The organism is Pseudomonas sp. C 49-2 (genome assembly GCF_003970195.1).
Lineage (GTDB): Bacteria > Pseudomonadota > Gammaproteobacteria > Pseudomonadales > Pseudomonadaceae > Aquipseudomonas > Aquipseudomonas canadensis.
Genome location: NZ_RXYG01000014.1, coordinates 1 through 55,874, shown reverse-complemented (window position 1 = coordinate 55,874; position 55,874 = coordinate 1). Strand labels below are relative to the sequence as shown.

The window sequence follows — 55,874 nt, the reverse complement described above, 5'->3', positions numbered from 1 at the left end:
CGAACTGGCGGAAAAAAACGCTGCGTTGTCGCTGCCCTTTCGCATCGTCAGGGCAATGAATCCCTCTTGCGCCAGTTCGTATTCCCGGCGATCGGAAACCAAGACTTCAGTCGGAATCTTGGTTTCGATTTCACCCATGCTATGGAAGTGATGCAACGGCAAGTCTTCCACCGCACCACCGCTTTGCGGGCCGATGATGTTCGGGCACCAGCGAAACCGCGCGAAACTATCGGTCAGGCGTGTGGCAAAAGCGTAGGCCGTATTGCCCCACAGGTAGTGTTCGTGGCTGTTGACCACGTTTTCCTGGTAGGAAAAGGTCTTGACCGGGCATTCAAGGGGATCGTAGGGCGTACGAAGCAGGAAACGCGGCACGGTCAAGCCGATATAGCGTGAATCTTCGCTTTGGCGAAAACTTTGCCATTTGGCGAATTGAGGGCCTTCGAAATGGTCCTTCAGGTCTTTGAGATCCGGCAGACCGGTGAAACTTTCCAACCCGAAGAACGCAGGGCCGGCAGCGGCGATAAAAGGCGCATGGGCCATGCAGGCCACACTGGAAGCGTACTGCATCAACTTCACGTCCGGGGCGCTGGGAGACAGAAAGTAATTGGCGATAATTGCGCCCACCGGCTGACCACCAAACTGACCGTATTCCGCACTGTAGATATGTTTGTACAGACCGGACTGGATCACTTCAGGTGAGTCCTCGAAATCTTCCAGCAGATCTTGCCGAGAGACGTTCAGCAGTTCGATCTTGATGTTCTCGCGGAAGTTGGTGCGATCAACCAACAACTGCAGGCCTTTCCAGGAAGCTTCCAAGGCCTGGAAATCCGGGTGGTGCAGGATCTCATCCATCTGAAGACTAAGCTTCGTGTCGATCTCGGCAATCATCCGGTCGACCAGCCGTTTCTTGACGGGCTCGCCTCGGTTCTGCGGTTTGATCAGCTCTTCGATGAACGCCGAAACACCACGCTTGGCAATACCATAAGCCTCGTCGTCCGCACTCAGCAGAGTCTGGGCAACGATGTTATCGAGAATGCTGTATTGATCAGCGGTTTGTGCAGGCAGTGAGTGCTGTTGTGTCGTCATGAGCTCAGTGTCCTTTTACTGAAAAATGTCAGGCGTCAGGTGTATCCAGTCCCAGCTCAGCCAATACCCGAGCACGGGAATCGTCATCGGCAAGGGCCTGTTCTATAGCTTTGCGAAAGCTCGGCGTGTTGCCCAATGGTCCTTTGAGCGCCATGAGCGCCTCGCGCAACGCCATCAGCTTTTGCAGTTCGGGAACCTGCTCTACCAGGTTCGCCGGATTGAAATCCTTCATGGAATTAATGCGTACCTGAATGGCCAATTCCTCAACACCTGCATCCTCCTGCAGACGATTAGGCACGCTCAGCGTCAGGCTCAACGCCTGTTTGGCCAACACGTCATCCAGGGTGTTCTTGTCGATCGCAATAGGCTTTCGATCTTCGAGCTTGCGCACATCTTCACGCTGGGTGAAATCGCCCAGCACCAACAGTTTCAACGGCAGTTCGACTTCTTCCTGCGCACCGCCCAAGGCGGGCTTGAAAGTGATGTTGATACGTTCCTTGGGGGCGACCGAACCTTCTTTGGCCATGGTGTTTCTCCTTACTCAGTGGCTCGAAAGCCTATTCAAGTACCGCTTCCAGATCGAAGAGGCACAGCCTGCGGTGGGTGTCTTCCTTGCGCTCGAGCACGGCGTGGTTTTGTGGCAACAGGTCACAGCAGCGATACAGAAGCTGGGTTACCTGAAGGGCCAGTTCCGGCTCCCAACGTTCAAGACCTGTGTGTTGCAGTTCGTGGTCCAGATGTTCGAGCTGGATCTTCGCCAGTTCGTGCTTGCCGGCTTGTACACACAGCCTCGCCTGGGCAAGCCGCCAATGAAATCGCGCGCGCTCGCTGCGAGCGGCGTACATGCCTTTTTTGAGTTCATGGATTGCGGCTTTGAGCCCGTCCTTTCGCAACCGGGGTGCCACTGCCTGCAAGGCGATCTCCCAAGGCTCGGCTTCGGCATCAATCATCACTGCGGCTGGTTCGGGTATTTGCAGACGACGGCTGACCTGCAGCGTGATCCAGTCACGGCTGGCGGCATCGGCAAAAGGAACGCCGTCGTGAAAACAGAACGACGGCAGGTCCGGCAGACGTTGCAGCAGCAAGGCGAAGGTCACTTCCAACTCAGTCATGGCCTGTTCCGCCTGCAAGGCTTCCAGGCATTGCCAGAGCATATGCAGTCCGTCGAACCAGAACATCGCGCCGGCGAGACTGGTTTCGAGTTCCAGTATCAGGTCGGCGTAATGCCCCTGAGCAAAACGCTCCTGATAACGTTTGAGCTTGTCAGGCGCAGGCCCGCGCAAGGCGGTAATCCGTTCGCTGTCGGCATCCGGATACCCGCTCAGTACCAGCCAGTTCAACGTTCGGTTGAGGCGCAAGGCACGCAGATCGGTGGCGTTCTGGCGCAACCACCAGGCACACAAGGAACGGGCCTGCTCCTGCAGAGTGCGTAGCAACTTGTTGGCGTCTTTTTCGTTGTCCACGACCGCTTCAGGTTTGAGTAATTGGCTGGTCGCGTGCCTGACCTGCGCTATGACACCGCTCATCCCCGCCGCCGGAGCATGGTCCTGAACAGCCAGCTCCAGCCGCTGAGCCAATTGCCTGCGGATCGGCAGCAGCAAAGGCGCCTCGTCTCCCAAGTGCCTGGTCCATACCTCATCGAGGCAAACCAGTTGTTCAAGTACTGCACGAAACAAGGGCTGCTGGCTCTGCAGGGGCAGGCCTTGCGTAAACAGAGGCTCGAGACGCAGTACCAACCAAGCGAATGACGCACCGCGAGTACGCATTTTTTCGGGGTAGACCACCGACCAATGGTGCTCGCAGAGATAACGCAGCAATCCGAGCCCGGCTAGCAGGCCTGTATAGGACTCGCACTGGTGCAACGCCCAGGTCAGCCAGACGGCCGAGCGCAGATCCTTGGACTGATGTCGCAACATTAGCTCGCTGGTTTCCAGGACCTTGCGCCAATCGGGCTGGCTGCTGCCATGAATCGATTGCGCCTTTGCCAACTCGGATTCCAGGCATTCATATTCACTCGAAAAGCGCATATCGCTGCCCGCAAAACTCGATTGCGCACAGGGCGACCTTGCAACTTCAAGATAATGATCACACAGCGTGTCCGAATAAGACATTTCACACCAGGCGCAACTAACCAAGACAGGACCAGCCAACTAACCACGCGTAAAGTGCGCAGCAGAAAGCCATCTGAACCTTGCAGGAATCCCTGCAAAGCTCCAGAACCTTAGCTACGGCTAAAACATTCAGCAAGCGACGAAATAATAGTTAATCCTTTTCCTACAAACCCCTTAAATCAGCCACTGCGCAGCATTTTGCGCACTCATTCATGCCCGCTCGCTCGGATTGACGTTACACGCCAGCCATTCAAATAAAGTCTCGACTGAGCAACTAAGTGCGCAGTAATGCGCAAGAAAAACCAATTTAAACCAACCAAACACACCCTGACTGTTCAACAACCCTAACTTATATACAGCCTAACCCTAACAATCATTACCCCACACACTTTCAGGCACGCTTCTTGTAATAGGCAAAGTCCCAGCCGCTGCATTTATCGGTGGGACTACCCCTTCAATCAGACAAGGAAACCCGTCATGCCAACACCCGCGTATCTCTCCGTCACCGGCGTCAAACAAGGTTTGATCACGGCAGGCACGTTTACCCAGGACTCGGTAGGTAACATTTATCAGGAAGGCCATGAGGACCAGATCCTGGTCCAGGCCTTTTCTCATCAGGTGATCATTCCGCGCGACCCTCAATCCGGCCAACCAACGGGCCAGAGGGTGCATAAGCCCTTGATGATCAGCAAAGTCTTCGATAAGTCCTCACCATTGCTGTTCAGTGCGTTGACCAGCGGCGAAGAGGTCAAGTGCCGGCTGGAGTGGCTGCGCACCTCGTCGGCCGGCACACAGGAGCACTACTTCACGATTGAACTGGAGGGCGCCACCATCGTGGACATCCAATCACGCATGCCCAACTGCCAGGACCCGGACAACGCCCACTTCACCCATCTGGAGGATGTGTACTTCACCTACCGCAAGATCGTGTGGACCCACGAAGTGTCTGGCACTTCCGGGTCCGATGACTGGCGCAGCCCGGTTGCCGGTTAACCCGGATTAGCCCGGGAACGGTGCCAAGGAAGGCGCCGCTCCTGACGGTTGGCTAAACCATCGCCAAAGGGTGCTTGCGCTTGGGTGCGCCAAACACGCGATCAATCGCGTCGAGGTCGTGCTCATCCAGCACCAATTTGGCGGCGGCTGCGTTGAGTCGCACATGCTCCGGCGTGACGGCTTTGGGGATTGCGATCACGCCGTCATGGCGCAACACCCAGGCCAGGGCGACCTGCGCAGGTGTGACCTCATGGCGACGGGCGATCTGCTTGAGGGTCGGGCTGGACAACAGCTCACCGCCCTGGGCGATCGGGCAGTACGCCATCAAGGGCAAGTGGTGCTGTTGCCACCAGGGCAGCAGGTCGAATTCGATGCCGCGCTCATCGATGTTGTAGAGCACCTGATTGGTAGCGCAGGCCGGGGATGCAAGTTCCTGCAGGTCGGCCACATCGAAATTGGAGACGCCCCAGCGGCCGATTTTTCCGGCTTCGCGCAGGCGTTCAAACGCTTCGACAGTTTCCTCAAGGGGGTGCTGGCCACGCCAGTGCAACAGATAGAGGTCTATATAGTCCGTGCCCAGGCGCTGGAGGCTGGCTTCACAGGCGCGGGGCACGCCCTTGTGGCTGGCATTGTGCGGGTAGACCTTGCTCACCAGAAACACCTGGTCGCGCCTGCCTCGAATCGCTTCTCCAACGACGCTTTCAGCGCCGCCCTCGCCATACATTTCGGCGGTGTCAATCAAGGTCATACCCTCGTCAATACCCAATTGCAGCGCGGCGACTTCGGCGCGGTGCTGGTCGGGGTTTTCGCCCATGCGCCAGGTTCCCTGGCCGATAACAGGGACGGGAACGCCCGCCAGATCAATGGTACGCATGACAACCTCCTGATGAGTTCGCGGATTAACAGTCTGGCATTGACCGGACAAAAGGGTTCAATCGAAGTAAGGTTAGCCTCTGTCAAATCGCCAGGAAGAATCTGCAATGCTGTTTGTCGTCATGCTCGGGGGCAAACACCCACGGGCAAAGATTGAAGTTCACGATGTGGTGTTCGCTGTGGCGGACACGCTGGAAGCGGCCTACCCGCAACTACGCGCCGACTGGTTCGGCAGCCCCAAGGGCGTACATATCGATTCCTGGATGGCAGTAGAGGGCGTGGACGGTTGGAGAGTCGAACTCAGCCATCTGGCCCCGGCGGCTGGCGCGCCTCACCTCTACTTCATCAACCTTGGCGGTTACGAAGCCAACAGCTTTGGTGAAGCCCATCACTACCTGCTGGTGGTAGCCCGTAGCAAACAGGAGGCCATGAGCAAAGGCAAACAACACACGCGGCGCCAATGGTCCCAAGCCCACACCGATGGAGTGCTGGACATCGACGACTGCCTGCCCATCGACCTGGTGGACGGTCGCTATATCCACTTGGTGCAGGGCACGCACCGGCCAATACTCCAGCAGAACGATTACATCGTCCTGAGCTGAACCCTACCCGAACGGGGTATGGCGCCCACCGGCCATCTGCCTGACAGTGCAATCAGTCCCTCAGCCTGATAACAAGCACAACTCAAGGTGGGCCCCCATGCGTAAAGCCTTTATCGCTCTGTTCAGCGCCGTACTGCTTGCCACCTCCACCTTGACTCAGGCCGCCGACGACCCAGGCAATACCTTGCGCATCTACAACTGGGCAGACTACATCGGTGATACCACCCTGGCCGATTTCGAGAAAGCCACGGGTATCAAGGTGATCTACGACACTTACGATTCCTACGAAACCGTGCAGGGCAAGCTGCTTTCCGGGCATTCCGGATATGACCTGGCCCTCCTCAACGCCTCCCTGGTGCCGCTGCTGATCAAGGGCGGAGTCTTCCAGCCACTGGACAAGTCCCAGTTACCCGACTGGAAGAACCTTGACCCTTTGGTGCTGAAAAGCCTGCAAGCCCACGACCCTGGCGTCACCTATTCCGCGCCCTACACCTGGGGCAGCAATGGTGTGACCTACAACGTCGACATGATCAGGGCGCGTATGCCGAACGCCCCGCTCGGCTCCCTGGCGATGATCTTCGATCCCAAAATCGTGTCGAAATTTGCCGACTGCGGCATCACCTTCATGGACTCCCCCACCGACATGATTCCCCTGGCCCTGACCTACCTTGGTCTGGACCCCAACAGCGTCGCGCCAAAAGACTTGAAGGCTGCTCAGGACGTGCTGATGGCCGTACGGCCGTACATTCGCAAATTCGACTCCAGCGGTTTCATCAATGGCCTGGCCAATGGTGACCTGTGCCTGGCAACCACGTGGTCAGGCGACTACGCCACCTCCCAGGCACGGGCGACGGAAGCCGGCGCCACTATCAAGCTGGACTACTTTATTCCCAAAGAAGGCTCGCTGATCTGGTTCGACAACTTCTACATTCCCATCGACGCCCCCCATGTCGCCAATGCCCATAAGTTCATCGAATTTCTCCTGCAACCCGGCACCATCGCCGGCGTCAGCAACACCATCCACTACGCCAACAGCAACCTGGCGTCCAAGCCGCTGGTCAACGCCGATATCCGCGACAACCCGGCTATCTACCCGGACCCGGAGACGATGCAACGCCTGTTCACCCAGCAAAGCCAGCCGCCGGCCGCCGTGCGCCTGATCACCCGTACGTGGAACGCCGTCAAGACCGGCAAATGACTCCCAGCCTTTGAAGGTAAACGCCATGACTCTGCCCAATCCTGAATTCTTCACCCAGTTCAACCACAAGCAACTGGACGCTGCCGACAAAGCCCACTACATGCACGGTTTTCATATGTTCGACGAACACCGTGAACAGGGCTCATTGAATATCGCCGCAGGAGATGGCGCTTATATCTATGACACCCACGGCAATCGCTACCTGGACGCGGTGGGCGGCATGTGGTGTACGAATATTGGCCTCGGCCGCGAGGAAATGGCCGACGCCATCGCCAACCAGGTGCGCCAACTGGCCTACTCCAACCCGTTTTGCGACATGGCCAACGTGACAGCCATCAAACTGTGCGCCAAGTTGGCAAACCTGGCCCCAGGCGATCTTAATCATGTGTTCCTGACGACTGGAGGGTCCACAGCGGTGGATACGGCGTATCGACTGGTGCAGTTCTACCAGAACAGCCGTGGCAAACCGGCCAAGAAACACATCGTCTCGCGCTTCAGTGCCTATCACGGCTCGACGTTCCTGACGATGTCCATCGGCAACAAGGCCGCGGACCGGGCGCCGGAATTCGATTTCATGAGCGACCTGTTTCACCACATCTCCTGCCCCAATTACTACCGGGCTCCGGAAGGGATGAGCGAAGCGGACTTTCTCGACTTCCTGGTGAATGAGTTCGAAGACAAGATCCTGACCCTCGGCCCGGACAACGTGGCCGCGTTCTTTGCCGAACCAATCATGGGCTCCGGTGGCGTGATCATTCCACCCGAGGGCTACCACCAGCGGATGTGGCAAATCTGCCAACGCTACGACCTGCTGTATGTCGCCGATGAAGTGGTCACCTCATTCGGACGCCTGGGCGCATTTTTTGCTTCCAAGGACGTCTTTGGCATGCAGCCGGACATCATCACTACCGCCAAGGGCCTGACTTCCGGCTATCTGCCGTTGGGCGCGTGCATTTTTTCGGAGCAGATCTGGCAGGTGATCGGCGAGCCGGGCAAGGGCCGCTGCTTCACCCATGGGTTCACTTACAGTGGCCATCCTGTCAGTTGCGTGGCAGCACTGAAGAACATCGAGATCATTGAGCGGGAGAACCTGCTGGCCCATGTCGAGGATGTGGGCACCTACCTGGAGCAGCGCCTGCAAACCCTGGCCGGACTGCCGCTGGTAGGCGATATTCGCTGTCAGCGCCTGATGGCCTGTATTGAGTTTGTCGCCGATAAACACACCAAGGCACTGTTGCCGGATGCGGTGAACATTGGCGAACGCATCCACCTACGGGCCCAGGCAAAAGGTTTGCTGGTACGCCCTATCGGGCATTTGAACGTGATGTCGCCGCCGCTGATCATCACCCACGCGCAAGTGGATGAGGTGGTCGAAACCCTGCGCCAGTGCATTCTCGACACTGCGACCGAACTTCGCCAGAGCGGCGACTACCAGGGACGATGAGCCGCAACGCCGAGCCTGTTTCGAGGTTTTGCTGGGACGCTGGCCGGCGGGTAGACTGGCCAGCATGAACGCACCGATCGATCAGCCCCCTGCCCTCGGCCCCCAGGCACTCGAAACCTGGCACGACGCCTTGGCCCAGGCGTTTATCCAGGTCGATGAAGCCCGATTCCTCGATTACCTCGCCGCCGCGCTGTGTGCCCTGTGCCCCATCGAATCGATGATGATCAGCCTGGAGGGCCAGGGCCAGGCGCCACGCCTGCTCTATCAGCAAGGCATCCCACGGGAGCATCAGGACGAAATCATCCATCGCTACTTTTCCCGTGGTTACCAGTTGGACCCCTTCTGTCTGGCAGTCGATAAAGGCTTGGCGGAAGGCTTCTACTCGTTGGCGCAAATCGCGCCGGATGACTTTTTCAACAGTGAGTACTACAAGACCTATTACCTGCGCAGCGGCGGTGCCCTGGAGAGTTACCACATCGTTGACCTGTGCCCACGCAGCAAGATTTCCCTGTGCATGTTCCAGGGAATCAGCGCCGGCCAATTCAGCGATGCGCAACTGGCCGTGCAGCGCTCAGCCCACCCGGTGATCCGCGCGCTGTTGCACCGGTTTGGCACGACGGGTGGGTTGGACAAGGTGGTGGGCGACCCAGCCTTCAGTCAAACCCGCGTACATCAACAGATTGAAGCAGCCTTCATGGGCTTTGGCAGTGGGCTGCTGACGGTGCGTGAGCGCGAAATTGCGCACTTGATCCTGCGCGGGCACTCGGTGAAGTCGGCAGCGCAAGTGCTGGGGATTTCGCCGGAGACGGTGCGCATGCATCGCAAGCATGTGTACACCAAGTTGGTCATCAACTCCCAGGCGGAGCTGTTTGCATTATTTATTGATTGGATGACGCGGCAGCAGTAGGGTTTACCAACTGCCGGACGCCCCACCGCCGCCACTGGAGCCACCACCCCCTGAGGAACTACTGCTGGAACTGGAGCTGCTGGAACTCGAACTCGATCCACCGCCCGAAGACCCCGACCCGCCGCTGGTCTTGCCAAAGATGAACAGCGCGGCAAACGAGGCAATCGGGAACGCGTACAGCCAGCCACTACGGCCGAGCTCCATCAGCACGCCCGCTGCCACATACACCCCCACCGCTGCCAGCAGCCGCGCAACAAAACCCACGCGGCTCTGCTTCCAGGCGTCCTTCATGATCACCAACAGCACCAGGTACAACCCCAGAACTACCAGCGCACCCAATGGAAATACCAGCCAGTGGATAAAGTTGACGTCGGCATATCGCTGATCAACCACCAGCAAGCCCAGGATGTAGACCAGCAGCCCTATCACGCCGTAAAACACCGAGCGCGCCATCCACAATGCGCCGAAGGTCGCGCCGCCGATCAGCATGATCAGGGGCATCACCAGCAGAAACATCGCCCAGTCGCGGCCCTCACCCACTATCACTAGCAGCAACGTGGCAACCACCGCGGCAATCAATGCGCGGCGCCACCGCAGTTTGCCAGCACTCATCAGCACGCCGCCAATGGCTCCTAGCACAAACGCCAGCGCGATTGCGATGAACTGCGGATTGACCCTTGTCCCTGTGGCTTTAGGCAAATCACCGCCATCCACCAGTACCACCAGGTCGTTGACGCCCTGGGAGACACCGCCGACGAAATCCCCCTGGCGAAAGGCCGGGGTGATGTGTTCTTCGATGATGCGGTGTGCGAGCAAATCTGTGACCGTGCCTTCCAGGCCATAGCCCACCTCGATACGCACCTTGCGGTCTTCTTTGGCGACCACCAGCAGGATGCCGTCATTGACATCCTTGCGTCCCAGCTTCCAGGCGCGGAACAGTTGGTTGGCGTAGTCCTCGATGCTCGCGCCGCCGGTGGTGGGCACCAGCAACACGGCCACTTGCGAGCCCTTACGTTGCTCAAGATCGGCGAGTTGGTTTTTCAGACGGGTGGTGGTGCTGGCATCCAGAGTGTTGGTGAGGTCGATCACCCGTTGGTCGAGGGCGACGCCAAGCGGCGAAGTGTCCGCCAGGGCGGTGCCCAGCTGGGCTAAAAACACCAGCGCCACCAGACTCAAGACGGACTGCCGCAGAATCGCCATCATGTTTTGTTACCTGAAGTTTCTTCCTGAAGGCGGCGACTTTACCTTATCTGCGCTATATCGCGTGACCCCGCACCGATGACTATCTAAACTCCCTTCAAACATAGCAAAACGCCACAATCGGGAAGCCCATGGATCTGCGCCAACGCAACAATATCAGTGTGATGGGCAACGGCAGCTCGACCCTGGTGTTTTCACACGGCTTCGGCTGCAACCAGGCCATGTGGAACTACCTGGCACCGCAGTTTTTCGAGCACTTCCGCGTGGTGATGTATGACTTGGTGGGCGCCGGCCTGTCGGACCTTAGTGCGTTCGACAAGGCCAAATACAGCACCTTGGACGGTTACGCGCGCGATTTGAACGAGATTATCGACGCGTTCACCGTGGGCCCGGTGATCCTCGTGAGCCATTCGGTGAGCGCCATGATCGGCACCCTCGCCGACCGCCATGCCCCCGGCCGAATCGCCGCCCACGTCATGATCGGCCCCTCGCCGCGCTATATCGACGCAGACGGTTACGTCGGCGGCTTCAAGTTGGCGGATATCCAGGACCTGCTCGACACCCTCGACAGCAACTACCTCGGTTGGTCCAGCGCCATGGCCCCGGTGATCATGGGCGCGCCGGGGCAACCGGCGTTGAGCGAGGAATTGACCGACAGTTTCTGCCGCACCGAACCTGAGATCGCCAAACAATTTGCAAGGGTGACGTTCATGTCGGACAACCGCCAGGACGTGATCGGCCTGGCCACTCCGGTACTGATCCTGCAATCGAGCGACGACCTGATCGCACCCGTGGCCGTGGGCGAATACCTGCAGAGCGTGTTGCCCAACAGTACCTATTGCCTGGTGGACAACGTCGGTCATTGCCCGCACATGAGCGCGCCGCAGGCCTGCGCAGCTGCTATGGAACGCTTCCTGGCGCCTTGGGCGGTCTCCCATGTCGGCTGAGTTGTTCGACAGCGCCGCCTGCGCCCTCGCCGTCACGGCGGAGGACGGCACGATCCTGCAAGCCAATTCGCGCTTCAGCGAGTGGCTGGGGTTCAGTACGACGGAGCTGTGTGGCAAGCGTTTCCAGGATTTGCTGACCATGGGCGGACGGATCTTCCACCAGACCCACCTGGCGCCGATGCTGCGCATGCGTGGCAGCGTCACCGAAGTCAAACTCGACATGCTGCACCGCGAAGGCCACAAGCTGACCGTCCTGCTCAACGGCATCAAACGCGAGCAGGACGACGGAACGCTGTACGACCTGGCGCTGTTCGGCACCACCGACCGCGACAAGTACGAGCGCGAGTTGCTCAATGCACGCAACTTCGCCGAAGCGCTGTTGCAGGAAAAGACCACCACCGAACTTGCGCTCAAACTGGCCCAGGCCGAATTGAGCGAGGCCTATGCCATTTCCCAGCGCCGAGCGCTGTTTGCCGAGCAGATGGTGGCGATTGTCAGCCATGACTTGAAGAACCCGCTTACGGCAATCCGCATGGCCTCGGATTTTCTCAACCGAGGCAAACGCACCGCCAAGGAGCACCAACTGCTGGGGCACATTGGCCAGTCGTCCGAGCGTGCCCAGCGCATGATCGCCGACCTGCTGGACTTCACCCAGGCGCGCGTCGGCCAGGGCATCACCATCAAGGCTGCGCCGTTGGACCTGCATGAGGTGATTCATCGCGCCGTGGATGAACTGCGCGTGGCGTTTCCCGCGGCAAACTTGGAGCATCTCGCCGAGGGCAGTGGCGAAGCTTGCCTGGACGCCGACCGCGTGCAGCAGATCATTGGCAACCTGGTGGCAAACAGCGTGGCATATGGGGACCTGCAACGGCCGATCACCGTCACGTCACGGTTGGGACAGGGTAGGTGCGAGGTTTCAGTACACAACCACGGCAAGGTCATCCCCGAAGCCTTGCTCACCGAGCTGTTCGAACCTATGACCCGTGGCACCGACCAAGGCAGTGACGTGCGCAGCGTAGGCCTCGGCCTGTATATCGTTCGCGAGTTGGCCAGAGTGCATGGCGGCGATGTGGCGGTGAGTTCCTGTGTCACGGGCGGCACCACGTTTACCGTCAACTTTCAGGCAACGTAGGCGCTGCCCCGTATCACCGGCTCAACGCTGCCCGTCAGCACTACGCCGCCCTCGCCTGCCCAATGCACGGTTACCGTGCCGCCGTCGCATTGCACTTCAACGGTATCGTCCAGCAGTCCGCGACGAATCCCATTGACCACCGCGCCACAGCAGCACGAACCGGAGCCCAACGGCACGCCGCCGCCGCGCTCCCAGATGCGCAGGCGGATATGGCCACGGTCGAGCACCTGCACAAAATGCACATTGGTCTTGGCCGGGAACAACGGGTGGATTTCCAGCGCCGGGCCCACGGCTGCCATATCGACAGCCGCGATGTCTTCCACGAAAAACGTGCAATGCGGGTTGCCCATGCTGCACGCCGCCGGGTTGCCGTCGATGGGCAGCGTGCGGGTATCCATGGCCTCGGCCAGCGGCACGGCCGACCAGTCCAGCGACGGCTCACCCATGTTCACCGACACTTGCCGCCCCGCTGCCCGCGTACACATCAGCAAGCCACGGTCGGTACGCAGCACCACAGAGTCCGTACCCGCCTCATGCATCAAGCGGTCCGCCACGCCACGGGTAGCACTGCCGCAAGTGGCCAGCGGCGTGCCGTTGGAGTTCCAGAACTTGATGCGTGCGGCGGCGTCGTCACAATCGAGTACCACGGCCAGTTGGTTGAAACCAATACCGGTGTGGCGGTTGCCGAGTTGGCGGGCGATTTTCGCGGTGATCGGATCGTCCAGGCCTCGGCGGTCGATGATGATGAAATCGTCGCCATGAGCGTGCATTTTTACAAACGGCAAGGGCATGGGCTGTCCTGTGGTCGACCTGCAGGGGAACTGAAGGATACCCTGAACCCACGCAACCTTATCGAGAGCATCGCATGTTAATTGTCTTCAACGGGCTGCCCGGTACCGGCAAAACCACCCTTGCCCAGGCACTGGCACGCCAGATCGGCGCGGTGTACCTGCGCATCGACGTGATTGAGCAGGCAATCCGTGATGCGGGTGTGTTGGCGGGCGACGTGGGCGCCAGCGGTTATGGGGTGGCGAATGCCTTGGCGCTGAGCAACCTGCGATTGGGGCAGACGGTGGTGGCTGACTGTGTGAACCCGGTCCAGGAAAGCCGGGAGGCGTGGAAGACCTCGGCGGCAACGGCGGGTGTGGCGTTGCTGGATGTTCGGGTGATCTGCTCTGACCGACAGGAGCATCAACGCCGGGTGGAAACCCGAACGGGAGATATTCCCGGCCTGGTTGCACCCACTTGGGAGTCGGTGCTGGCGCATGAGTACGAGGCTTGGGCTGAAGTGCCGCTCACGCTCGACACCGCGCTTATGACGCCGGATCAGGCTGTGACAATGGTGCTGGCAACCCTCAAAGCACAGTCCCCATCGCCTTCATCAACACCAGGTCCCGTCCATAGATATCAGGCGCATACACCAACCCCCCCTCGCGATTGACCTCCACTGTCCAATAACTCAACAGCACCGGCACCGGCGTGGCCAACCTGAATTCATGAGTCACGCCGGTAGCCAGCAATTCATCGGTGCGGGTGCGCTCGGCTGGGCTCACCAGCAAATCCCGCAGCAGTAATGGCTGCTCGACCCGCACACACCCCGAACTGAACGCCCGCGGCCCTTTGGTGAACAGCGGCTGGCTCGGCGTGTCATGCAGGTACACCGAATACGGGTTGGGAAAACGCATCACGATCTTGCCCAGCGGGTTGCGCGGGCCGGCTTCCTGGCGCAGCAGGATATTGCCGGGGCGAGCCCAGTCGATTTGCTCGGGCGCCAGCGGGTGTCCCTCGGCGTCAAGCACTTGCAGGTTTTGCTGGCGCAGGTATTCGGGGTTGAGGCGGATGGCCGGGAGTTTGTCCTCGCGCATGATGGTGGGCGGGATGGTCCAGGTGGGGTTGAGGGTCAAGCGGGTGATGCGCGACTTGAGCAACGGCGTCTGGCGTTCGGCACGGCCCACTTGCAAACGGGTTTGCCACACCGGAATCCCGCTCTGGTATACGCTCAGTTGCGCGGCGGCGACGTTGACCAGCACGCCTTCAGGCTCCAGGTCCTGGGCCAGCCAGCGGAAGCGTTCGAGGTTGATGCGCAGTTGTTCGCGCCGGACCAGCGGGCTGATGTTCAATTCGGCCACCGTGCCGGCGCCGATCACGCCGTCGGCCTGCAGCGAGTGGCTGAGCTGGAAGGCCTTGACCGCCTTGACCAGTTCATCGCGGTACTGCTTGCCGCTAGGTGCCTGGGTCAGGTAGCCACCACTGACCAGGCGTCGCGCCAGCTCCGGCACGCGTGGGTCTTCCATGCCGGGGCGCAACAGCGGACCACCGGCAACCGGGTCCCAATGCGGCAACGGTTGCAGACGCACGGTGGAATAGGCGTTGCGCAAGCTGCGATACAAATCGGCACTGGGCCGCGCCTGGTCGAATGCCTGGGCCATGTCTTGCAGGCCTGTGGCGGCAAACGCCAGCACTTCAACGTTAGGGTCGCGGGTGGGTGGCTGGGAATGCCACAGGGGTTCGAAGCGCGATTGTTGCAGGCGGCCGTAATGCAGGTCCTGCAAGGCTTGCAGATAATGCTGGCTGCTGGCGATATCGCTGCACAGCACGTTTGCCGTGGCATCCGGCGCAGGCAAGCTATAGTGGGTGGGGTCCAGGCCGTCATCGGCGAGCATCAGCAACTGAGATTGCAGGGCTTGTCGACGTTCATCGGCGGACCACAGCGGCACATTGCCTTGCTGCTGATAGAAGGCTTGCAGGCGCAGTTGGGCAGCGGCGTCGACCTGCGGCGCCAGGCCGGGGCAGACACTCGGCAGTTGCGCCAACGCCTGTTGCACGGGGGCCAGGTCCACTGGCGCCGGGGTGGTTACCGGCAACGGCTCGACCGACAGCGCGTCGGCTGTCGCGACCAATGGTGCAACGAGCAGGCAAATGCTCAAGTAACATGCGTGTTTTTTGAACAATTGACCAGGCTCCAATCCACACCGGGGGACACTTCGTAGATGCTGACTTTCATGCGCCGCCTCGGTTTGATGACCGTGGCGTTGGCTGCCTTGAGCAATTTTGCGCTCGCCGCCAACCAGACCTCTCCTAACTTGTATAGCAGCCTGGCGCGCTCGGCTCCAGAACTCAATCCCACCGTACTCAAAAGCGCCCTGAACGCGGTGCAGTGCGCAGTCAATAACGGCGAGGAACGTTCCGAGCGCCTAGCGGTTATTGACTACTCCCAGCCTTCGACCGCCCGTCGGCTGTGGATCTTCGATCTGCGCAAGAAAACCCTAGTGCTACGCGACCTGGTAGCCCATGGCGCCAAATCCGGGGAAAACTTCGCCACCCAATTCTCCAACCTCGAAGGCAGCCACCAGTCCAGCCTGGGACTGTTCCGCACCCAGGAGAGCTACCTGGGCACCCACGGCTATTCACTGCGCATGGACGGCCTGGAGCCGGGTTTCAATGACCAGGCCCGCGACCGCGCCATCGTCATCCATGCCGCCGACTACGTGAGCCCCTTGTGGAGCAAGCGCGAAGGCCGTATCGGCCGCAGCCAGGGTTGCCCGGCCGTGCGCCCGCAGGTGGCGCGCCAAGTGGTGGACAAGCTCAAGGATGGGCAGTTCATGTTTTCGTGGTACCCCGACCAGCGCTGGTTGAAGTCTTCGACCTACCTCAATTGCAAACCCCAACAGGTGGCGAGTAGTCGTACAATCCGTGGCGGATAGCCTGTCCCCATAGATAAAGAAGAGAACCACGCATGCTTCTACACCACTCCACCTGGATCGAGATCGGGCAGTTTCTGGAACGCAGCCGCACGGTGGTGATTCCCATCGGTTCCAACGAACAGCACGGACCCACCGGCCTGCTGGGCACCGACTGGATGTGCCCGGAAATCATCGCCCATGAGGCGCAGAAGAACGCCGACCTGCTGATCGGCCCCACCTTTAACATCGGCATGGCCCAGCATCACCTGGGTTTTCCCGGCACCATTTCCCTGCGCCCTTCCACCTTCATTGCCGCGATTGGCGACTGGGTGCGCTCGCTGGCCGGGCATGGTTTCGAGAAGATCCTGTTTCTGAACGGCCACGGCGGCAATATCGCCACGATTGAAGCGGCGTTTTCCGAGCTGTACGCCGAGGCCAGCTTCGCCCGTCGCCCGGCCGGCTTTGCGTTGAAGCTGGTGAACTGGTGGGACCTGGAAGGCGTGAATGACCTGGCGCAACGCCAATTCCCGGTGGGCCATGGCAGCCATGCCACGCCGTCGGAGATTGCGGTGACCCAATGGGCCTATCCGGACTCGATCAAGACGGCTGATTATTCACCGCAAATCGCCAATACCGGGCCGATCCGTGAAGCGCTGGACTTCCGCGCGCGCTTCCCTGATGGACGCATGGGCTCGGACCCCGCGCTGGCGACGGTAGAGAAAGGTGGGGAGTTGGTGGCGTTGGCGGCGCAGGGTTTAGTCAAGACGGTCAATGCCTTCAGCAACGAAGCCAAGCCCTAGGCCATACGCGAAATTATTGGCATTCCTTGGCAGCAAGCTCAAGCCGCGACGGCGTAATCGTCGACGCCAGCGGCTTGCGCTCATACAGGAACACCTTGCCGCCGTCCTGGGACTTGTAGGCCTCCAGCACATCATCGGCGGCAATCTTGCTGGTCAACACCACTTTGGCGTGGCGCGAGTTCTGCGTCACGGTGGAGGTGATCTTGTGTTTTTCCAGCTTGGGCAGCACGCACTGCACATAGGCTTCAGGCGTTTTGCTGGTCTGCAAGGTCAGGGTTGGAGCATTGGGGGCGGAAACACAACCGGCCAACATCAGAGAAGCAAAGGCCAAGGCCGGGGCGAAAAAAACGCGCATGAAAAATTCCTGATTATAAAAAATAAAGGTCCACATCAACCTGCACGAACCAACGCCTTGAGCGAGGCATCGAACTGCTTCAAGGCATCCAGTTGCACGTCCCGCTGCTGCTCGATCTGCGCAGCAATTTCCGGCGCCGCCTGGTCATGCACCCACACCGACGGCACCTGCTTGTGCACCGAGCCTTCGGCCTTGGCAATGTATTGCAGGTTCGCATCATAGAACCGCGCAATAAAACGCGCCTCGACCTGGTCGTTACGCTGGGTCAGCAGTTGGTTATGGGTATCGAGCATCACCACCACATCAGGGTGAGCCAGCACCAAGGCATCCAGGTTGTCGTAGACCGTCACCGACAAAAAGGTTCCCTGCAGCGAACTCATCAACCAATCGATGGCCAGTTCCGGGTCGGAGCTGTTGACGAACGCCTGGCGGATACGCCCGTCGAGGGCACCCTTGGCGCCATTCAAGGCCATGTCGTGGTAGCGTTCAAGGTAGCTGAGGTTGTCGCGGGTGCTGTCAGTCAGCAATACACCCACCGACTGCGCGTGCTGCAGGGAGTCTACGCTACCGTTGATAGGTAGCAAATGGCTCGTACGCAGATCATCGGCGATTGCCGCGTTGTTGATAGCAACCGTGCCGAGCATCAAAGCCATCAACGCCAGCTGAATAAACGTCCTCATCGCGCATTTCCTTGAACAGCGTCTCGATGGGGTGATTTTCCGCTTTTCCTGCAAAAACAGAACTTGCGATCCTTGATGGTGACTATTATCTGAACCGATAGTGCTGACATAAAACTTATAAGGACCACGCCATGAAGCCCCACCAGAAAACCTTCGACCGCATCCGCGAAGCCGTACTACCGGAGTTTCGCGAGCGGGTCGCCGATTACCTGGTCGACTATGAACACGTGCTGCAGGACGAGGCTGCCGACGCCGAGCAAATCAACGCCAGCGCCCAGCAACTGCGCGGTTACCTGCGGGGCTTGAACACCACGCGGGTATTGGGCATGGCGGACTGGGAAGACCTGGACCGCCGTGTGAAGGAGGATTGGTTACGCGTGGTGGAAGCCGAATAACTGGCGGGGCGTGTCGATCAGCAAGGCCTGTTCTACCGCTGCCGACCAGCCCAGGGCTTGGCGTTGCTCGATCACTGCGGCATAGCCGATGGCCGCTTCATGCTGGGTGTGTGGCCAGTCGCTGCCCCACACCAACCGATGCAGGCCGAAGCTCTGTTGCAGCAACGGCATCGCCTGGCGGGCAAACTCAAGGTTTTGTGCCGGGCTGCCAGCGAGGCGATAGATTCCCGAGACTTTCAGCCACAGATGGCCACCGAGCGCCAGCTCCAGCAACTCGGCAAAGCCACGCTGCTCGACGCCCAGTCCCGCGTCGGGTCGCCCGAAATGATCGATCACCAGTTTCACCCCGAACGGCAGCAGTTGCCCCACCAGGTACGGCAGGTCGTCCAGCTCGCGGTGCAATTCCACGTGCCAGTCCAGCTCGACGATATGCTCAAAGAACACTTTCCATCCCGGCTCATTGAAGTCCGGCAGTGCCCGGCCCACCAGGTTCAGCCGCACGCCTACGACACCTGAGTCGGCCATGGCGTACAGGGCGTCGCGCGCGATATCGCGTTCAACCACTACCACACCGCGCAACCGGTCGGGTGCCTGCTGCAAGGCGGCCAGCAGGTAGCGGTTGTCGGTACCCAGAAAGCTGGGCTGCACCAGCACGCCATGGCTCAGGCCGTTGGCGTGCAAGTGACCGAAGTAATCCGCCAACGTGGCGTCGTAGCCAGGGGTGTAGCGACGTTCGCCGGCCAAAGTCAGCGTGCGGCTGAACACATGGGCGTGGGCGTCGATGCCGGTGATGGAGCAGTTATCAAGCATGGGGTTCGTCTTTCAAGAGTAAAAAAGGATCAAGCCTGGGCGCGCTGGCCGGTTACCACGTTGTCAATGGGCGCAGCTTCCAGCACGCGACCACGGGTTTCCGGCAGGCACAGCGCGGCGATCACCGCGACGCCGTAGGCAATCCCGGCATCGATGCCGATGGCCGAGCCGAGGGACATGGAGTCGCTCATATGCCCCACCAGGAACGGAAACACCGCGGACAAGACGCGCCCGAAGTTGTAGCAAAAGCCCACGCCGGCACCGCGTACATCCGCCGGGTACAGCTCGTTGAACAACGCCCCAAGGCTGGCCGGAATGCCGGCCGCGAAAAAGCCCAGCGGGAAGCCGAGGAACAGCATCTGCGTGTTGGTCAACGGCAGGAACACATAGGCCTGCACGGTGATCACGCAGCACAGCGCGAACAGCACGATGTTCTTGCGCCGTCCGATGCGATCAATCAGCAAACCACTGGCGATGCAGCCGCACCAGAAGGCGAAGATGATCACCGCCAGGTAGCCGCCGGAGTTGAGTACCGACAGGTTGCGCTCGGTCTTGAGGAAGGTCGGCAGCCAGGTCATCACCGCGTGGTAACCGCCATGGGCGCCCAGGCCCAGCAGACCGCCGAACAACGTGACGCGAATCAGCTCAGGACGGAAGATGCCCGCCAGCGACTTGAAGAAACTCTGTGGAATCGCCTGTTCTTTTTGCAGGCGCTGGAAGCTGTCGGGCTCCTCGACATTGCGGCGCACCCAGATAATCAGGAACGACGGCAACAGACCCACCACAAACATCACACGCCAGGCCATGTCCTGCGGCACAAACGAATAGATCAGCGCAAACACCCCGACCGCTACACCCCAACCCACAGCCCAGGCGCTCTGCACGGTACCCATCACCTTGCCGCGGTACTTGGGATTGATGGTCTCGGCCATCAACACCGCGCCCGCTGCCCATTCACCGCCGATGCCGAAGCCTTGCAGCGCCTTGACGATCAGCAACTGGTGGAAGCCCGTGACAAACGCCGACAAGAAAGTGAAAAACGAGAACCACAGGATCATCCACTGCAAGGTGCGCACCCGGCCGTAGCGGTCAGACAAGGTGCCGCCGACCCAACCGCCGATGGCCGAAGTCACCAGCGTGACGCCGCTGATCAACCCCGCATCGCCTTTGCTCAAGGCGAACGCGGCGATGAGTGCCGGGATCGCCAGACCGAACATCTGTACTTCCAATGCGTCGAGGGACCATCCACCGAAGCAGGCCCAGAACGTTTTGCGCTCCCGGGGAGTGACTTGGCGATACCAACTGAACATGATTTTTATCCTTATAGGTCAAACGCGAGGCAGCCGGGCGCGAACCGTGCCGCAGCCGGGCCAGTGTTGGGCAAACAGTTAACGGTGCGGGTGTCGGGTCAGCGAATGTCCACGCGGTAGCGGAAGTGCTCGGCGTGCCCGCGGGAGCGTCGCCACTCCAGGGGCTGGCCGGCGTAATCACGAGCCAGGCGCTCGATCACCACCACCGGGCTGTTGACCGGCACCTGCAGCAATCGCGCGTACACCTCGTTGACCGATTCGGCGGTCAGGGTTTCCTCGGCCGAGGCCACCACTTGCCCGCAGACGTCTTCATACACCGGATAAAGCAACGGGCCTTGCTGGGACAGGTCGATATCCAGCAACGCCTGGAAGCGCGCGCGCGGTAGCCAGATCTCTTCGGCCAGCAGCGGCTGCACATCAAACAAACGGGTACGCAGGATGCGGATCACCTGGGCCTCGGGCGCCAGGCCCAACGCCTCACTGACAGCCGACGGCGCGGCCAGGGATTCAACCGTGAGGATGCGGCTTTCCGGCACCTGACGCTCGCCCGCAGGGCCTTGAAAACGGAAAAATCGAAACAGGGAGGACTGGAATTGCGGGCGACGCACAAAGGTGCCCCGCCCCTGCTGGCGCTCAAGAATACCTTCGTTCACCAACGCATCCACGGCCTTGCGCACGGTGCCGGTGGACAGCTCGTACTCGGCGGACAACACCGCTTCGGTGGGAATTGCTTCACCGGGGCGCCAGCGATTGTTGGCGATCTGCTCGACCAGGTGGTCGCGCAGGCGTTGGTATAGCGGCAGACGGGCATCGCTGGACAAGGTATTCATGGGGTCACATTCACTTTGTTATTTAGTCATATATATGAATATGGCGAGAGTATTTGTCCGCCGGGTGACGCCTGTCAAGCGCGCCACCGCAGATAGAGGATGAATGGTCGGCTACAGCGCCGGGCGTTGCTGCTGCACCCACGCCTGCACGGAGGGCCGCTGCCACTGGCGCTGCGCGTATTCCTTCAACTCGGCGGGCACGCTGTCGCCGTTGAGAATCAGGCGATTGAGCATCACCGCCAGGTCCACATCCGCAATCGACCACGCGCCGAACAGATACGCCCGGTTACCCGCCAACAGTGCCTGGGCCGCGCTGATCAATTTGCGCGCCGCCACTTCGGCCACGGGGGACAATGGCGGCATCTTCTGCCCGTAGAAGACCACCATCGTCGAACGCTCCTGGCGGATCGGCAACAAGTCACTGCGCAACCAGGCCTGCACCTGCCGCGCCCTCGCCCGCTGCTTGGGATCGGCCGGATAGACCGGCGTCTCGGGGTAAGTCTCTTCCAGGTACTCAGTAATTGCCGAAGACTCCGACAGCGCAAAGTCTCCTTCTACCAGCGTCGGCACGCGCTGGGTCAGGGACAGTTGGGCGAAGTCGGCGGTCTGGTTCTGCGCCGCATCCAAGTCCAGGGTCAAGGTGTCGAACGCCAGGCCTTTTTCCCGCAGGGTGACGAACACCGACATCGCGTAGGGGCTGGTATACAAATGATCAACATACAGGCGCAACGGACGCTGGCTCATAACGATTCTCCGTGAGTGGAACACCACGCTACGAGATGTGCGGCGAGAAAGACAATGCGCTGTTTTTATGGGGGCATTCCTACTCGGAATACTGGGCTAACCGGCAAAGCCACCCTTGTCTAAAAAGGCGCGCTCCTCCTCCGTGGTCTCTCGCGCCAACACGCCATTACGATGGGGAAAACGCCCAAACCGCTCGATGATGTCGGCGTGCTCCTTGGCCCAATGGTAAGTGTTGGCGTCCAGTTGCTGGTTCAGGACCAGTGAGCGCTGCTGATCCGCCGGGTCTTCGGAGTGTTCGAACGGCAGGTAACAGAACGCACGCAATGCCGGCTCAATCTGCTGATCCAATCCAGCATCGACCATGCGACTCGCATACAGGCGGGCCAATGGGTCGGTAGCGAACATATGGGCAGTGCCGCGAAAGGCGTTGCGCGGGTATTGGTCAAGCAGAATCAGCAGCGCCAAGGCACCTTGCGCCGAGTCCAGCCAGTGCTCCAGTTCGCGCCGGGCGGCTTGCAGGTGGGTGGTGTGGAAGGTGTCGCGGAAGGTCGCGTCGAAGACCTCGTCCTTGGCGAACCAGCGTTTGGGGCCGGCGTGTTTCCAGAAGTCGAGGACGGATTGTGGAGTCGTCATGATGAGGGGCCTGCACAAACGATTTCACTGACAGTATCAGAATCTTTAGTGACGAATCGCGGCAACGCGGTAATTAATGTTATAGGATAACACCCCATTTCTGCCCTGCCCTGTGACCCTCGCCCATGACCGATGCTGTTCCCCTGCGCCAACGCCTGCTGTCCATCGATGCCCTGCGCGGCCTGGTGATCCTGTTCATGCTGCTTGACCACGTGCGCGAAACCTTCCTGCTGCACCGTCAGGTCAGCGACCCGATGACCATCGACAGCACCGAGCCTGCGTTATTTGCCAGCCGCACCCTCGCCCATCTGTGCGCACCAGTGTTTGTGTTGCTCACGGGCTTGTCGGCCTGGCTGTACGGCCAGAAATACCAGGGCCGGCGCGATGTGTCGGCGTTCCTGTTCAAGCGTGGGCTGTTCCTGGTGGTACTGGAGTTCACCCTAGTCAACTTCGCCTGGACCTTCCAACTGCCGCCTAGCGTGATCTATATGCAAGTCATCTGGGCGATTGGCGTGAGCATGATCGCCCTTGCGGCGCTGGTGTGGTTGCCGCGGCCGCTGCTGATCGTGTTGGCGGTGGTGATCATCGCCGGGCACAACCTGCTGGATGGGCTGCACTTCGAGGCCGGTTCGGCACTGCATATTCCGTGGACAATCCTGCATGAGCGCAGTTGGATCGAAGTGGGCGAGTCGCTGCGCCTGCGCGTCACTTATCCGGTGCTACCGTGGATCGGTGTGATCGCCCTGGGCTACAGCCTCGGCCCGTGGTTTGCCAAAGACATGCAGCCGGCGCAGCGCCAGCGTTATTTGTTGCTGGGCGGTGCAAGTGCGTTGATAGGGTTCGTGGTAGTGCGAGCGGTCAATGCGTATGGCGAAAAACCATGGCAAGCCTATGACAACGGCGTGCAAACCCTGATGAGCTTTTTCAACATCACCAAGTACCCGCCTTCGTTGTTGTTTCTGGCACTGACGCTGGGGATTGGGCTACTGCTGTTACTAGCGTTCGAGAAGGCGGGAAGCAAGCGCTGGATCAGCATGCTCGCCACCTTCGGCGCAGCGCCGATGTTCTTCTATCTGCTGCACCTGTACGTGCTGAAAATCCTCTACGTCGCAAGTGTGGCACTGTTTGGCCTGAATCACGGCAACTACTTCGGCTTCGACGGTATGGGCGCCATTTGGCTGGTGGCATTGCTGCTGCCGTTGGCGCTGTACGCGCCGGTCCATTGGTTCGCCGGGCTCAAGGCCCGGCGCCGCGATCTGGCCTGGCTCAAGTACCTCTAGAAACCGGATGGCTTTTCTGTGGGAGCTGGCTTGCCTGCGATTGCATCACCTCGGTCTATGCATAATACCGAGGCGACAAGATCCATTCATGCTGCGACCAGATGCACATAAAACGCGTGAAACATGAAATACGCACACACCGCCAGCGCCAGGCCCATGCAACGGTTGAACACGGTAAACGCCGACGCCCCGTTGATCCGCCGTCCCAGCATTGCGCCAAGCAACGCATAGAGCCACGGCGCGCCAAACGCGCCAAAAGCCAGCAACGCCGACACCAGCGCAATCGACACCCCGGTGATATGCGCCGCCGGCAGCATGACGCTGGTGATCGGCAACACCGCCATGATGCCCTTGGGGTTGAGCAACTGGATCACCAGGCCGTTCCAGAACGTGAGGGTCTTGGCCGGTGCGGTAGAGACTTTTTCATCGACCACCGTGCGCGCGGTGAACACCTGATAAGCCAGGTACAAGGTGTAAACGCCGCCAATCAACGAGATATAGGGCAACGCCGCCTGGGAAATGATCGCCTCGCCGGTGTAGCCGAACAGCACGAACAACACCAGCATCGCGCAGCCCACGCCGATGAAGAACCCGGTGGACCGCCGGAACTGACCGGTGAGCCCGGCGTTGAGGCCCATGAAATTCACGGGGCCGGGGCTGTACATGACGCTGAAGGCGTAGAGGAAGATGTCCATGGAAGACCTGCAGTAGAGGGAGTGGGGCGAGTCTACTGAGGGGAGATGGGGGGATTCTTGTATGTTTGTGGTTGGGCTGGATGGGGATGCTGCGCATCCCAGCGGGAGCAAGCTCCCTCGCCACAGGTATAGTGTTTGCCGGACCCTTCAGGACAAAACCAGACATGGATGTATTCACCCAAGGCAGTTGCCTCTGCGGCGCAATCACTTATCACGTTTCGACACCGCTCAAGGCCGTCACCCACTGCCACTGCAAAAAATGCCAGAAAGGGCATGGGGCAGCGTTCGCGACGTATGCCAGTGCGCGCCGATCAGAAATGACGATCCAGGCTGTGCGTGACACGCTGAAAAGCTATGAATCTTCGCCAGGTATCACCCGTCAATTCTGCTCGGAATGCGGTTCATCGCTGTTCTGGAGCGACGCTGAAGGAAAGTATCCAGAGTGGATTTCGATTGCGCTGGGCACTCTCGACACCCCCTTCAAGGTACAGAACCAGGCGCACAGTTGCATTGAGTCCAAGGCACCCTGGCTTCGTGGACAGTTCCTTTGAGTCCGCTCAACGCAAACGTCTCGATACGCAAACTGGAGCAACTTCCGGTGCAGATCCGAGTCCTCGAAGCTCAGGCAGTCGCCGAAGGCTTCCGGTTCCTGACACGATTGATCACGGAGTGGGAAGACGGCTCCAATCGATTTGATCGGCCGGGTGAATGCTTTCTGGGAATGTTTTGTGATGGGCAGTTGATCGCCGTCGGCGGTCTTTCTTGTGATCTCGTCGCGGGATCAGGGGTTGGACGGCTTCGCCGGGTATACGTAGAACGTACCTACCGCGGGCGACAGGTCGGGAAGGCCTTGGTGCACCAGCTGCTGGAAAACGCTGACGTGCATTTTCACAAAGTACGTCTGTCCACCGACACATCTGAGGCCGCAGCTTTTTATCTTCGATGCGGTTTTGAGCAGGTGGCTGATGACACCGCCACCCACGTAAAAATCTTGAAAAACGGCTGAAACGGATGCTGCCGGCTCCGCAACACACAACAAAAATGGGGATCGTCGAGCTTCAGCGAGGCTACGATGGCGGTGTGTCAGGCGACATCTCTATCGGCAGTGCCGCCGTCATCGCGGCCTCGCTGGGGCTCGACGGCTCCCACAGTGGGTTTTGCCGTGCTTGAAAGGTCGTTACATCAACGGAATCGAGTAATTCACAAACACCCGATTCTGATCCTGGTCCCGCGCCACGTCACTGCGCGACACGCCGTTGCGCCAGCCGAAGCCGACGTTCTTGAAGGTGCCGCTCTGCACCACGTAATCCAGCGCGATATCCCGCTCCCACTCGCTCGCGTCGTTGCCGCTGGCGGTGAGGATGTGATCGCCCTTCAGGTACATCACCGAGGCCTTCAACCCCGGCACGCCGAGTGACGCGAAGTCATAGGCGTATTGCGCAAAGGCGGTGCGCTCGCCGGCCTGGATAAAGGTCTGCACGGTACGGTCGGTGTAGAGGTACAGGCTGGAACCGCCCTCCCCTTTGTTCACTAGGCCGCCCTGGTTGAGTTGGGCGAAGTTGCTGTCGTCCGAGACCTGCTGGTACCCGGCGGTGATCGCGTGCGGGCCCAGGGAGTAGATGAACGCCGCGCTCCAGGTGTTGTTGTCGATTTCACCGGTGCCGTTCTTGGTATAGCCGCCGAGTTTGTAACCTTCGGCACGGCCGGCGGCGGTGCTGTTCTTGCCGTCGGCGGTGGTCTTGAAGTAGCGCAGGTCGGTTTTCAAGGAGCCGTAGTCGCCCAGGGGCAATACGTGGATCAGCCCGGCGAAGTGCTGTTGGTAATAGTCTTCGAGGTTGGCGTAGTAGTACTGGACCATCAGGTCCTTGGTCACCTGGTAATCGGCACCGGCGTAATTGAATTTGTTGCTTTCCTGGGTGCCGCCCGCCGCTGCCAGACCACTGCGGTCGCTGGAGCCACGGCCGGTGGTGTGTTGCAGTTGGCCGCCGATCAGGGTCAGGTTGTCGATGTCCTTGCTGGTGACTTGCCCACCTTCGAACGATTGCGGCAACAGGCGGCCGTCGTTGCTCACCAGGATCGGCAGGTTCGGCCGCAGGTAGCCGTAGCGCAGTTCGCTCTTGGCAAAACGGGCCTTGGCCGTGGCGCCGCCACGGGCCCAGTTGTCGGTGGCCTTGCCGTCGTCGTTGGGAATCATCGAGCTGCCCACGTGGCGGCCGGCACCGCTGTCCAGGGTGATGCCGAGCATGCCGATGGCGTCGAGACCAAAACCCACGGTGCCGTCGGTGAAGCCCGATTGATAGTTGAGGATAAACGCTTGGCCCCACTCTTCGGTCTTCGACGGTGCGGCGGTGCCATCCCGGTTGTCGTTGTTGAAGTAGAAATTGCGCAGGCTCAAGTTGGCTTTGCTGTCGCTCAAGAAATCAGCCGACGCCAAAGGGCTCAGGGCAACGCCCAGGCCGCCGGTCAATACGCTTAACACATTCAAAGTGGCTTTCATCACAACCTCAGTCAATTAACCCATGAGCGTCATAAAACGGATACGGCCCCGGGTAATCCCCGAATACGCCGTTGTGGCTGATCAAACCCTGTTGCGCCTCCCAGCGATGCAACAGATAGCCCGCCGGCTCCAGGTTGAAATGCGCGGGCGCCGCTTCTTGTAGATCCAGCACGATCTGGTGCGAGGTGCCGGGGCACACACAACTCAGGCTGCCGCCGAAACGGCGCTGCATCGGCCGGTGCAAGTGCCCGCACAGCAGGCGCTCGACTTGCGGATGGCGGGCGACGACCCGCTCCAGCGCCGCCGCATTGATGAAGGGTTCGCGGTCCATATGGCCAATGCCGCTGATAAACGGCGGGTGATGCAAAATCAGTAAGGTCGGCGCATCCGGACGCAGGGACAATTGCGCGTCGAGCCACTGCAATTGGCTGTCGAGCAACTGGCCGCCGTGGCCGCCGGGGATGGTGGAGTCGAGACCGATCAGGCGCAGCGGATGCTCCTCCACCACCCAGTCCAACGGGCCCTCTGCGGACACAGGCAAATAGGCGTGATCCCGGAACGCCTCCAGCAACGGCCCGCGCGTGTCGTGGTTGCCGGGCACCAGGTAGCACGGCATGTGCAGGCGGGCGAGTTCGGGGTGCAGCACCGCGTATTCATCGGCACGGCCGAAGTCCACCAGGTCACCGCTGATCACCACGATATCGGGGCATGGGTAACTGGCGTTGAGATGGTCGACGGCACGGCGCAGTGCGCCTAATGTATCGACAACCCCATAAGTAAGGCGCTGGCCGGCTTTAAGGTGCAGGTCGCTGATCTGCGCGACAAGAAACGGACGATTCACAGTAGATTCTCAAGCATTCAGGGTGAACAACATGTGTGGCGCAATCGCCAGGGCAATCGGCGCGCCGACGGCGTACAGCTGGTTGTCGCTGCTGTCGACCAACAGCGGTTGCGGGCCGCCCACATCCACCAGCAGGCGGCTTTGTGCGCCCTGGAAAAACTGCGCCAACAGACGGCCGTGCAAGTGCCCTTCTCCCTCCATCACCTTCAGGTGTTCGGGACGGCAATAGACCGTGCTGGGCAGTTCGGCGGCCTGCCACGGCAACTCGCCGCCGCAGACTCTCAAGCCATGGGCCGAAGGCTCGATCACGGTGAAGGCATTGAGGTTGCCGACGAAGCCCGCGACGAAGGCGTTGGCGGGTTTCTGGTAGATGTCACGCGGGCTGGCCAGTTGCGCGACACGGCCGTGCTCCATGACCAGGATGCGGTCGCCCAGGGCCATGGCTTCGCCCTGATCGTGGGTGACGAACACCGAGGTGATGCCAAGGCCGCGCAGCAGTTCATTCAGTTCGCTGCGCAGGCGTTCGCGCAATTGCGCGTCGAGGGCCGCCAAAGGTTCATCCAGCAACAGCACTTTCGGACGCGGCGCCAAGGCACGGGCCAGGGCCACGCGCTGACGCTGACCACCGGAGAGTTCATGGATGCTGCGCTTGCCGTGATGCTGCAAGCCCACCAGCTCAAGCAACTCGTCGCAGCGCTTGTTGCGCTCAGTCACCGACATCCCGCGAATCTTCAAGCCGTAGACGATGTTCCCCGCCACATCCAGGTTGGGAAACAACGCGTAGTTCTGGAACACCATGCCCACGTCACGTCGCTCGATGGGCAGGCGCGTCACGTCCTGATCGCCAAAAAACACCTGGCCCAGATCCGGGCGCTCCAGGCCGGCAATCAGGCGCAAGGTGGTGGTTTTGCCACAGCCGGACGGGCCGAGAATCGCCAGGGTTTCGCCGCCTTCGACGGTCAGGTTCAAGTCATGCACGGCCACGGTGCCGTCGGCGAACGCCTTGCGACAGCCTTGCAGGCGGATAGTGATAGCGGTCATCGACGCTCTCCACGGGACAAACGGGCACTGATGGCCTGCAGCGCAATCAACAGCGGCACGATCATCAGCAAAAAGATAAGGGTGTAGGCGCTGGCGATTTCCAGGCGCGCCGAGGCATAGCTGTCGGCCAGGCCCACGGGCAGCGTCTTGGTCATAGGGGTGTGAAGCATCCAGGTCAGGTTGAACTCACCCAGGGACAAGGTCACTACCATCAGCACACCGGCCAGGATTCCTGCGCGGCAGTTGGGTACCACCACACTGAAAAAGCGCTTGATGGGACCCGCACCGAGACTGGCCGCCGCCTCTTCCAGCACTGGCAGTTGCTGGCGTTGCATCACCGCCATCACCGGGCGTACCAGGAATGGCAAGGTGAACAGCACATGCCCGACCAGGATGAACACCCAACTGCTGCGAAAGCTGCCGAACTGGCCGTAGGTGAGCAGCAACGCCAACGCACTGGCCAACCCCGGCATCGCCACCGGCAGCACCATCAATTCTTCGAAGGCGCGGCTGAAGCGATTGTTCATCCGCACCAAGGCATAAGCCGCCGGCACGCCGATCACGCAGACACACACCGCGCAGGCCAGCGCCAATTGCAGCGACAACCACACGGTGGGCGAATAGGCCTGCCACACCTGGATCAGCCAATCGAAGGTCAAGCCACTGGACAAACCGACGAAGAAGTTGCGGGTCAAACCCGCCAGCAACGACATCAGCACCGGCACCAACATGAAGGCGCACACCAGCAGGGTGAACAGCAGTTGCAGCACAAACAACGATGAGCGCTTCACAGCACAGTCCCCGCGTTTTTCACCAGGCGCCGCGTCAGCAGCAACACCGCCCAGGTCACCCCGCCCAGCACCACCGACAGCGCAGCAGCGACGGCAAAGTTGGCGTAGTTGGTGAATACGTTGTAGATCGCCACCGGAGTGACATTCAGTCGCGTGCCCAAGGTAAAGGCCGTGCCGAAGGCGCCCATGGACGTGGCAAAACAGATCGCCCCGCAGGACGCCAATGCGGGCGCCAGGCCCGGCACGATCACGTCGCACACCACGCGCCAATGCCCGGCGCCCAGGGAGTGCGCAGCTTCTTCCAGGCTACGATCAAGGCTCTCGCAAGCGGCCATCACCGTGAGGATCACCCGTGGAATCGAGAAGTACAGGTAGCCCACGAACAGCCCGACCAACGAGTAGGCAAAGATCCATCGTTCACCGGCCAGTTGCAGGCCCAGTGAAGCCAGCAAACCTTGACGCCCTGCCAGCAGAATCACCAGGAAGCCCACCACTACACCGGGAAAGGCCAAGGGAAAAGTGAGCAACGCCACCAGTGCCGAGCGCCCGAAAAACTGGTGCCGGGCGAGGAACACGCCGCTGATGCCGCCGATCACCAGCGCCACCAACGTCACCACCACGGCCAGGACCAGCGTTTGCCCAAGGCTTCCCAGGTACTGCGCGCTGCTGAGCACCTGCCAGTAACCGCTGCCATTGCTGTCGCGGCTCTCGGCGCCGAGCACCATCAAGTGCGCCAGCGGCAACAGCCAGAACGCGAGCAGCACCGCAAAGGCCGGGGCCAACGCCCAGGCGGCATGTTTTGCCGATGCTGCCACTTACTTGACCTCGTTCAGGTAACGGGCGGCGAAGGCTTCCTGCACGGCGGCCATTTTTTCGTAGTCCACCACCCCGGCGCGGGCATAGTCGCTGTCGGGCAGGAACTGTGCGGCCACGTCAGCCGGCATTTTCATTGGGCGCACTGGGCGCAGGTAGGCCTTGGCCCAGAGTGCCTGGCCTTCGTCCGACAGCACGAAGTCGAGGACCTTTTGCGCATTGGCGCGGTGCGGTGCGTTGGCCACCAGGCTCATCACGTAGGGCACGCTGATGCTGCCTTCCTTCGGGATTACAAAGTCGACGTTGGCTTTGTCTTTGTAGCGCGCGCGGTAGGCGTTGAAGTCGTAGTCCACCAGGATCGGCAACTCACCGGACAGCACCCGCGCATAGGCGGTTTGCTTGGGCACGATGGGCGCGTTCTTCGCCAACTTCTGGAAGTAGTCGATGGCCGGTGCGAAGTTGTCCAGGTCGCCGCCCAGTGCGCGGTTGATCGCCACGGCCGACACGTAGCCGACGAAGGCACTGGACGGATCGAGGTAACCGACCATGCCTTTGTATTGCGGCTTGAGCAGATCCGCCCAGCTTTGCGGCACCGGCAAACCACCAAGGGCATCGACGTTGACCATGATGCCCAAGGTGCCGGAATGGATCGCGAACCAGTGGCCAGCGGGGTCTTTCAAGCCAGCGGGAATCTGGTCCCAGGCCTTGGGTTTGTAGGTGTCGACCACCTCGGCTTTTTGCGCCTGCAGGCCGAAGGTCACGCCGTAGTAAACGACGTCAGCGACCGGGGCGGCTTTTTCCGCCACCAATTGCGCCAGCGACTGGCCGGAGTTCTTGTTGTCCAGCGGCACTTGCACATCGGTGCTGGCAGCGATGGCCTTGAGCTGGGTGCCCCAGTCGGCCCAGTCCGGCGGGCAGTTGTAGCAGATCGCGGTTTCGGCGGCCTGGGCCAGGCTGGCCGCACCGCACAGCAGCACGGCTGCCAGGGTTTTACTGAGTGCGCGCATCAAGGGTTTCCTCGTGGGGTTGAGTACTGTCGCCCGGCCGGATATGGCAAGGCAGGCAATGGGACGTCGGGGCGTTGCCGGCGATTTGCGCCAGCAGTTGGTCAATCACGGTGCTGGCCAGCAAGGCGATGGGTTGCACCACGCTGCACAGGGTCGGGTGCATCTGGGTGCCGAGGCTGATGCCGTCGAAGCCCATCACCGACAGTTGTTCGGGCACGTTCCAGGCATTACGACGCAGTTCGGCGATCAGGCTGATCGCCAGGAAATCGTTGGAACACACCAGGGCGGTGGGCGCTTCGGCGCCTTGCAGAAAAGGTTCGATGGCGGTGAATTCGGCCTGGGTGTGGGCCGGCATTTCAATCACCGCGCGGGGTTCCAGGCCGTATTCGCGCATGGCATCGCAGTAACCGGCGTAGCGCAGGCGGGCACGGTCGGATTGCAATGCAGGGCCGGCGACCATGCTGATGCGCCGGTGCTTGGCTTCCAGCAGGTAACGCGTGGCCAGGGCCATGCCTGCGCGGTTGTCCACCGACACGGCGCTGTAGTTGGGGTTGCTCGGTTGGTGATAAGCCAGCACGAATGGGGTTTGTTCGGTGTTCAAGCTGCTGAGCACGCTGTTGCTCTCGGCATCAGTGACCGTCAGCACCAGGCCATCGACGCGCTGGCGCAACAATTCTTCCACCACAATGCATTCGCGTTCGCTGCTGTAGTCGGTGGTTGCCAGCAACAGGCTATAGCCACGCGCCCGAGCGGCGCGTTCCATGGCCTGAAACTGTTCAGCGAACACCGGGTTGAGCAGGTTGGGCACCACCACGCCAATCAACTGGGTGGTTTGCAGGCGCAGTTGGCGGCCCAGCAGATTGGGGCGAAAACCCAGCTCACGGGCGGCGGCGAACACCTGCTCCCGGGTGGTCGGGCGCACCTGGTCGGGAGAAGCAAAGGTGCGGGCGGCGGTGGCGCGGGATACGCCCGCCAGCCGGGCTACGTCTTTCAGGTCAGTCATTGTCACTCGCTTGAGATCGATCTCATTGGCGAGGACAGTAGCGGGGGAATGTGGCAGTTCAGTGCCGAGAACATGACGATTTGATGTCAGCCAAGGACTGCTGCTATGCACCTGTGGTGAGCGAGCTTGCCCCGCGCTGGGTGGCGAAGCCACCCCAATAAGGACGTCGCGCAGCTCCAGAAAAATCGTGGTGCCTGGATTTAGGGCGGCTTCGCCCCCCAGCGCGGGGCAAGCCCACTCACTACAAAAAAACGGTGTCAGCCCCTGAACAGTCACACTCCAGCGCTACGCTCGTAAACCAAGGGCAGCAAAATCCGCCCACTAACCTTTCGATTCGATCCAAGTGCGGGCACAATGCGTGTCCTTTTTTGGCAGGCACCGCCGCAGGCTCTCAAAAATGATCAAAACGCCGTACTACCTCATCGATAAACAGAAGCTTCTGGTCAACATGCAGAAGATTGCTTACGTGCGCGAGCAGTCCGGCGCCAAGGCGTTGCTGGCGCTCAAGTGCTTTGCCACCTGGTCGGTGTTCGACCTGATGCAGCAATACATGGACGGCACCACCTCGTCGTCGCTGTATGAGCTCAAGCTCGGCCGCCAGAAGTTCGAAGGCGAGGCACACGCCTACAGCGTGGCCTGGGCCGACGATGAAATCGAAGAGATGCTGGATAACTGCGACAAGATCATCTTCAACTCGATCAGCCAGCTGCAGCGTTTTGCCGAACGTTCCGAGGGCAAGACCCGTGGTCTGCGCGTCAACCCACAGGTGAGCAGCTCCGACTACCTGCTGGCCGACCCGGCGCGTCCGTTCAGCCGTTTGGGCGAATGGGACCCCGTGAAGATCGAAGGCGTGATCGAACAGATCTCCGGCTTCATGTTCCACAACAACTGCGAGAACGGCGATTTCAGCCTGTTCGACAAAATGCTCGGCACCATCGAAGAACGCTTCGGCGCGCTGCTGCATAAGGTCGAGTGGGTCAGCCTCGGCGGCGGCATCCACTTCACCGGTGAAGACTATGCGGTTGACGCGTTCTGCGCGCGCCTGAAGGCGTTCTCCAAAAAGTACGGCGTGCAGGTGTACCTGGAACCCGGCGAAGCGGCGATCACCAACAGCGCCTCCCTGGAAGTCACCGTGCTCGACACCCTCTACAACGGCAAGCACCTCGCCGTCGTGGACAGCTCCATCGAAGCCCACCTGCTGGACCTGCTGATCTATCGCCTCAACGCCAAGCTGGCGCCAAGCGACGGTGAACACACCTTCATGGTGTGCGGCAAATCCTGCCTGGCCGGGGACATCTTCGGCGAGTATCAATTTGATCGTCCGCTGGCCATCGGCGATCGGCTGTCGTTCATCGACACCGCAGGCTACACCATGGTCAAGAAAAACTGGTTCAACGGCCTGAAAATGCCGTCCATCGTAGTGAAACAACTCGACGGTACAGTCGAGATGGTTCGTGAATTTGGTTACGACGACTACCTGTCCAGCCTTTCGTAAGCTGGCGGATAAAGGAGAGATAAAGCAATTGAAAAAGAACGTTCTTATCATTGGTGCAGGAGGTGTCGCCAAGGTGGTGGCCCACAAGTGCGCGCAGCACAACGACGAACTCGGTCGTATTGCTATCGCGTCGCGCAACATCTCCAAATGCCAGGCCATCATCGACAGCGTCAAGGCCAAGGGTAGCCTCAAGGTTCCGGCCGACATCCAAGCCTTCGCGCTGAACGCTCTGGACGTGGAAGCGACCAAGGCCCTGATCCGCGAGACCGAATCGCAGATCGTTATCAACGTGGGTTCCGCGTTCCTCAACATGTCGGTGCTGCGCGCCTGCATCGACACGGGCGTCGCGTACCTCGACACCGCCATCCACGAAGAGCCGGGCAAGGTCTGCGAGACCCCGCCGTGGTACGGCAACTACGAATGGAACCACCTGGAAGAGTGCAAACAGAAGAACATCACCGCCATCCTTGGCGTGGGCTTCGACCCGGGTGTCGTCAACGCGTATGCCGCGCTGGCGCAGCAACAGCATTTCGACCGCATTGATTCGATCGATATTCTCGACGTCAATGCCGGCTCCCATGGCAAATACTTCGCCACCAACTTCGACCCGGAAATCAACTTCCGCGAGTTCACCGGACAGGTGTGGAGCTGGCAGAACAGCCAGTGGACCAGCAACACCATGTTCGAAGTCAAACGCACTGATGACCTGCCGGTCGTCGGTTCGCAGAACCTCTACCTCACCGGTCACGATGAAGTGCACTCACTGTCGAAAAACCTCGACGTGCCCAACGTGCGTTTCTGGATGAGCTTCGGCGAGCACTACATCAACGTGTTCACCGTGCTGAAAAACCTCGGCCTGCTCTCCGAAAAGCCGGTCACCACCGCCGAAGGCCTGGAAGTCGTGCCGTTGAAACTGGTCAAGGCCGTGCTGCCCGACCCGTCTTCGCTCGCCCCTGGCTACACCGGCAAGACCTGCATCGGTGACCTGGTCAAAGGCACCAAAAATGGCCAGCCCCACGAGATGTTCATCTACAACGTGGCCTGCCATGAAGAAGCCTTTGCCGAGACTGACAGCCAGGGCATCTCCTACACCGCAGGCGTGCCACCAGTGGCCGCTGCGCTGCTGGTTGCCCGTGGCGAGTGGGATGTGAAGCACATGGCCAACGTCGAGGAACTGCCGGCCGAGCCGTTCCTGAAGGCGCTGGACGTGATGGGGTTGCCGACTCGAATTAAAGACGAGAAGGGTGATCGGGCTTGGGATGCGATTGCCTGACCAGGCGATAGCTGACCGAACAAAACTGTGGGAGGGGGCTTGCCCCCGATAGCGGTAGATCAGTCACAGCTGTATTGACTGACACACTGCAATCGGGGGCAAGCCCCCTCCCACATTTAGTTTTAGGGGGTCTGTTATTCCAAGTTCCGCGCCGAGTTACTCAGCGCTCGCGAACATTGCAACAACGCCGGCGCCAGCTGCCGCTCCGCATCCGCCCTGCTCCACCGACTGGTCGGCGCCACCACATGCACCGCCGCCACCGGGCGGCCATTGGCGCCCAGCACTGGCGCACCGATGGTCATATCGCCCAGGAACAGCTCCTGGCCATTCACCGCGTAGCCCTGCTCGCGCACCTGTTGCAACGATTCCAGAATCTGCCCGACGTCAGTCAACGTCTGGCTGGTGTGCGCAATGCGCTGGCTGTTTTCAATCAACACCAACGCCTCCTCCTGCGGCAACGCGCTCAAATACGCCCTTCCCGACGCCGTGCAATACATCGGCACCCGCGAACCAATCGGCATGTGCACCGGCACAAACCCTGAGCTGACGAAACGCGCGATATAGGTCATGTCGTAGCCCGCAGGCTCGGTGAGGCATGACGTCTCGCCGGTCAACCGCGTCAGCTCCGACAGAAACGGGTTGGCCACTTCGATCAACGAATGCGCATCCAGGTAACTGAAGCCCAACTCCAGCACCCGGGGTGTGAGTTGGTAATGCCGTGTGCGGGAGTGTTTCCGAAGGTAACCCAGGCTTTCCAGGGTAAACACCATGCGCTGGGCCGAGCTTTTGGTCATGCCGGCGGCTTCGGCCACCTCTGCAAGGCTCATGCTGCGGCGCTGCGCGCTGAATGCCTTGAGCACCGACAGGCCTTTTTCAAGGGATTGGTTGTGCAGACTGTTGCGTTCTTCGGACATGGCGGACTCGCGGTCAGGTCGATCAGGCGTGGCGATATTTCTACCTTAAATGACAAAAATAGACCATTAAAAATCGCATATCGATACGACTGGTTCATTTTGTCGTTTTTAGGTAGCTCATATCGATTTTTTTCAATCGAAATGGCACAGAGCTTGCGATTTCATCAATAACCGCTCGCGGTACTGACGATCCGTTTTCCTTCTGGAGTAACCCGATGAACAGTCTTTCGCCCTTGTTTCGCCGCCTTGCCTTCGGTTTGTGCGCCGCCTTTTGTGTCAGCGCCGTGCACGCAGACAGTGCGTCCTCGTACAAAGTCGGTGCAACGGCCAGTGGCTCGCCGTTTACCTTCCTCGACATCAAGAGCAACAGTATCCAGGGCGTGATGGTCGATGTGGCCGAGGCCGTGGGCAAGGCTGGCGGGTTCACCAGCCAGATAGAGCAGACCAACTTCGCCGCGCTGATTCCCTCCCTCACCTCCGGCAAGCTCGACTTCATTTCCGCCGGCATGCTCAAGACCGAAGAGCGCACCAAGGTCGTCGACTTCAGCGCCCCGGTGTATGCCTACGGTGAAGGCCTGATTATCAATGCCGACGACAACGCCACCTACCCTGACCTGATGCCACTCAAGGATCAGGTGGTCGGCGTGCAAGCCGGCACGGTCTTCTATGACCAACTGAACAAGCTCGGCATCTTCAAGGAAATCCGCACCTACGACTCCATCGGCGAGATGGTCCGCGACCTGTCCCTGGGCCGTATCAAAGCCGCCGTGGGCGACCAGCCGGTGGTGGCCTACCAGATCCGCCAGAAGCTGTTCAAAGGCGTGAAACTCGCCCCGGACTACACACCCACCAACGTCGGCGAAGTGTGCCTGGTGGTGCGCAAGGGCGATGCACAGACCCTGGAGCGCCTGAACACCGCCATCGCCAGTATCAAGGCCGACGGCACCCTGGACAGCATCCTCAAGAAGTGGGGACTTGATACCCAGGTGCGCCCATGAACCCGGCCGAGTTCCTGCAAAACGCCCAGGACTTTTTGCCGATCCTATTGCAAGGCGCCTGGGTGACGATCCAGATTACCGTGCTGTCATTCCTGCTCAGCAGCGCCATCGGCCTGGTGCTGGCGCTGCTCAAGCTGTCGCCGATCCGCGCGTTGTCGTGGACAGCCAGCACCGTCATCAACGTGATCCGTGGCCTGCCGATCATTGTGCAGCTGTTCTACATCTACTTTGTGCTGCCGGACATGGGCGTACACCTCACCGCGTTCTACGCGGGCGTGATCGGCATGGGCATCGCTTACTCGGCGTACCAGGCCGAGAACTTCCGCACCGGCATCATCGCCGTGGAACAGGGCCAGCGCGAGGCCGCCGAAGCCTTGGGCATGCGCTCGGCACTGATGATGCGCCGGGTGATCCTGCCGCAGGCATTCCGCATCGCACTGCCGCCCTACGGCAACACCCTGGTAATGATGCTCAAGGACTCGTCCCTGGTATCGACCATCACCGTGGCCGAGATGACCCGCCAAGGCCAACTCATCGCCTCGTCTACCTTCCAGAACATGACCGTCTACACCCTGGTCGCCCTGCTTTACCTGCTGATGAGCCTGCCGCTGGTGTATGGCCTGCGCCGCATGGAACAGCACCTGGGCCGGAGGAAAAAAGCATGATCGAGATACGCCAACTGCAAAAACATTACGGCAGCCACCGCGTGCTGCACGGCGTCGACCTGGACGTGGCCAAGGGTGAAGTCGTGTGCCTGATCGGCCCCTCGGGCTCGGGCAAATCCACGCTGCTGCGCTGCATCAATGCGCTGGAAGCCTATGACGGCGGGCACATCCATGTGTTCGGCGAAACCGTACAGCGCGGCAGTAAGACCGTGCACGCCCTGCGCAGCCGCATGGGCATGGTGTTCCAGCGCTTCAACCTGTTCCCCCACCGTACCGTGCTGGAAAACGTCATGGAAGGCCCGGTGTACGTCAAAGGCGAACCTGCGCAACAGGCCCGTGAGGAAGCCTTGGTGCTGCTGGAAAAAGTCGGGCTGAGCGCCAAGGCCGACGCTTACCCGGAACAACTCTCCGGTGGCCAGCAGCAACGCGTGGCCATCGCCCGCGCCCTGGCGATGAAACCCGAGGCGATGCTGTTCGACGAACCCACCTCCGCCCTCGACCCGGAACTGGTGGGCGATGTGCTGGCGGTGATGCGCACCCTCGCCGACGAAGGCATGACCATGATCGTGGTCACCCACGAAATGGGTTTTGCGCGGGAAGTGGCCGACCGCGTGTGCTTCCTGCACGGCGGCTACATCGTCGAAAGCGGCGCAGCTGAACAGGTGCTGGGCAATCCGCAGCATCCGAGGACCCAGGACTTCCTACGGCGGGTGCTGCACCCCACTGGCGATACGCGGAGCCTGTCATGAAGTCATTGTGGTCAGCGACCGCGCCTTCGGTGGTGCCGACGCCTGCGTTGAGTGAATCGGTGAAGGTGGATGTGGCGATTGTGGGTGCCGGCTATACAGGCTTGTCGACGGCGCTGCATTTGGCCGAGCGTGGCGTGAGCGTGTGTGTACTGGAAGCTAACGAACCGGGTTGGGGTGCGTCCGGGCGCAACGGTGGGCAGGTCAACCCGACGCTCAAATATGACCCGGAGCAACTGGTGCAAATGTACGGATCAGCGCGCGCAGAGCCATTGATCGCGACTATTTCGAATTCGGCCGACCTGGTGTTCAAGCTGATCGAAAAGCACGGCATCGATTGCGCGCCGGTACGCAAGGGCTGGATGCAGGTGTCGTACAGCGAAAAAGGCGTCGCCGGGTTGCACGTGCGAGCAGATCAGTGGGCCCGGCGGGGTGTGCCGGTGCAGCGGTTGGATGCAGCAGCGGTGGCTTCGCGGATGGGCAGTGACGCCTTTGCCGGTGGCTGGCTGGACGGCCGGGCCGGGGCGCTTCAGCCGTTGGCGTATGCCCGTGGGTTGGTCGGTGCGGCGTTGGCGGCGGGTGCAAGGATTCATGGGCAGAGTGCGGTGACGGGGTTGCAGCGTCAGGGGTCCGGCTGGCAATTGCAGACCGCCTCCGGGGCGCAGGTGACCGCCGACCAAGTGGTACTCGCGACCAATGGCTACAGCGGCAACCTGTGGCCCGGCATGGCGCAAAGCATCCTCGCTGCGAACAGTTTCATCGTCGCCACCAAGCCTTTGACGGGGCACGCGGCCGAGAGCATTTTGCCGGGCCAGGAAACCGTTTCCACCGCACAAAGGCTGCTGCTGTACTTTCGCAAAGACAGCCATGGGCGCTTGCTGATGGGCGGACGCGGGCTGTTCAACGACCCCACTTCTCCCACAGATTTTGCTCATCTGGAGCGTTCGCTGGCGTTGCTGTTTCCACAGTTGGGGCCATTGGAATTCGAATACCGTTGGGCTGGGCGTATCGCAATCACCCGCGACTTCATGCCCCATGTCCACGAACCGGCGCCGGGGCTCACGCTGGCGCTGGGTTGCAATGGCCGTGGGATTGCGTTGTGTACCAGCCTTGGGCAGCAATTGGCGGGGCGGTTGTGTGACGGCAAGGCAGAGTTTGCCTACCCGGTGACGGCGTTGCAGCGCTTGCCGATGCATGGGTTGCAGCGGTTTTATATTGGGGCGGGGGTGGCTTGGTACAGCCTGCTGGACCGGTTGAACATCGGTTGAATCGCCAAATACTCTAAAGAACTGTCAACACTCACAGGCTACCCAACCCACACACTCCGCTAGTCTGAGCCAGTCGAGCTCATTTCTCGACTGGCCCCCCGTTCACCATGCGCGAAAGGAATCGTCCATGAACCCGCAAAAAAACGCCTACAACCTGCCGACACGCGTGGTCGGGCTGGTGTACAGCCTCGGTTGCTACTTGGTTTTCCTGATCACATTCCTTTACCTGATTGGCTTCGTGGGTAGCATCGCGGTGCCCAAGAACATCAACGATGGGCCACTCATCGACTGGCCACTGGCAGCATTAGTCGATGGCTTGCTGGTTATCCTGTTTGGCCTCCAGCACAGTCTGATGGCGCGTAAAAGCTTCAAGAGCCGGCTGACCGCACTCATTCCGACGGTGGCTGAACGTTCCACCTATGTGTTGCTCAGCAGTCTGGTACTGGGGGTGATGTTCTGGCTGTGGTACCCCATCAACTTCCCGGTATGGCGTGTCGAAACACCTTGGGCCAGTGTCTTGATAACGGGGCTGTTCTGGATGGGATGGGCCATTGTCTTACTGGCGACGCTGTTGATCAGCCATTTCGAACTGTTCGGACTCAAGCAAGCAATTGACCGCTGGCGCGACACAACGCAACACGCGCCCGTGTTCAGGACCCCACTGTTGTACAAGCTCGTTCGTCACCCGCTGTACCTGGGGTTCCTGATTGCCTTCTGGGCTACGAATGACATGACGGTCGGGCATTTACTGTTCTCGACGGGCCTGACGGTCTATCTCTTTATCGGTGCTTACTTTGAAGAGAGGGACCTGGTGGTGTTGTTTGGTGATAGATATCGGCAGTATCAGGGAGAGACCAGCATGATTTTGCCGGTGCCGAAGAGACGGTCCAAGGGGCGGAACACAGACACTTAATTGCCCCTGAGCCCCCTGTGGCGAGGGCGCTGGGCATCTGCCGTCTGCTGGAAGGTGTGCAACTTTTAGTGAACAAGGCATTGGATGACGCTCATCCAACCGCCTGAACGTAGACGACATAAGGCGCCTGAGCTATCTTCGGACGCCTTATCGATCGACCCGGAACAGGAAGTGACCGCTTGAGCACGTCGTCCCTACTGCGAAGCCGCACCTTTGCCCTCTTCGCAGGCATCGCCTTCATTGCCATAGACCAACTCGTCAAACTACTGGCCTTGGTTTCACTGCAGGCCAACAGCTTCAAATTCGGCGCCAGCCCAATCAACCTCGCGCTGGAACTGAGCCTGAACCCAGGCGCCTTCCTCAGCCTGGGCGCTGCACTACCGGCGCAGGTCAAACAGCTGATCTTTATCTTGGGTGTGGCGGTCGTGGTGGCTTGGGCGATGGGGTGGTCGCTCTCCAATTGGAACCAACCGCTGCGTAAAGTCTTGCCGCTGTACGCAATTGCGTTGGGCGGTATCGCCAACCTGATCGACCGCGTCTTTCGTGACGGGCATGTCGTCGATTACATGGTGTTGAATGTAGGGCCGACACATACCGGCGTGTTCAATATTGCTGATATCGCTATTACGGCCGGCGCCTTGTTTTTGATGCTCGATCTGTTCGTAAAACCACGCAAAGCCTGATGACCTGGGGAATTCAGGGCAACTGCCACAAATTCCCCGCTCTCAAAACACCGACCACCCAATCCGCTCACTCAACAACTCCAACGCTTTCATTCCCGCCAGCGAGTTCCCCGCCGCGTTCAACTCTGGCGACCACACGCACACCGTAAACTGCCCCGGCACCACCGCGACGATCCCGCCCCCTACCCCGCTCTTGCCGGGCAATCCGACGCGATAGGCAAAATTGCCCGCCTCGTCATACAGCCCGCTGGTGGCCATGATCGAGTTGACTTGTTTGGTCTGGCGCGCGGTGAGGATCTGCTCGCCGCTGTGAGCGCTCACGCCTTCGTTGGCCAGGAAGCTGAACGCCCGCGCCAGATCCAGGCAGCTCATCTGCAACGCGCAGTAGTTGAAGTAACTATGCAACACCGCATCCACATCGTTGTGGAAGTTACCGAACGACTTCATCAGATACGCCATGGCCGCGTTGCGCGCACCGTGTTGCGCCTCGGATTCCGCGACGATGCTGTTGACCAGGATCTGCGGGTTGCCGGACAGGCGCCGGACGAAATCGCGCATCGACAAGATCGGCACGGCGAATCGCGATTGGTTGATGTCGCAGATCACCAGCGCGCCGGCATTGATGAACGGGTTACGCGGGCGGCCGCGTTCAAATTCAAGCTGCACCATGGAGTTGAACGGCTGCCCGGAAGGCTCATGCCCCAGACGTTCCCAGATGGTTTCGCCGCCGTGGTCGATGGCCTGCACCAGGCTGAACACCTTGGAAATGCTCTGCACCGAGAACAGCGTATCGGCGTCACCGGCGCAGTAGGCCGTGCCATCGTTGCCGTACACGGCGATCCCCAGTTGGTTGGCCGACACATCGGCCAGTGCGGGGATGTAGTCGGCAACTTTGCCGAGGCCGATCAGGGGGCGCACTTCGTCGAGGATCGACGAGAGCATCGCCTGCATGTCTTGTCCTGTCATCTGGGTTTGAATCGCTGGTAAACGGGTCGCGGAGGATACTTCAATGCGCCCGAAAGCCCCACACAATCTCGACCACCCGTTCGGCGATCACCAGGTACACCAGGATCAACAATACCTGTAGCGCCAGGTGATAGCGCAGCTTGGCGAGCCGGCGAATACCGTCGCTGATATTCAGGAGCATGAGCAGCGTCGACAGGATGATCAGGCCCCAGCCAGCCACGCTGGAGGCGAACACCCCGATAAACAAGTCACGCTGCCCTAGCAACGTATTGGTCCCCGCTGCAAACAACAGTGCACACACCAGCAGGTTTTTCACGTTGTCGAAGATCTGCGTGCTCAGATCGTTTTCCAACAACGCCATATAGCGTTTCCATAACGTGCGCATGGCAGGTACCGGATAGGGATCGCTCGACAATCAAAGTAGTCCAAATGCCCGTACACTGCACCGTTGCGCTTATTCCACGAGGACTTTTTGCATGAAATTGATGATCGGCCTGGCCGCCCTGCTGTTGGTATCGGCTTGCACCACGACCGCGCCCACCACGCCACCCGCCCAAGACTCCGCTGCGTCGACGTGCCTGGCCGGCGGCGGCACCATGAAGCAAGTCGGCAAGTTGCAGAGCTGGAAGTGCATCACGCCGTACAAGGACGCAGGCAAGGCGTGTACCGACTCTAGTCAGTGTGATGGCGAGTGCCAGACCAGTGTCACCACCCAAACTGGCAATGGCCCGGTGACAGGCGCGTGCCAGGTAGATAACAGCCACTTCGGCTGCTCGGCGACGGTGGAAAAAGGCAAGCTCGGCCGAGCGATTTGCGTGGATTGAGTCTCGCCACCGATCGAACTGTGGGAGCTGGCTTGCCTGCTCCCACAAGAGGTCTGTAGCGCTGCTTAGAAATGCGCCACATCCGACACCTGCTCGTCCAGCACATCCCGCGCCAGCGCCCAGGCGCGATCCTTGGACTCCACCACCAGCAGCGGGTAGCCCCAGGCCTTGCCGAACATCACGGCAAACGGCTTGAGTGCCAGGCGTTGTGCGGGGCTGGGCTCGACCTGGATCATGCCTTTGACGTAGGTACGCAACGCCTGCTTGTTTTTCTTCATCCAGATTGACGCTTGCTTGCGCTCCTCATGAGAGTGTTCGTGGTTGTTCTCATCCACGGACTTCTCGTGCAGCAACAGGAAGGGTTGCTGACGGGCCAGCAGGCTTTCGAAGACCAGGAAGGCATCCTCCGGCCCGCCCTCGTTGGGCGCGTCGAAGACGATTTTCACCACTGGGAATGTTGAGCTGTCGAGTCGCATGGCAAATCTCCTTGTTGAGAATGTATCTCACTATAACGACCACCCCACTAGACGGCATTGCACAGAATAGCCAGAATGTTTCGCAATTCAGCCAAGCTTGAAGCCGCCATGCAACGCCACCGTCTCGATCAACGTGACCCCTCCAGAGTCAAGGACGCCGACCTGCTCCCGCGTGCAGTGATCGCCGTGAGCGCCACCAGCACGTCCGAGAGCTGGGAGCATGCCCCGCATTCCCATCGCAAGGGCCAGTTGATGTACACCCTGCGCGGGGTGATTCATTGTCAGATCGAGGCCGGCATCTGGATCGTGCCGCCCCAGTGCGCGCTGTGGATTCCCGGCGGCATGTCCCACGCCGCACGCGGCTCCGGCGAAGCGCAAGTGTATTGCCTGTTGATCGACCCGGACGCCGCCGGCGCCCTGCCCCCGCAATGCTGCACGCTGTCGGTGTCCGGCCTGTTGCATGAACTGATCAGCAAGGCCGTAAGCTTCCCGCCGTTGTACGAAGAGGACGGCGCGCAGGGCCGCCTGATCCGCACGCTGCTGGACGAACTGGCCCAGGCGCCCATCGAGGACCTGCACCTGCCAATGCCTCAGGACCCGCGCTTGCGGCGCCTGGCCGACAGCCTGCTGGCCGTCCCCAGCGACAAGGCCACCCTCGGCCAGTGGGCCGTGCGCATCGGCATGAGCGAGCGCAGCATGACCCGCCTGTTGCTGGAAGAATTTGGCCTGAGTTTCGGGCGTTGGCGCCGGCAGTTGCATGTGATCCTGTCACTGCAACGCCTGGCCAGGGGCGACAGTGTGCAGCGGGTCGCCCTGGACCTGGGCTATGAGAACGCCAGCGGCTTCATCACCATGTTCCGCAAGGCGGTGGGCCAGCCGCCAGCACGTTACCTGGCCGATCGCGCCGGAGCGTCAAAGGCCAACGCCGCCGCGACCATTGCCTTGCACGCGCTACAGACGCCAGATCAGCGCTGAACCGGAATGCGAATATCACCGCCGCGACACTGGGTCTTCACACTTTTGGGGCAGCCGGCAAAGCGCAGCTCCTTACTCAAGCACACCCGCACTTCGGACAGCACCTTGCCCTTGCAGATCACCGCCACACTGTGATCGCCCATGGCTGGGTTGCTCTGGCGGAACAGCCGTTCGATGTCCTGTGCCGCAAGGTAATTGGGCACATTGAACGGCTGCAGTTGCTGCGGAATCTGCACCGTGGCCAGCGCTGCGTCGGTTGCTTCCAGGTAACGCGTGGGCCCCAAGCCGCTGCACGTGCCGTGTTTGGCCCACTCATGCTTGAGCAATGCCTGTGTGGGAAACATCAGCGCGCCCTTGGCCATGTCGTCGGCCGACAACCGCGATTGCGGGTCGCACGACGCCGGCCACCCGCCACGGGCGTACTGCGGCCATAACCCGTGCAATACAAAGCCGTAGCCTTTACCTGTGCATTGCTCGTTGTTCGGGTGCGTCAAGCAGAACGTGGGCGACCACGACAGAGACAACACATAAAAATCAAAATCCCCTGCCGGGCGTTGCTCACGTGGCGCAGCCATTGCACTGGTGGCTATGACCAGCCACACCATCATCCAGTACTTCATCCGTCTATTCCTCGAAAAAACAGAACCCTATCGCAGCTATCCAGGATGATGGGGGTTACGTTGTAGCACCTTGTCGAGGATCCGATCGGTCTTCAACGCCTCGATCGCTTGGGAAGGGTGTTCGGCTTCCCCGCGAACATGGGCATTCATGGCCAGCACGTGATGCCACTGGATATGCGCGTGGCAAGGCACCTCCAGCACTTCGTCCACCTCGCCTTCAAGGCGCAGCGGCTGGTCTTCGAATACGGCAAAGGTAATACGCCCCTTGCTGCCGATCAGCTCGACCTTGTCTTCGCGGCGGTCGACGACAAAGTTCCAGCAGCCCATGCCCAGCGCGCCGGACGCGAACGTCCAGCAGGCAGTCACCGCATCCTCGGCGGCGTAGCGCCCGGCCTGTCGTGCGGTAAACCCCGAGACCTCGACGATATCCCCGGCCAGGTACTGGAACAGGTCAAACCCGTGGCTGGCCAAGTCGGCAAAGTAACCACCACCGGCGATGAGCGGGTCGGTGCGCCAATTGGCGGCACTGGCATCGTCGGCGCCTGGTGGCTTGCACAGGGTCCAGGTCAGGTGGCGCAGTTGGCCGATGCGCCCGTCCTGCAGCCACTGACGCACCTGCTGGAAACGCGGCAGCGAGCGGCGGTAATACGAGACAAACAGATGCAGGCCGGCACGCTCGAAGGTGCGCTGCATCAATGCGCTTTGCTCGGCATTCAACGCCATTGGCTTTTCGACACAGCAATGCTTGCCCGCGGCGGCCACCATCAGGCTGTACTCGAGGTGGCTGTCGGGTGGCGTAGCGATATACACCGCATCCACTTCGGGATCATTGATCAGGGCCTGAGCGTCGGTGTAGAAGCGGGCAATGCCGTGGCGTGTCGCATAATCGCGCACCGCTTCTTCACGACGCCCCATCACGGCCACCAGCGCAGAACCTGGCGCTTTGTAGAAAGCGGGTCCACTCTTCAATTCAGTGACACTGCCACAGCCGATCATGCCCCAGCGTACGGTGCTCATCTGCTCTCCTCATGCGTTTTGATCAATCGGGCAGTATCCACAACCCCACACGTCAGCGCCATAACCACTTAGCATGACAATTGCATTACACTTTTATGACACTCATCCCGCTGCGGGGGCACAGACGATGAAAATACGGGCCACGGTCATTTGCGAACACGAGGGGCATATCCTCTTCGTGCGCAAGGCCAGATCGAAATGGGCGTTGCCGGGCGGCAAGGTCGAACGCAATGAGCGACCGGTTGGCGCGGCTGAGCGCGAGCTGGAAGAAGAAACCGGATTGAATGTGGACGGCTTGTTGTACTTGCAGGAGTTGAAAGCCCGCGACACTGTCCATCACGTGTTCGAAGCGTCGGTGGTGAACATCGCCGATGCAAAACCTTGCAATGAAATAATCGACTGCCAGTGGCACCCCTATGGCGCCATGGATGATCTGGACACCACCGACGCCACCCGACACATCGTTAAATCCTTTCTGCGTCGCCTGTAGTTCAGCGCTTTGGCCACTGGCCAACAGACCTCGCTTCACCCCGCCATTCTCTTTCTGCCGTTCGACAAAGGACCTGACGAACGCGGCAGCGACTGCTTGCCACAACAAGCTCCCTTACTACAAAGAGGCTTAAGCACCTGAGTGCAGTAACAACGCCACCAGCGCACTCCACCCGGTCTGATGGGACGCGCCCAACCCGCGCCCGGTGTCCCCATGAAAATACTCATGAAACAACACCAGATATCGACTCTCCGGGTCCGCCTCCAACTGCGCATACCCCGCCATCGACGGCCGCAGGCCATTTTCATCGCGAAGAAACAACCGGGTCAGCCGCTGACTGAGGCTGTCAGCCACTTCCTCCAAGGAGGACAGGTAACCACTGCCCGTCGGATACTCCACCGAGAAGTTGTCCGCGTAGTAGCGGTGAAACTCCCGCAACGATTCGATCAGCATGTAGTTCACCGGCATCCACAGCGGCCCGCGCCAGTTGGAGTTGCCGCCATACAACCGCGAGTCGGATTCGCCGGGCTGGTAACTCGCACTCAGGGAATTGCCGTTCATTTTCAACGCCAGCGGTTGTTCGGCAAACGCCTTGGACAGGGAGCGCACGCCAAAGGCCGACAAAAACTCTTCGTCATCCAACATGCGCCGCAACAGGTCCTTGGTGCGTTCGCCGCGCAGAAGCGCCAGCAGCAGGCGATTGCCCTGCCCCGGCTCGTTCCAGCGCGAGACCAGTTTGGCCAGGTCGGGCCGGTGCTTCATGAAGCCCAGCAAACGCTCGCGCAACCCTTCCAGGCCTTCATGCTCGCGCTGCTCCAGCACCAGCACGGCAAACAGCGGCATTAGCCCGACGATCGAACGCAGGCGCACCGGTTCGTTCTGGCCATCGGGGCGATGCAGCACATCGTAGAAGAACAGGTCCTGCTCGTCCCACAGGCCTTCCGCGCTGTCATCGATGCGGTTGATGGCGCCGGCGATATACAGGAAGTGCTCGAAGAACTTTACGGCGATGTCGACATACACCCCGTTGCGCTTGGCCAGTTCCAGCGCGATGCGCATCAAGTCCAGCGCATAGGCCGCGACCCACGCCGTGCCGTCGGCCTGATCCAACTGGTAACCCGGTGGCAACGCGGCCGAGCGGTCGAACAAGGCGATATTGTCCAGCCCTAGGAAGCCGCCTTGGAACAGGTTGCGCCCTTCGGCGTCCTTACGATTGACCCACCAAGAGAAATTCAGCAGCAGCTTGTGGAATATCCGCTCTAGGAAATCCATATCGCCTACGCCAGTCAGCGCCTTGTCCTGCTGGTAGACCCGCCAACTGGCCCAGGCATGCACCGGCGGGTTGGCGTCGTCGAAGCGCCATTCGTAAGCCGGCAACTGGCCGTTGGGGTGCATGAAGCGGTCTTTCACCAGCAGCAACAGTTGCTGCTTGGCATAGCCCGGATCGATCAGCGCAATGGCCACTGCCTGGAAGCCTTGGTCCCACGAGGCATACCACGGGTATTCCCAGGTATCGGGCATGGAAAGGATGTCGAAATTCGACAGGTGCCGCCAATGGGTATTGCGGATATGCAGGCGCTCGGGCGGCGGCGCAGGTTGTGCCGGGTCGCCGTCGAGCCATTGGTTCACGTCGAAATAGTAGAGCTGCTTGGACCACAGCAGCCCGGCCAGGGCCTGACGCTGCACATTACGCGCGTCCTCATTGGCAATGCCGTGTTGCAAGGCGGCGTAGAAGTCATCGGCCTCCTGGCGGCGTTGTTCGAACAGCTTGCGGGCGTTGACAGGCGGTGCGTCGACCGGGGCAAAACGCAAATAGAGGGTTTTGCTTTCCAGGCCTGCCAGATCGAGGATGAAGCGTGCGGCGACTTTGGTGCCGCAGTCACGGCGAACCGCCGATTGCTCACCGCCGACCACGTAATCATTGATCCCATCCTTGAACGGCCCCGGTGCCGGCTGCCCATCCAACCGGGGGACATTGGTTTCGTTCTCGCAGAATAACCACTCCACCCCGTCCTGGCCCCAGGCATTGAGATGGCGATCCGCCAACTCATGATGACGCGCCAGCACCTGCTCCCCGTCCCGCGTCAACTGTGGCTTGGGCGCGTCGAAGGTCCAGCTCCAGTCATTGCGCGCCCACAGCTGGGGCAACACCTGCAAACGCGTTGGCTGGTCCGAACGATTGTGCAGGATGACGCGCATGAAAATGTCGTCAGGCTGATGCTTGGCATATTCGACGCTGACATCGCAGTAGCGGTTGTCTTCGAACACGCCGGTATCGAGGATCTCGTACTCGGCATCTGCCAGGCCACGCCGGGCGTTTTCGCTGATCAGGTCGGCGTAGGGAAAGGCGGCGTGGGGGTATTTGTAGAGCATGCGCATGTAGGCATGGCTCGGTACGCCGTCGACGAAAAAGTACAATTCCTTGACGTCTTCACCGTGGTTGCCTTCGGCGTTGTTGAGGCCAAACAGGCGCTCCTTGAGGATCGCGTCACGTTCGTTCCACAGGGCCAGGCCCAAGCACCAGCGTTGGGACTTGTCGCTGAAACCGGCTAAACCATCCTCGCCCCAGCGATAGGCGCGGCTGCGTGCGTGTTCATGGGGGAAGTAGGTCCAGGCGTCACCATCGGCGCTGTAGTCCTCGCGCACTGTGCCCCATTGGCGTTCACTTAAATAAGGGCCCCACTCGCGCCAGCACTCGGCATCCGGCTGCGCCAGGCGTTGGCCTTCGAGGGTTGCAAGTATTCGGTTGTCGGGTGTGGCCGTCATCGGGTCGTCCATCGCCTACCAAGTGAGAGGCAGTGTAGAGCCCAATGACGCCCGGGTGCACATGAAGACTTAGAAGATCGCGTAGGTGTAGTTGAAGATCAGGCGGGTCTGGTCCTGGTCGGCGGTGCCGGTGTTCTTGCCGTGATAGGTGCCGGTACGGAAAGTCGTACCAAAACCTTTCAGAGGACCGGCCTGCACAACGTAGTCCAGGCGGAAGTCGGCTTCGTTTTCTTTCTGGTCAGGGCCACCGGCTACCTTCGACTTGATGTCCCGGCCATCCAGGTAAGCCACGGACGCCTTCAGACCCGGCACGTAGGCCTTGAAGTCATAAGAGTACTGACCAAAGTTGACCTGCTCGCCCGCGCGGGAGAACTGGCCGACCACGGCGTCGGTGAACAGGTAGAAGTCACTGCCGCCAGCGCCTTGTGCGTGCGGATCGGCCAGGCTGCCCTGGTTCACCCACACAAAACCGCCGTCGTCACCCACGCCAATGTGGCCGAGCATCAAGCTGCTGCCGCCCAACTGATAGGTGAAGGCCGCACTGTAGGTTTTGTTGTCCACTTCGTTGGCGTGCTTGGCGTAGCCGCCGTTGTTGTTGAACTGGTAGCCACTCTCGCCGTTCTTGCCGTCGCTGCTGCTGTCGAAGTAGCGCAGGTCGGTCTTGAACGACTGGTCATTGCCCAGCGGCAATACGTGGACCAAGCCGAAGTAGTTCTGTTTGTAGAAGTCCTGCAACTGGGCATAGTAGTACTGCAACGTCAGGTTTTTCGCGATGACGTTGTCGGAAGAGCCAAACGGCTTGTAGTCAACCCCACCGAACTTGAAGCTGTCACTGTCGCGAGTCCCACCGGCCACGCTCAAGCCCGTAGAGTTGCTGGAGGCACGGCCTTCAGCGCGGTTCAGTTCACCGCCGGTGAAGGTGACGTTGGGGATGTCGTTGGAGGTCAGGATGCCGCCGTCAAAGGTCTGCGGCGCCACGCGGCTGTCATTGGACACCAGGATCGGCAAGACCGGCGCCAAGCCACCCCCCACATGCAACTCGGTCTGGGAAATGCGGAACTTCACGTTGCCCGCCGCGCGCCCAAAGGAGTCGGCAGGTTCAGTGCCGTTGTTCTTGGTCGGAAAGAAGCTGTTGCCGTTGCCCGACAGGCCCGCGCCCGCCGTGTGGCCATCGCCACCGTCCAGACGCAGCGCGCCGAAGGCCATGACGTCAAACCCCAGGCCGACGGTGCCTTGGGTGAAGCCGGATTTGTAGTCAAAACGCAGCGCGGTTGCGGTTTCGCGCAGGTCGTTGTTGGTCCCCGAGCGGTTATCCGCGCTGTAGTACATGGTCCGCGAGCTGATGGCCGCGTGACTGTCTTCAAGGAAACCGCTGTGACCGTTGCCCGTGCCCAGCGAACCGAGCCCGAAATCATCAGCGAATGCCTGTTGTGCAAGAACGGCGGCGGTGATCGACAACGCCAGTGTAGAAATTTTCATTAACGACAGCCCCTAAACATTTTTTTATGTGTCTGGTGTGCATAACGGCGTTTTCATCCTTGCAAACGTGACGATTCTTTCATGCCGACCGGGGCGGACTCCGTGAAGAATTAGTTAGGAAAACCGCCCGTAAATGAAATTTCTCACGGGCTGGTTTTTGTCATATTCACGTCATCTCATTCATTTGCAGAATGAAGTCCTGAGGATTCTTCGTTTGCAAGCGCGACTTGCGCTCAACAAAATCCAGGCACAGGCCACCTCTATCGTCATAGCCATCAGGAATTTTTCTATGCCTAGCACCGCACATGTCAGCCCAGACGAGATCCGCAAGGGCTTTTCCAAGGCCATGTCCGACATGTACCGAGATGAAGTTCCCCTGTATGGCGCGCTGATGGAGCTGGTGGCCGAGACCAATACCCACGTGCTCGACACCCAGCCGCAGCTGGCGCAGCAGCTGCAACGCACTGGCGAAATCCAGCGCCTGGACATGGAACGCCACGGCGCGATCCGTCTTGGCACGGCTGAAGAACTGGCGACCATCAGCCGCCTGTTCGCAGTGATGGGCATGCAACCGGTGGGCTACTACGACCTGACACCGGCTGGCGTGCCCGTGCACTCCACCGCGTTTCGCGCCGTGCATGAACAAGCGCTGCAAACCAGCCCGTTTCGTGTGTTCACCTCATTGTTGCGCCTGGAACTGATCGAAAACCCCGACCTGCGCGCCTTTGCCGAAACCGCCCTGGCCAAGCGCTCGATCTTCACCCCTGGCGCCCTGGCGCTGATCGAACAGGCGGAAAAGGAGGGAGGCCTCAACGCTGAGAACGCCGATGAATTTGTCCGCCAGGCCTTGGAAACCTTCCGCTGGCACCACACCGCCACCGTCACCGGCGCGCAGTACCAGCAACTGAGCGACCAGCACCGCCTGATCGCCGACGTGGTCGCCTTCAAAGGCCCGCACATCAACCACCTGACCCCGCGCACCCTGGACATCGACCACGTCCAGGCCGCCATGCCCGACAAAGGCATCACGCCAAAAGCCGTGATCGAAGGCCCCCCTTGCCGCCGCTGCCCGATCCTGCTGCGCCAAACCAGCTTCAAGGCCCTGGATGAACCCATCGCCTTCACCGACGCCCAAGGCAGCCACAGCGCACGCTTTGGTGAAATCGAACAACGCGGCGTAGCGCTCACGCCCAAAGGCCGTGCGCTGTACGACCAGTTACTGAACGCCGCGCGCGACGAACTGGGCGCTTTCCCCAATGAGGGCAACGCCACGCGTTATGTCGAATTGATGGAACGGCACTTCCAGGCCTTCCCGGATGATCACGCGCAGATGCGTGAACAGGGCTTGGCCTACTTCCGCTACTTCACAACCGAGCAGGGCCTGGCGGCGCGCGGTTCGGCTGATCAACCGCGAACCCTGGACGCATTGATCGCAGCGGGCCACATCGATGTGGAGCCTTTGGTGTATGAAGATTTTCTGCCGGTGAGTGCGGCGGGGATTTTCCAGTCAAACCTGGGGGATGCGGCGCAGAGTCACTACGCAGCCAACTCGAACCAGGCCGAATTTGAAAAGGCGCTGGGCCGTCGGACGATTGATGAATTGAAACTGTATGGCGAGACGCAGCAGCGCTCGATTGATGCGTGCACACAGGCACTGCTGGCCTGAAATGAAGTGCCCACCCGGCTCACCGGCGCAATCCTTGCGCCGCAACAGTCCCCAGAGCCGGGTGGGCGGTGGGCATCATAGGCAGTGAAAGCCGCCCTGTCCTTCAGACAATTCTGAACAAATGTGTCCGCGCCTGTAGGAACGCGGACGGTGGCTTACCCCAACTTCGCCACAATGTCGTCTTTGATCAACAGTCGTTTCTTCTTCAGCTTCTCCACATCCTCATCGCTGGCGCTTGCCGATTCTGCCTTCAGCACCTCCTTGTCAGCGTCATCGTATTGAGTGAGCAGCGAGTCCAGGCGTTTGTCGCTCGCCCTGCGTTCGTGAACCTCTTCCTTGCTCTTTCCCAAATCCAGATACAGGTCGTGTTTCACTGGCATGGCGTACCTCCGCAAGTTGATCAATGGCTTACGCCCTAGAAGCTAGACCATTGCGAGGGGTCTTGTCATGTCCGGGGTCAATACAGCCCCGTTCGTCGCGGCGCAGGTGTTTGGATCAAACCTTTGCGGCGCCCTGCCCTCCACTCTAGATAGCCATTCGAGGGAGACCGGTTTCATGACTCATGCCGCCACCGCTGTCGACACCCAATGCATCAACACAATCCGTACCCTGGCCATGGACGCCGTGCAGAAGGCCAATTCTGGCCATCCGGGCACGCCCATGGGCCTGGCGCCGGTGGGTTACACGCTGTGGAGTCGCTTCCTGCGTTATCACCCGGAGCATCCCGACTGGCCCAACCGTGACCGCTTTGTGTTGTCGGTGGGGCATGCGTCGATGTTGCTGTACTCGCTGTTGCACCTGGCGGGTGTGGTGGAAATCGACGCCCATGGCAAGCGCACTGGCCAGCCGGCGATCAGCCTGGACGACATCAAGCAGTTCCGGCAGGCCGATTCAAAAACCCCGGGCCATCCCGAGTACCGCATGACCACTGGCGTGGAAACCACCACCGGGCCACTCGGCCAGGGCTGCGCCAACAGCGTCGGCATGGCGATGGCCGAGCGCTGGTTGGCCGAGCGTTTCAACCGTGATGGCAAGGTGTTGTTCGACTACAACGTCTACACCCTGTGCGGTGACGGCGACATGATGGAAGGCATCAGCAGCGAAGCCGCGTCGATGGCCGGGCATTTGAAGCTTGCGAACCTGTGCTGGATCTACGACAACAACACCATCAGTATCGAAGGGCACACCGAGTTGGCGTTCAGCGAAGACGTGATCAAGCGCTTCCAGGCCTATGGCTGGCACACGTTGCACGTGACTGACGCCAATGACTTGCAGGCGCTGAGCACAGCGTTGGAGACATTCAAGGCGAACACAGGAGCGCCGACCCTGATCGTGGTCGACAGCGTGATCGGCTACGGCTCGCCCCACAAGCACAACACCGCCGCCGCCCATGGCGAGCCATTGGGTGATGATGAGATTCGTCTGACCAAGGCCGCTTATGGCTGGCCGCAGGACTCAAGTTTTCTGGTGCCGGACGACGCGCGCACCCTCTTGCGTGATGCCCTGTTGGAACGCAGCCATGCGTTATACGAAACCTGGAGTCAGCACCTGTCGCAGCTAAAGCAGTACGAGCCGGAACTGGCTGACGAGTTGCGCCGCATGCGCGCAGGGGAAATGCCCGAGCGTTGGCAAGACAATCTGCCGCACTTCGGCAGCGATACCAAGGGCGTGGCCAGCCGCGCAGCCGGTGGCGAAGTACTGAATGCGTTTGCCCAACAAATCCCCTGGTTGCTCGGCGGCTCGGCAGACCTGTCACCGTCGACCAAGACCAACCTCACCTTCGACGGCGCCGGGCGTTTCAGTGCCGACGACTACAGCGGGCGCAACCTGCACTTCGGCATCCGTGAACACGCCATGGGCGCGATTGCCAATGGCATGGCGTTGTCCTACCTGCGGCCGTACACCTCGACCTTCCTGGTGTTCAGCGACTATATGAAACCACCGATCCGCCTGGCGGCGATCATGGAGTTGCCGGTGGTGTTTGTGTTCACCCATGACTCGATTGGCGTCGGTGAAGACGGGCCGACGCACCAGCCGATCGAACACCTCACGCAACTGCGCGCCACACCGGGGTTGCTGACGCTGCGGCCCGGCGATGCCAACGAAACCCTGGAACTGTGGAAGGTCGCCTTGGCGCAAACCCATCGGCCAAGCTGTGTGGTGTTGTCGCGCCAGCCGTTGCCGACGTTGGATCGTACGAAATATGCGGCGGCGTCCGGGGCAGCCAAAGGGGCCTATGTACTGGCGAGTGCCGAAGAGCCCAAAGTGATTCTGCTGGCGACCGGCAGCGAGGTCAGCCTGGCCGTGGCGGCGTATGAACAGTTGAAAGGCGAAGGGATCGCTGCGCGCGTCGTTTCGATGCCCAGCTGGGAATTGTTTGAAGACCAGGACCAGGCCTATCGCGACAGCGTGTTGCCGCCAGCGCTGAAAGCGCGAGTCGTGGTGGAACAGGCTGGGCCATTGGGTTGGGACCGGTATGTGGGGCAGACCGGCGCCAAAGTGGTGATGAACAGCTTCGGTGCGTCGGCGCCGCTGGCGAAGTTGCAGGAGAAGTTTGGGTTTACGGTGGAGAATGTGGTGGAGCAGGCTTTATCGCAGGTTCAACTGATTCAGGGTTGAGCTAAAAGTAGGATTGCGCGCGAATGCGGGGGGCAGTTTTTTTGGGTGGGGTACATATCCGTTATTTGGGTAACGGCCGCTTATGGTTCAGCCCTTACGGCGGGTCACTTTCGAAAAGCGCGAAAGTAACCAAAGCGCTCTTGCCCCAACACTCGGCACCTCGCCTAGGCTCGGTGTGCCCGTAATCCGACAGTGATTTGGGGGGCCGCCGCCACGCGCCATCCATGGCGCGGGGCGGCTAAACCGGCATCCCTGCCGGTTTACCCCCCAAATCCCTGCCGAATTCCGGCCAGCGTGTTTGACGGGGCGCCTAAGATCAA

58 protein-coding genes (1 of these 58 running past the window's edge) are annotated in these 55,874 nt (G+C 60.4%); 27 read left to right on the top strand and 31 right to left on the bottom strand.

The window, feature by feature from the left end:
* The 3 genes in view from tssC to tssA are tightly spaced (at most 31 nt apart) and all read right to left on the bottom strand, a layout consistent with a single transcriptional unit that may run on beyond the window.
* Window positions 1-1,086, bottom strand: partial view of a type VI secretion system contractile sheath large subunit gene (gene tssC, locus EJ576_RS24145; RefSeq protein ID WP_126571306.1) — the 5' portion only. 390 nt of this gene lie to the left of the window's left edge; 1,086 of the gene's 1,476 nt are visible here — the first part of the coding sequence; its start codon is at window positions 1,084-1,086; its stop codon lies beyond the left edge, outside the window.
* A 28-nt stretch (window positions 1,087-1,114) separates the two neighbouring features.
* Window positions 1,115-1,612, bottom strand: a complete 498-nt coding sequence (gene tssB / locus EJ576_RS24140; RefSeq protein ID WP_123476869.1) for a type VI secretion system contractile sheath small subunit — start codon at window positions 1,610-1,612, stop codon at window positions 1,115-1,117.
* A 31-nt stretch (window positions 1,613-1,643) separates the two neighbouring features.
* Complete coding sequence (tssA, locus tag EJ576_RS24135; protein ID WP_126571305.1) at window positions 1,644-3,197, bottom strand: type VI secretion system protein TssA; 1,554 nt, start codon at window positions 3,195-3,197, stop codon at window positions 1,644-1,646.
* A gap of 477 nt (window positions 3,198-3,674) precedes the next feature.
* Between tssA and EJ576_RS24130 the strand changes: the two genes are divergently transcribed.
* A complete protein-coding gene (locus EJ576_RS24130; protein ID WP_122728289.1) occupies window positions 3,675-4,190 on the top strand; it encodes an Hcp family type VI secretion system effector in 516 nt (171 codons plus the stop codon).
* Window positions 4,191-4,242: 52 nt separating this feature from the next.
* On the opposite strand, the gene EJ576_RS24125 is transcribed toward EJ576_RS24130, so the two are convergent.
* The gene (locus EJ576_RS24125; protein WP_122684752.1) at window positions 4,243-5,064 is read right to left on the bottom strand and encodes an aldo/keto reductase; all 822 of its coding nucleotides are present in this window, start codon (window positions 5,062-5,064) and stop codon (window positions 4,243-4,245) included.
* A gap of 106 nt (window positions 5,065-5,170) precedes the next feature.
* Here EJ576_RS24125 and EJ576_RS24120 point away from each other — a divergent pair, with 106 nt between their 5' ends.
* The 4 genes from EJ576_RS24120 to EJ576_RS24105 all read left to right on the top strand — a co-directional run bounded on the left by EJ576_RS24120 (window position 5,171) and on the right by EJ576_RS24105 (window position 9,214).
* Window positions 5,171-5,665 carry a DUF1543 domain-containing protein gene (locus EJ576_RS24120; protein ID WP_122728291.1) on the top strand — a complete coding sequence of 165 codons (495 nt, stop codon included), beginning with the start codon at window positions 5,171-5,173 and terminating at the stop codon, window positions 5,663-5,665.
* Between the two features lie 97 nt (window positions 5,666-5,762).
* Window positions 5,763-6,863 (top strand): polyamine ABC transporter substrate-binding protein, encoded by a 1,101-nt coding sequence (locus EJ576_RS24115; RefSeq protein ID WP_126571304.1) that lies wholly within the window; start codon window positions 5,763-5,765, stop codon window positions 6,861-6,863.
* 25 nt (window positions 6,864-6,888) lie between these two features.
* Window positions 6,889-8,307 carry an aminotransferase gene (locus tag EJ576_RS24110; protein WP_126571303.1) on the top strand — a complete coding sequence of 473 codons (1,419 nt, stop codon included), beginning with the start codon at window positions 6,889-6,891 and terminating at the stop codon, window positions 8,305-8,307.
* A 64-nt stretch (window positions 8,308-8,371) separates the two neighbouring features.
* Window positions 8,372-9,214: a helix-turn-helix transcriptional regulator gene (locus tag EJ576_RS24105; protein ID WP_126571302.1), complete on the top strand. Its 843-nt coding sequence runs from the start codon at window positions 8,372-8,374 to the stop codon at window positions 9,212-9,214.
* 3 nt (window positions 9,215-9,217) lie between these two features.
* Here the strand turns inward: EJ576_RS24105 and EJ576_RS24100 are convergent, their stop codons facing one another.
* The gene (locus tag EJ576_RS24100; protein WP_122728299.1) at window positions 9,218-10,417 is read right to left on the bottom strand and encodes a YgcG family protein; all 1,200 of its coding nucleotides are present in this window, start codon (window positions 10,415-10,417) and stop codon (window positions 9,218-9,220) included.
* Between the two features lie 128 nt (window positions 10,418-10,545).
* Here EJ576_RS24100 and EJ576_RS24095 point away from each other — a divergent pair, with 128 nt between their 5' ends.
* A complete protein-coding gene (locus EJ576_RS24095; protein ID WP_126571301.1) occupies window positions 10,546-11,361 on the top strand; it encodes an alpha/beta fold hydrolase in 816 nt (271 codons plus the stop codon).
* Entirely contained in the window at window positions 11,351-12,493 is a 1,143-nt protein-coding gene (locus EJ576_RS24090; RefSeq protein ID WP_126571300.1) for a PAS domain-containing sensor histidine kinase, read from the top strand. Before EJ576_RS24095 ends, EJ576_RS24090 begins: the two co-directional genes overlap by 11 nt.
* Here the strand turns inward: EJ576_RS24090 and dapF are convergent.
* Window positions 12,481-13,284: a diaminopimelate epimerase gene (gene dapF, locus EJ576_RS24085; RefSeq protein ID WP_126571299.1), complete on the bottom strand. Its 804-nt coding sequence runs from the start codon at window positions 13,282-13,284 to the stop codon at window positions 12,481-12,483. The genes EJ576_RS24090 and dapF overlap by 13 nt on opposite strands.
* Window positions 13,285-13,358: 74 nt before the next feature.
* Here dapF and EJ576_RS24080 point away from each other — a divergent pair, with 74 nt between their 5' ends.
* Window positions 13,359-13,934, top strand: a complete 576-nt coding sequence (locus EJ576_RS24080) for an AAA family ATPase (protein WP_126571298.1) — start codon at window positions 13,359-13,361, stop codon at window positions 13,932-13,934.
* On the opposite strand, the gene EJ576_RS24075 is transcribed toward EJ576_RS24080, so the two are convergent.
* Window positions 13,849-15,444, bottom strand: coding sequence for a murein L,D-transpeptidase (locus EJ576_RS24075; protein ID WP_122728309.1), 1,596 nt, complete (start codon window positions 15,442-15,444; stop codon window positions 13,849-13,851). The two genes, EJ576_RS24080 and EJ576_RS24075, sit on opposite strands and share 86 nt — an antisense overlap.
* A gap of 39 nt (window positions 15,445-15,483) precedes the next feature.
* On the opposite strand from EJ576_RS24075, the gene EJ576_RS24070 reads away from it, so the two are divergent.
* Window positions 15,484-16,197, top strand: coding sequence for a murein L,D-transpeptidase catalytic domain family protein (locus EJ576_RS24070; protein WP_028616527.1), 714 nt, complete (start codon window positions 15,484-15,486; stop codon window positions 16,195-16,197).
* A gap of 32 nt (window positions 16,198-16,229) precedes the next feature.
* A complete protein-coding gene (locus EJ576_RS24065) occupies window positions 16,230-16,976 on the top strand; it encodes a creatininase family protein (RefSeq protein WP_028616528.1) in 747 nt (248 codons plus the stop codon).
* Window positions 16,977-16,989: 13 nt separating this feature from the next.
* On the opposite strand, the gene EJ576_RS24060 is transcribed toward EJ576_RS24065, so the two are convergent.
* Together EJ576_RS24060 and EJ576_RS24055 are read right to left on the bottom strand one after the other, a co-directional pair.
* A complete protein-coding gene (locus tag EJ576_RS24060) occupies window positions 16,990-17,331 on the bottom strand; it encodes a hypothetical protein (protein ID WP_122728382.1) in 342 nt (113 codons plus the stop codon).
* Window positions 17,332-17,366: 35 nt separating this feature from the next.
* Complete coding sequence (locus EJ576_RS24055; RefSeq protein ID WP_028616529.1) at window positions 17,367-18,011, bottom strand: hypothetical protein; 645 nt, start codon at window positions 18,009-18,011, stop codon at window positions 17,367-17,369.
* A 131-nt stretch (window positions 18,012-18,142) separates the two neighbouring features.
* Here EJ576_RS24055 and EJ576_RS24050 point away from each other — a divergent pair, with 131 nt between their 5' ends.
* Window positions 18,143-18,406 carry a hypothetical protein gene (locus EJ576_RS24050; RefSeq protein WP_123476845.1) on the top strand — a complete coding sequence of 88 codons (264 nt, stop codon included), beginning with the start codon at window positions 18,143-18,145 and terminating at the stop codon, window positions 18,404-18,406.
* Here EJ576_RS24050 and EJ576_RS24045 read toward each other — a convergent pair.
* The 5 genes from EJ576_RS24045 to EJ576_RS24025 form a co-directional block, all read right to left on the bottom strand.
* Window positions 18,383-19,216 (bottom strand): amidohydrolase, encoded by an 834-nt coding sequence (locus EJ576_RS24045; protein WP_126571297.1) that lies wholly within the window; start codon window positions 19,214-19,216, stop codon window positions 18,383-18,385. The two genes, EJ576_RS24050 and EJ576_RS24045, sit on opposite strands and share 24 nt — an antisense overlap.
* A 29-nt stretch (window positions 19,217-19,245) precedes the next feature.
* The gene (locus EJ576_RS24040; protein WP_122728317.1) at window positions 19,246-20,526 is read right to left on the bottom strand and encodes an MFS transporter; all 1,281 of its coding nucleotides are present in this window, start codon (window positions 20,524-20,526) and stop codon (window positions 19,246-19,248) included.
* 98 nt (window positions 20,527-20,624) lie between these two features.
* The gene (locus tag EJ576_RS24035; RefSeq protein WP_126571296.1) at window positions 20,625-21,356 is read right to left on the bottom strand and encodes a GntR family transcriptional regulator; all 732 of its coding nucleotides are present in this window, start codon (window positions 21,354-21,356) and stop codon (window positions 20,625-20,627) included.
* Window positions 21,357-21,467: 111 nt separating this feature from the next.
* Window positions 21,468-22,100, bottom strand: coding sequence for a glutathione transferase (gene yfcF, locus EJ576_RS24030; RefSeq protein ID WP_126571295.1), 633 nt, complete (start codon window positions 22,098-22,100; stop codon window positions 21,468-21,470).
* Between the two features lie 96 nt (window positions 22,101-22,196).
* Complete coding sequence (locus tag EJ576_RS24025; RefSeq protein WP_126571294.1) at window positions 22,197-22,733, bottom strand: DUF924 family protein; 537 nt, start codon at window positions 22,731-22,733, stop codon at window positions 22,197-22,199.
* Window positions 22,734-22,858: 125 nt separating this feature from the next.
* On the opposite strand from EJ576_RS24025, the gene EJ576_RS24020 reads away from it, so the two are divergent.
* Window positions 22,859-24,013: a DUF1624 domain-containing protein gene (locus EJ576_RS24020; RefSeq protein WP_123476835.1), complete on the top strand. Its 1,155-nt coding sequence runs from the start codon at window positions 22,859-22,861 to the stop codon at window positions 24,011-24,013.
* Between the two features lie 86 nt (window positions 24,014-24,099).
* Here the strand turns inward: EJ576_RS24020 and EJ576_RS24015 are convergent, their stop codons facing one another.
* Complete coding sequence (locus EJ576_RS24015) at window positions 24,100-24,708, bottom strand: LysE family translocator (protein WP_122728327.1); 609 nt, start codon at window positions 24,706-24,708, stop codon at window positions 24,100-24,102.
* A 164-nt stretch (window positions 24,709-24,872) separates the two neighbouring features.
* On the opposite strand from EJ576_RS24015, the gene EJ576_RS24010 reads away from it, so the two are divergent.
* Complete coding sequence (locus EJ576_RS24010; protein ID WP_126571293.1) at window positions 24,873-25,259, top strand: GFA family protein; 387 nt, start codon at window positions 24,873-24,875, stop codon at window positions 25,257-25,259.
* A complete protein-coding gene (locus EJ576_RS24005) occupies window positions 25,256-25,714 on the top strand; it encodes a GNAT family N-acetyltransferase (protein ID WP_122728330.1) in 459 nt (152 codons plus the stop codon). Before EJ576_RS24010 ends, EJ576_RS24005 begins: the two co-directional genes overlap by 4 nt.
* 171 nt (window positions 25,715-25,885) lie before the next feature.
* Here the strand turns inward: EJ576_RS24005 and EJ576_RS24000 are convergent, their stop codons facing one another.
* From EJ576_RS24000 to EJ576_RS23970, 7 genes are read right to left on the bottom strand one after another with little or no spacing between them, the layout of a single operon-like run.
* On the bottom strand, window positions 25,886-27,205 hold the full coding sequence (locus EJ576_RS24000) for an OprD family porin (protein WP_122728331.1): 1,320 nt from the start codon (window positions 27,203-27,205) through the stop codon (window positions 25,886-25,888).
* Between the two features lie 7 nt (window positions 27,206-27,212).
* Window positions 27,213-28,046, bottom strand: a complete 834-nt coding sequence (locus EJ576_RS23995) for a phosphodiesterase (protein ID WP_126571292.1) — start codon at window positions 28,044-28,046, stop codon at window positions 27,213-27,215.
* 9 nt (window positions 28,047-28,055) lie between these two features.
* Window positions 28,056-29,087, bottom strand: coding sequence for an ABC transporter ATP-binding protein (locus tag EJ576_RS23990; RefSeq protein ID WP_122728333.1), 1,032 nt, complete (start codon window positions 29,085-29,087; stop codon window positions 28,056-28,058).
* Window positions 29,084-29,878, bottom strand: coding sequence for an ABC transporter permease (locus EJ576_RS23985; protein WP_028616543.1), 795 nt, complete (start codon window positions 29,876-29,878; stop codon window positions 29,084-29,086). Before EJ576_RS23985 ends, EJ576_RS23990 begins: the two co-directional genes overlap by 4 nt.
* Window positions 29,875-30,693 carry an iron ABC transporter permease gene (locus tag EJ576_RS23980; RefSeq protein WP_122728334.1) on the bottom strand — a complete coding sequence of 273 codons (819 nt, stop codon included), beginning with the start codon at window positions 30,691-30,693 and terminating at the stop codon, window positions 29,875-29,877. Before EJ576_RS23980 ends, EJ576_RS23985 begins: the two co-directional genes overlap by 4 nt.
* A complete protein-coding gene (locus EJ576_RS23975) occupies window positions 30,694-31,698 on the bottom strand; it encodes an ABC transporter substrate-binding protein (RefSeq protein WP_122728336.1) in 1,005 nt (334 codons plus the stop codon).
* Window positions 31,682-32,701: a LacI family DNA-binding transcriptional regulator gene (locus tag EJ576_RS23970; protein ID WP_122728339.1), complete on the bottom strand. Its 1,020-nt coding sequence runs from the start codon at window positions 32,699-32,701 to the stop codon at window positions 31,682-31,684. The genes EJ576_RS23975 and EJ576_RS23970 overlap by 17 nt, the downstream gene beginning before the upstream one ends.
* 397 nt (window positions 32,702-33,098) lie before the next feature.
* On the opposite strand from EJ576_RS23970, the gene EJ576_RS23965 reads away from it, so the two are divergent.
* Together EJ576_RS23965 and EJ576_RS23960 are read left to right on the top strand one after the other, a co-directional pair.
* On the top strand, window positions 33,099-34,196 hold the full coding sequence (locus EJ576_RS23965) for a carboxynorspermidine decarboxylase (RefSeq protein ID WP_126571291.1): 1,098 nt from the start codon (window positions 33,099-33,101) through the stop codon (window positions 34,194-34,196).
* A 28-nt stretch (window positions 34,197-34,224) separates the two neighbouring features.
* Complete coding sequence (locus EJ576_RS23960; RefSeq protein ID WP_095016569.1) at window positions 34,225-35,469, top strand: saccharopine dehydrogenase family protein; 1,245 nt, start codon at window positions 34,225-34,227, stop codon at window positions 35,467-35,469.
* A 134-nt stretch (window positions 35,470-35,603) separates the two neighbouring features.
* Here EJ576_RS23960 and EJ576_RS23955 read toward each other — a convergent pair whose 3' ends face one another.
* Window positions 35,604-36,383, bottom strand: a complete 780-nt coding sequence (locus EJ576_RS23955; protein WP_028616549.1) for an IclR family transcriptional regulator — start codon at window positions 36,381-36,383, stop codon at window positions 35,604-35,606.
* A gap of 215 nt (window positions 36,384-36,598) precedes the next feature.
* On the opposite strand from EJ576_RS23955, the gene EJ576_RS23950 reads away from it, so the two are divergent.
* The 6 genes from EJ576_RS23950 to EJ576_RS23925 all read left to right on the top strand — a co-directional run bounded on the left by EJ576_RS23950 (window position 36,599) and on the right by EJ576_RS23925 (window position 41,656).
* Window positions 36,599-37,381: an ABC transporter substrate-binding protein gene (locus EJ576_RS23950; RefSeq protein WP_126571290.1), complete on the top strand. Its 783-nt coding sequence runs from the start codon at window positions 36,599-36,601 to the stop codon at window positions 37,379-37,381.
* The gene (locus EJ576_RS23945) at window positions 37,378-38,046 is read left to right on the top strand and encodes an amino acid ABC transporter permease (protein ID WP_122728349.1); all 669 of its coding nucleotides are present in this window, start codon (window positions 37,378-37,380) and stop codon (window positions 38,044-38,046) included. Before EJ576_RS23950 ends, EJ576_RS23945 begins: the two co-directional genes overlap by 4 nt.
* Window positions 38,043-38,795, top strand: a complete 753-nt coding sequence (locus EJ576_RS23940) for an amino acid ABC transporter ATP-binding protein (protein ID WP_028616552.1) — start codon at window positions 38,043-38,045, stop codon at window positions 38,793-38,795. The genes EJ576_RS23945 and EJ576_RS23940 overlap by 4 nt, the downstream gene beginning before the upstream one ends.
* The gene (locus tag EJ576_RS23935; protein WP_126571289.1) at window positions 38,792-40,060 is read left to right on the top strand and encodes an FAD-binding oxidoreductase; all 1,269 of its coding nucleotides are present in this window, start codon (window positions 38,792-38,794) and stop codon (window positions 40,058-40,060) included. Before EJ576_RS23940 ends, EJ576_RS23935 begins: the two co-directional genes overlap by 4 nt.
* Before the next feature lie 127 nt (window positions 40,061-40,187).
* Entirely contained in the window at window positions 40,188-40,973 is a 786-nt protein-coding gene (gene mddA / locus EJ576_RS23930) for a methanethiol S-methyltransferase (protein WP_126571288.1), read from the top strand.
* A 179-nt stretch (window positions 40,974-41,152) separates the two neighbouring features.
* A complete protein-coding gene (locus EJ576_RS23925; RefSeq protein ID WP_123476819.1) occupies window positions 41,153-41,656 on the top strand; it encodes a signal peptidase II in 504 nt (167 codons plus the stop codon).
* Window positions 41,657-41,698: 42 nt separating this feature from the next.
* On the opposite strand, the gene glsB is transcribed toward EJ576_RS23925, so the two are convergent.
* Together glsB and EJ576_RS23915 are read right to left on the bottom strand one after the other, a co-directional pair.
* On the bottom strand, window positions 41,699-42,607 hold the full coding sequence (gene glsB / locus EJ576_RS23920) for a glutaminase B (RefSeq protein ID WP_126571287.1): 909 nt from the start codon (window positions 42,605-42,607) through the stop codon (window positions 41,699-41,701).
* A 55-nt stretch (window positions 42,608-42,662) separates the two neighbouring features.
* Complete coding sequence (locus EJ576_RS23915; protein ID WP_025856147.1) at window positions 42,663-43,007, bottom strand: hypothetical protein; 345 nt, start codon at window positions 43,005-43,007, stop codon at window positions 42,663-42,665.
* 91 nt (window positions 43,008-43,098) lie between these two features.
* On the opposite strand from EJ576_RS23915, the gene EJ576_RS23910 reads away from it, so the two are divergent.
* Window positions 43,099-43,446 carry a hypothetical protein gene (locus EJ576_RS23910; protein WP_028616559.1) on the top strand — a complete coding sequence of 116 codons (348 nt, stop codon included), beginning with the start codon at window positions 43,099-43,101 and terminating at the stop codon, window positions 43,444-43,446.
* Window positions 43,447-43,511: 65 nt separating this feature from the next.
* Here EJ576_RS23910 and EJ576_RS23905 read toward each other — a convergent pair whose 3' ends face one another.
* Entirely contained in the window at window positions 43,512-43,922 is a 411-nt protein-coding gene (locus EJ576_RS23905) for a hypothetical protein (protein ID WP_028616560.1), read from the bottom strand.
* A 108-nt stretch (window positions 43,923-44,030) separates the two neighbouring features.
* Between EJ576_RS23905 and EJ576_RS23900 the strand changes: the two genes are divergently transcribed.
* Window positions 44,031-44,897: a helix-turn-helix domain-containing protein gene (locus EJ576_RS23900; protein WP_126571339.1), complete on the top strand. Its 867-nt coding sequence runs from the start codon at window positions 44,031-44,033 to the stop codon at window positions 44,895-44,897.
* On the opposite strand, the gene EJ576_RS23895 is transcribed toward EJ576_RS23900, so the two are convergent.
* Both EJ576_RS23895 and EJ576_RS23890 read right to left on the bottom strand, forming a co-directional pair.
* Window positions 44,888-45,517, bottom strand: a complete 630-nt coding sequence (locus EJ576_RS23895) for a ribonuclease T2 (protein ID WP_122728362.1) — start codon at window positions 45,515-45,517, stop codon at window positions 44,888-44,890. The genes EJ576_RS23900 and EJ576_RS23895 overlap by 10 nt on opposite strands.
* 36 nt (window positions 45,518-45,553) lie before the next feature.
* A complete protein-coding gene (locus tag EJ576_RS23890; protein WP_126571286.1) occupies window positions 45,554-46,534 on the bottom strand; it encodes a Gfo/Idh/MocA family protein in 981 nt (326 codons plus the stop codon).
* Between the two features lie 127 nt (window positions 46,535-46,661).
* On the opposite strand from EJ576_RS23890, the gene EJ576_RS23885 reads away from it, so the two are divergent.
* Entirely contained in the window at window positions 46,662-47,024 is a 363-nt protein-coding gene (locus EJ576_RS23885) for an NUDIX hydrolase (RefSeq protein WP_095016581.1), read from the top strand.
* 129 nt (window positions 47,025-47,153) lie between these two features.
* Here the strand turns inward: EJ576_RS23885 and EJ576_RS23875 are convergent, their stop codons facing one another.
* A complete protein-coding gene (locus EJ576_RS23875) occupies window positions 47,154-49,790 on the bottom strand; it encodes a glucosidase (RefSeq protein ID WP_126571285.1) in 2,637 nt (878 codons plus the stop codon).
* A 69-nt stretch (window positions 49,791-49,859) separates the two neighbouring features.
* Window positions 49,860-51,269, bottom strand: a complete 1,410-nt coding sequence (locus EJ576_RS23870) for an OprD family outer membrane porin (RefSeq protein ID WP_028616577.1) — start codon at window positions 51,267-51,269, stop codon at window positions 49,860-49,862.
* A 289-nt stretch (window positions 51,270-51,558) separates the two neighbouring features.
* Here EJ576_RS23870 and EJ576_RS23865 point away from each other — a divergent pair, with 289 nt between their 5' ends.
* Window positions 51,559-52,935 carry a VOC family protein gene (locus tag EJ576_RS23865; RefSeq protein WP_126571284.1) on the top strand — a complete coding sequence of 459 codons (1,377 nt, stop codon included), beginning with the start codon at window positions 51,559-51,561 and terminating at the stop codon, window positions 52,933-52,935.
* Window positions 52,936-53,090: 155 nt separating this feature from the next.
* Here the strand turns inward: EJ576_RS23865 and EJ576_RS23860 are convergent, their stop codons facing one another.
* The gene (locus EJ576_RS23860; protein WP_038843444.1) at window positions 53,091-53,315 is read right to left on the bottom strand and encodes a DUF465 domain-containing protein; all 225 of its coding nucleotides are present in this window, start codon (window positions 53,313-53,315) and stop codon (window positions 53,091-53,093) included.
* Between the two features lie 175 nt (window positions 53,316-53,490).
* Between EJ576_RS23860 and tkt the strand changes: the two genes are divergently transcribed.
* On the top strand, window positions 53,491-55,554 hold the full coding sequence (tkt, locus tag EJ576_RS23850) for a transketolase (RefSeq protein ID WP_126571283.1): 2,064 nt from the start codon (window positions 53,491-53,493) through the stop codon (window positions 55,552-55,554).
* Window positions 55,555-55,874: the final 320 nt, after the last annotated feature.

Coding starts and splice junctions, on each gene's coding strand:
- EJ576_RS24025 (WP_126571294.1), bottom strand. CDS start 22,733: ATGACGACTCCACAATCCGTCCTCGACTTCTGGAAACACGCCGGCCCC.
- EJ576_RS24055 (WP_028616529.1), bottom strand. CDS start 18,011: ATGAGGACGTTTATTCAGCTGGCGTTGATGGCTTTGATGCTCGGCACG.
- EJ576_RS23900 (WP_126571339.1), top strand. CDS start 44,031: ATGCAACGCCACCGTCTCGATCAACGTGACCCCTCCAGAGTCAAGGAC.
- EJ576_RS23970 (WP_122728339.1), bottom strand. CDS start 32,701: ATGACTGACCTGAAAGACGTAGCCCGGCTGGCGGGCGTATCCCGCGCC.
- tssB (WP_123476869.1), bottom strand. CDS start 1,612: ATGGCCAAAGAAGGTTCGGTCGCCCCCAAGGAACGTATCAACATCACT.
- EJ576_RS24000 (WP_122728331.1), bottom strand. CDS start 27,205: ATGAAAGCCACTTTGAATGTGTTAAGCGTATTGACCGGCGGCCTGGGC.
- EJ576_RS24065 (WP_028616528.1), top strand. CDS start 16,230: ATGCTTCTACACCACTCCACCTGGATCGAGATCGGGCAGTTTCTGGAA.
- EJ576_RS24015 (WP_122728327.1), bottom strand. CDS start 24,708: ATGGACATCTTCCTCTACGCCTTCAGCGTCATGTACAGCCCCGGCCCC.
- EJ576_RS23940 (WP_028616552.1), top strand. CDS start 38,043: ATGATCGAGATACGCCAACTGCAAAAACATTACGGCAGCCACCGCGTG.
- EJ576_RS24130 (WP_122728289.1), top strand. CDS start 3,675: ATGCCAACACCCGCGTATCTCTCCGTCACCGGCGTCAAACAAGGTTTG.
- EJ576_RS24050 (WP_123476845.1), top strand. CDS start 18,143: ATGAAGCCCCACCAGAAAACCTTCGACCGCATCCGCGAAGCCGTACTA.
- EJ576_RS24120 (WP_122728291.1), top strand. CDS start 5,171: ATGCTGTTTGTCGTCATGCTCGGGGGCAAACACCCACGGGCAAAGATT.
- EJ576_RS23965 (WP_126571291.1), top strand. CDS start 33,099: ATGATCAAAACGCCGTACTACCTCATCGATAAACAGAAGCTTCTGGTC.
- EJ576_RS23950 (WP_126571290.1), top strand. CDS start 36,599: ATGAACAGTCTTTCGCCCTTGTTTCGCCGCCTTGCCTTCGGTTTGTGC.
- EJ576_RS24105 (WP_126571302.1), top strand. CDS start 8,372: ATGAACGCACCGATCGATCAGCCCCCTGCCCTCGGCCCCCAGGCACTC.
- EJ576_RS24125 (WP_122684752.1), bottom strand. CDS start 5,064: ATGCGTACCATTGATCTGGCGGGCGTTCCCGTCCCTGTTATCGGCCAG.
- EJ576_RS24040 (WP_122728317.1), bottom strand. CDS start 20,526: ATGTTCAGTTGGTATCGCCAAGTCACTCCCCGGGAGCGCAAAACGTTC.
- EJ576_RS24095 (WP_126571301.1), top strand. CDS start 10,546: ATGGATCTGCGCCAACGCAACAATATCAGTGTGATGGGCAACGGCAGC.
- EJ576_RS23895 (WP_122728362.1), bottom strand. CDS start 45,517: ATGAAGTACTGGATGATGGTGTGGCTGGTCATAGCCACCAGTGCAATG.
- EJ576_RS23860 (WP_038843444.1), bottom strand. CDS start 53,315: ATGCCAGTGAAACACGACCTGTATCTGGATTTGGGAAAGAGCAAGGAA.
- EJ576_RS24110 (WP_126571303.1), top strand. CDS start 6,889: ATGACTCTGCCCAATCCTGAATTCTTCACCCAGTTCAACCACAAGCAA.
- tkt (WP_126571283.1), top strand. CDS start 53,491: ATGACTCATGCCGCCACCGCTGTCGACACCCAATGCATCAACACAATC.
- EJ576_RS23955 (WP_028616549.1), bottom strand. CDS start 36,383: ATGTCCGAAGAACGCAACAGTCTGCACAACCAATCCCTTGAAAAAGGC.
- mddA (WP_126571288.1), top strand. CDS start 40,188: ATGAACCCGCAAAAAAACGCCTACAACCTGCCGACACGCGTGGTCGGG.
- EJ576_RS23990 (WP_122728333.1), bottom strand. CDS start 29,087: ATGACCGCTATCACTATCCGCCTGCAAGGCTGTCGCAAGGCGTTCGCC.
- dapF (WP_126571299.1), bottom strand. CDS start 13,284: ATGCCCTTGCCGTTTGTAAAAATGCACGCTCATGGCGACGATTTCATC.
- EJ576_RS24060 (WP_122728382.1), bottom strand. CDS start 17,331: ATGCGCGTTTTTTTCGCCCCGGCCTTGGCCTTTGCTTCTCTGATGTTG.
- tssA (WP_126571305.1), bottom strand. CDS start 3,197: ATGTCTTATTCGGACACGCTGTGTGATCATTATCTTGAAGTTGCAAGG.
- EJ576_RS24020 (WP_123476835.1), top strand. CDS start 22,859: ATGACCGATGCTGTTCCCCTGCGCCAACGCCTGCTGTCCATCGATGCC.
- EJ576_RS23890 (WP_126571286.1), bottom strand. CDS start 46,534: ATGAGCACCGTACGCTGGGGCATGATCGGCTGTGGCAGTGTCACTGAA.
- EJ576_RS24115 (WP_126571304.1), top strand. CDS start 5,763: ATGCGTAAAGCCTTTATCGCTCTGTTCAGCGCCGTACTGCTTGCCACC.
- EJ576_RS24035 (WP_126571296.1), bottom strand. CDS start 21,356: ATGAATACCTTGTCCAGCGATGCCCGTCTGCCGCTATACCAACGCCTG.
- EJ576_RS23870 (WP_028616577.1), bottom strand. CDS start 51,269: ATGAAAATTTCTACACTGGCGTTGTCGATCACCGCCGCCGTTCTTGCA.
- EJ576_RS23865 (WP_126571284.1), top strand. CDS start 51,559: ATGCCTAGCACCGCACATGTCAGCCCAGACGAGATCCGCAAGGGCTTT.
- EJ576_RS24080 (WP_126571298.1), top strand. CDS start 13,359: ATGTTAATTGTCTTCAACGGGCTGCCCGGTACCGGCAAAACCACCCTT.
- EJ576_RS24010 (WP_126571293.1), top strand. CDS start 24,873: ATGGATGTATTCACCCAAGGCAGTTGCCTCTGCGGCGCAATCACTTAT.
- EJ576_RS23975 (WP_122728336.1), bottom strand. CDS start 31,698: ATGCGCGCACTCAGTAAAACCCTGGCAGCCGTGCTGCTGTGCGGTGCG.
- EJ576_RS23915 (WP_025856147.1), bottom strand. CDS start 43,007: ATGCGCACGTTATGGAAACGCTATATGGCGTTGTTGGAAAACGATCTG.
- EJ576_RS23885 (WP_095016581.1), top strand. CDS start 46,662: ATGAAAATACGGGCCACGGTCATTTGCGAACACGAGGGGCATATCCTC.
- EJ576_RS23910 (WP_028616559.1), top strand. CDS start 43,099: ATGAAATTGATGATCGGCCTGGCCGCCCTGCTGTTGGTATCGGCTTGC.
- EJ576_RS23945 (WP_122728349.1), top strand. CDS start 37,378: ATGAACCCGGCCGAGTTCCTGCAAAACGCCCAGGACTTTTTGCCGATC.
- EJ576_RS24090 (WP_126571300.1), top strand. CDS start 11,351: ATGTCGGCTGAGTTGTTCGACAGCGCCGCCTGCGCCCTCGCCGTCACG.
- yfcF (WP_126571295.1), bottom strand. CDS start 22,100: ATGAGCCAGCGTCCGTTGCGCCTGTATGTTGATCATTTGTATACCAGC.
- EJ576_RS23905 (WP_028616560.1), bottom strand. CDS start 43,922: ATGCGACTCGACAGCTCAACATTCCCAGTGGTGAAAATCGTCTTCGAC.
- EJ576_RS23935 (WP_126571289.1), top strand. CDS start 38,792: ATGAAGTCATTGTGGTCAGCGACCGCGCCTTCGGTGGTGCCGACGCCT.
- EJ576_RS24070 (WP_028616527.1), top strand. CDS start 15,484: ATGCTGACTTTCATGCGCCGCCTCGGTTTGATGACCGTGGCGTTGGCT.
- EJ576_RS24045 (WP_126571297.1), bottom strand. CDS start 19,216: ATGCTTGATAACTGCTCCATCACCGGCATCGACGCCCACGCCCATGTG.
- glsB (WP_126571287.1), bottom strand. CDS start 42,607: ATGCAGGCGATGCTCTCGTCGATCCTCGACGAAGTGCGCCCCCTGATC.
- EJ576_RS23875 (WP_126571285.1), bottom strand. CDS start 49,790: ATGACGGCCACACCCGACAACCGAATACTTGCAACCCTCGAAGGCCAA.
- EJ576_RS24100 (WP_122728299.1), bottom strand. CDS start 10,417: ATGATGGCGATTCTGCGGCAGTCCGTCTTGAGTCTGGTGGCGCTGGTG.